Source organism: Streptomyces sp. NPDC111606, from assembly GCF_055656945.1.
In genome coordinates this window covers 32,009-87,235 of sequence record NZ_JBVKBY010000005.1, presented here as the reverse complement: position 1 = coordinate 87,235, position 55,227 = coordinate 32,009, and the positions used below count along the sequence as shown (strand labels likewise).

General features: G+C 71.2%; 53 protein-coding genes and 2 pseudogenes (1 of these 55 running past the window's edge). 29 read left to right on the top strand and 26 right to left on the bottom strand.

The genetic code is table 11. The features are described from left to right. Positions 1 to 196, top strand: partial view of a phospholipase gene (locus ACZ7M7_RS19120; RefSeq protein WP_383598541.1) — the end only. It extends 257 nt beyond the left edge of the window; the window shows 196 of its 453 coding nt (coding positions 258-453); the start codon falls outside the window, past its left edge; its stop codon occupies positions 194 to 196. 65 nt (positions 197 to 261) lie between these two features. On the opposite strand, the gene ACZ7M7_RS19115 is transcribed toward ACZ7M7_RS19120, so the two are convergent. Together ACZ7M7_RS19115 and ACZ7M7_RS19110 are read right to left on the bottom strand one after the other, a co-directional pair. After that, positions 262 to 2,517, bottom strand: coding sequence for a heavy metal translocating P-type ATPase (locus ACZ7M7_RS19115; RefSeq protein WP_472118240.1), 2,256 nt, complete (start codon positions 2,515 to 2,517; stop codon positions 262 to 264). Positions 2,518 to 2,584: 67 nt separating this feature from the next. Further along, positions 2,585 to 2,800, bottom strand: a complete 216-nt coding sequence (locus ACZ7M7_RS19110; RefSeq protein WP_451166229.1) for a heavy-metal-associated domain-containing protein — start codon at positions 2,798 to 2,800, stop codon at positions 2,585 to 2,587. A 188-nt stretch (positions 2,801 to 2,988) separates the two neighbouring features. Here ACZ7M7_RS19110 and ACZ7M7_RS19105 point away from each other — a divergent pair, with 188 nt between their 5' ends. After that, positions 2,989 to 3,948, top strand: coding sequence for a hypothetical protein (locus tag ACZ7M7_RS19105; RefSeq protein ID WP_451166231.1), 960 nt, complete (start codon positions 2,989 to 2,991; stop codon positions 3,946 to 3,948). A 12-nt stretch (positions 3,949 to 3,960) separates the two neighbouring features. On the opposite strand, the gene ACZ7M7_RS19100 is transcribed toward ACZ7M7_RS19105, so the two are convergent. Next, positions 3,961 to 5,796: a glycoside hydrolase family 15 protein gene (locus ACZ7M7_RS19100; RefSeq protein WP_472118236.1), complete on the bottom strand. Its 1,836-nt coding sequence runs from the start codon at positions 5,794 to 5,796 to the stop codon at positions 3,961 to 3,963. A 94-nt stretch (positions 5,797 to 5,890) separates the two neighbouring features. Further along, on the bottom strand, positions 5,891 to 6,670 hold the full coding sequence (locus ACZ7M7_RS19095; RefSeq protein WP_383598526.1) for a DeoR/GlpR family DNA-binding transcription regulator: 780 nt from the start codon (positions 6,668 to 6,670) through the stop codon (positions 5,891 to 5,893). Between the two features lie 145 nt (positions 6,671 to 6,815). Between ACZ7M7_RS19095 and ACZ7M7_RS19090 the strand changes: the two genes are divergently transcribed. Further along, complete coding sequence (locus tag ACZ7M7_RS19090) at positions 6,816 to 7,697, top strand: SIS domain-containing protein (protein WP_472118233.1); 882 nt, start codon at positions 6,816 to 6,818, stop codon at positions 7,695 to 7,697. A gap of 67 nt (positions 7,698 to 7,764) precedes the next feature. Beyond that, positions 7,765 to 8,619, top strand: a complete 855-nt coding sequence (locus tag ACZ7M7_RS19085; RefSeq protein ID WP_383598520.1) for a class II fructose-bisphosphate aldolase — start codon at positions 7,765 to 7,767, stop codon at positions 8,617 to 8,619. A 59-nt stretch (positions 8,620 to 8,678) separates the two neighbouring features. Here ACZ7M7_RS19085 and ACZ7M7_RS19080 read toward each other — a convergent pair whose 3' ends face one another. Further along, positions 8,679 to 9,812, bottom strand: a complete 1,134-nt coding sequence (locus tag ACZ7M7_RS19080) for a methyltransferase (RefSeq protein ID WP_472119250.1) — start codon at positions 9,810 to 9,812, stop codon at positions 8,679 to 8,681. A 90-nt stretch (positions 9,813 to 9,902) separates the two neighbouring features. Here ACZ7M7_RS19080 and ACZ7M7_RS19075 point away from each other — a divergent pair, with 90 nt between their 5' ends. After that, on the top strand, positions 9,903 to 10,559 hold the full coding sequence (locus ACZ7M7_RS19075; RefSeq protein ID WP_472118230.1) for an alpha-ketoglutarate-dependent dioxygenase AlkB family protein: 657 nt from the start codon (positions 9,903 to 9,905) through the stop codon (positions 10,557 to 10,559). Between the two features lie 36 nt (positions 10,560 to 10,595). After that, entirely contained in the window at positions 10,596 to 11,834 is a 1,239-nt protein-coding gene (locus ACZ7M7_RS19070; RefSeq protein WP_472118227.1) for an ROK family protein, read from the top strand. 52 nt (positions 11,835 to 11,886) lie between these two features. Here the strand turns inward: ACZ7M7_RS19070 and ACZ7M7_RS19065 are convergent, their stop codons facing one another. Then, entirely contained in the window at positions 11,887 to 12,267 is a 381-nt protein-coding gene (locus ACZ7M7_RS19065) for a nuclear transport factor 2 family protein (protein ID WP_472118224.1), read from the bottom strand. Between the two features lie 119 nt (positions 12,268 to 12,386). On the opposite strand from ACZ7M7_RS19065, the gene ACZ7M7_RS19060 reads away from it, so the two are divergent. Continuing rightward, positions 12,387 to 12,836, top strand: coding sequence for an RpiB/LacA/LacB family sugar-phosphate isomerase (locus ACZ7M7_RS19060; protein ID WP_472118221.1), 450 nt, complete (start codon positions 12,387 to 12,389; stop codon positions 12,834 to 12,836). On the opposite strand, the gene ACZ7M7_RS19055 is transcribed toward ACZ7M7_RS19060, so the two are convergent. The 3 genes from ACZ7M7_RS19055 to ACZ7M7_RS19045 are packed head-to-tail and all read right to left on the bottom strand — an operon-like array spanning position 12,823 to position 14,478. After that, positions 12,823 to 13,257 (bottom strand): tautomerase family protein, encoded by a 435-nt coding sequence (locus ACZ7M7_RS19055; RefSeq protein ID WP_383598506.1) that lies wholly within the window; start codon positions 13,255 to 13,257, stop codon positions 12,823 to 12,825. The two genes, ACZ7M7_RS19060 and ACZ7M7_RS19055, sit on opposite strands and share 14 nt — an antisense overlap. A 25-nt stretch (positions 13,258 to 13,282) precedes the next feature. Continuing rightward, positions 13,283 to 13,855: a DUF4865 family protein gene (locus tag ACZ7M7_RS19050; protein ID WP_472118218.1), complete on the bottom strand. Its 573-nt coding sequence runs from the start codon at positions 13,853 to 13,855 to the stop codon at positions 13,283 to 13,285. Positions 13,856 to 13,905: 50 nt separating this feature from the next. Beyond that, positions 13,906 to 14,478, bottom strand: a complete 573-nt coding sequence (locus ACZ7M7_RS19045; RefSeq protein ID WP_472118216.1) for a TetR/AcrR family transcriptional regulator — start codon at positions 14,476 to 14,478, stop codon at positions 13,906 to 13,908. Between the two features lie 171 nt (positions 14,479 to 14,649). Here ACZ7M7_RS19045 and ACZ7M7_RS19040 point away from each other — a divergent pair, with 171 nt between their 5' ends. From ACZ7M7_RS19040 to ACZ7M7_RS19030, 3 genes are read left to right on the top strand one after another with little or no spacing between them, the layout of a single operon-like run. Continuing rightward, a complete protein-coding gene (locus ACZ7M7_RS19040) occupies positions 14,650 to 14,931 on the top strand; it encodes an SHOCT domain-containing protein (RefSeq protein WP_328883496.1) in 282 nt (93 codons plus the stop codon). Then, positions 14,928 to 15,686: an ABC transporter ATP-binding protein gene (locus ACZ7M7_RS19035; protein ID WP_472118213.1), complete on the top strand. Its 759-nt coding sequence runs from the start codon at positions 14,928 to 14,930 to the stop codon at positions 15,684 to 15,686. The genes ACZ7M7_RS19040 and ACZ7M7_RS19035 overlap by 4 nt, the downstream gene beginning before the upstream one ends. Further along, the gene (locus ACZ7M7_RS19030; protein WP_472118210.1) at positions 15,683 to 18,244 is read left to right on the top strand and encodes an ABC transporter permease; all 2,562 of its coding nucleotides are present in this window, start codon (positions 15,683 to 15,685) and stop codon (positions 18,242 to 18,244) included. Before ACZ7M7_RS19035 ends, ACZ7M7_RS19030 begins: the two co-directional genes overlap by 4 nt. 40 nt (positions 18,245 to 18,284) lie before the next feature. Here the strand turns inward: ACZ7M7_RS19030 and ACZ7M7_RS19025 are convergent, their stop codons facing one another. Both ACZ7M7_RS19025 and ACZ7M7_RS19020 read right to left on the bottom strand, forming a co-directional pair. Then, positions 18,285 to 18,827 carry an ATP-binding protein gene (locus tag ACZ7M7_RS19025; protein WP_383598488.1) on the bottom strand — a complete coding sequence of 181 codons (543 nt, stop codon included), beginning with the start codon at positions 18,825 to 18,827 and terminating at the stop codon, positions 18,285 to 18,287. A 185-nt stretch (positions 18,828 to 19,012) separates the two neighbouring features. Then, the gene (locus tag ACZ7M7_RS19020; RefSeq protein WP_328429540.1) at positions 19,013 to 19,336 is read right to left on the bottom strand and encodes a hypothetical protein; all 324 of its coding nucleotides are present in this window, start codon (positions 19,334 to 19,336) and stop codon (positions 19,013 to 19,015) included. A gap of 334 nt (positions 19,337 to 19,670) precedes the next feature. Between ACZ7M7_RS19020 and cds1 the strand changes: the two genes are divergently transcribed. Next, entirely contained in the window at positions 19,671 to 20,795 is a 1,125-nt protein-coding gene (gene cds1, locus ACZ7M7_RS19015; RefSeq protein ID WP_383629741.1) for an L-cysteine desulfhydrase Cds1, read from the top strand. 48 nt (positions 20,796 to 20,843) lie between these two features. Here cds1 and ACZ7M7_RS19010 read toward each other — a convergent pair whose 3' ends face one another. Further along, positions 20,844 to 21,314 (bottom strand): SRPBCC family protein, encoded by a 471-nt coding sequence (locus ACZ7M7_RS19010; protein ID WP_427842588.1) that lies wholly within the window; start codon positions 21,312 to 21,314, stop codon positions 20,844 to 20,846. 89 nt (positions 21,315 to 21,403) lie between these two features. Beyond that, positions 21,404 to 22,231 carry a DeoR/GlpR family DNA-binding transcription regulator gene (locus tag ACZ7M7_RS19005; protein WP_472118205.1) on the bottom strand — a complete coding sequence of 276 codons (828 nt, stop codon included), beginning with the start codon at positions 22,229 to 22,231 and terminating at the stop codon, positions 21,404 to 21,406. A gap of 291 nt (positions 22,232 to 22,522) precedes the next feature. On the opposite strand from ACZ7M7_RS19005, the gene ACZ7M7_RS19000 reads away from it, so the two are divergent. Next, positions 22,523 to 24,817, top strand: coding sequence for a hypothetical protein (locus ACZ7M7_RS19000; protein ID WP_472118202.1), 2,295 nt, complete (start codon positions 22,523 to 22,525; stop codon positions 24,815 to 24,817). Between the two features lie 28 nt (positions 24,818 to 24,845). Here ACZ7M7_RS19000 and ACZ7M7_RS18995 read toward each other — a convergent pair whose 3' ends face one another. The 4 genes from ACZ7M7_RS18995 to ACZ7M7_RS18980 form a co-directional block, all read right to left on the bottom strand. Further along, positions 24,846 to 27,284: a right-handed parallel beta-helix repeat-containing protein gene (locus ACZ7M7_RS18995; RefSeq protein WP_383598473.1), complete on the bottom strand. Its 2,439-nt coding sequence runs from the start codon at positions 27,282 to 27,284 to the stop codon at positions 24,846 to 24,848. Between the two features lie 109 nt (positions 27,285 to 27,393). Further along, positions 27,394 to 27,999, bottom strand: coding sequence for an Rv1733c family protein (locus ACZ7M7_RS18990; protein ID WP_383598470.1), 606 nt, complete (start codon positions 27,997 to 27,999; stop codon positions 27,394 to 27,396). Between the two features lie 205 nt (positions 28,000 to 28,204). Continuing rightward, positions 28,205 to 29,032 carry an MOSC domain-containing protein gene (locus ACZ7M7_RS18985; protein ID WP_472118198.1) on the bottom strand — a complete coding sequence of 276 codons (828 nt, stop codon included), beginning with the start codon at positions 29,030 to 29,032 and terminating at the stop codon, positions 28,205 to 28,207. 45 nt (positions 29,033 to 29,077) lie between these two features. Continuing rightward, the gene (locus ACZ7M7_RS18980) at positions 29,078 to 29,509 is read right to left on the bottom strand and encodes a DUF6643 family protein (protein ID WP_383598466.1); all 432 of its coding nucleotides are present in this window, start codon (positions 29,507 to 29,509) and stop codon (positions 29,078 to 29,080) included. 296 nt (positions 29,510 to 29,805) lie between these two features. On the opposite strand from ACZ7M7_RS18980, the gene ACZ7M7_RS18975 reads away from it, so the two are divergent. Further along, entirely contained in the window at positions 29,806 to 31,098 is a 1,293-nt protein-coding gene (locus tag ACZ7M7_RS18975) for a TerD family protein (protein ID WP_472119248.1), read from the top strand. Here the strand turns inward: ACZ7M7_RS18975 and ACZ7M7_RS18970 are convergent, their stop codons facing one another. Continuing rightward, positions 31,099 to 32,274 (bottom strand): glycosyltransferase, encoded by a 1,176-nt coding sequence (locus ACZ7M7_RS18970; protein ID WP_472118195.1) that lies wholly within the window; start codon positions 32,272 to 32,274, stop codon positions 31,099 to 31,101. 57 nt (positions 32,275 to 32,331) lie between these two features. Between ACZ7M7_RS18970 and ACZ7M7_RS18965 the strand changes: the two genes are divergently transcribed. Together ACZ7M7_RS18965 and ACZ7M7_RS18960 are read left to right on the top strand one after the other, a co-directional pair. Beyond that, complete coding sequence (locus ACZ7M7_RS18965) at positions 32,332 to 33,117, top strand: glutamate racemase (protein ID WP_472118192.1); 786 nt, start codon at positions 32,332 to 32,334, stop codon at positions 33,115 to 33,117. Positions 33,118 to 33,222: 105 nt separating this feature from the next. Then, complete coding sequence (locus ACZ7M7_RS18960) at positions 33,223 to 33,765, top strand: hypothetical protein (protein ID WP_383598458.1); 543 nt, start codon at positions 33,223 to 33,225, stop codon at positions 33,763 to 33,765. Between the two features lie 68 nt (positions 33,766 to 33,833). Here ACZ7M7_RS18960 and ACZ7M7_RS18955 read toward each other — a convergent pair whose 3' ends face one another. Beyond that, entirely contained in the window at positions 33,834 to 34,901 is a 1,068-nt protein-coding gene (locus ACZ7M7_RS18955) for an O-antigen ligase family protein (protein ID WP_472118189.1), read from the bottom strand. Between the two features lie 320 nt (positions 34,902 to 35,221). Between ACZ7M7_RS18955 and lnt the strand changes: the two genes are divergently transcribed. From lnt to ACZ7M7_RS18935, 4 genes are all read left to right on the top strand, one after another. Further along, entirely contained in the window at positions 35,222 to 36,835 is a 1,614-nt protein-coding gene (lnt, locus tag ACZ7M7_RS18950) for an apolipoprotein N-acyltransferase (RefSeq protein WP_472118186.1), read from the top strand. Positions 36,836 to 36,903: 68 nt separating this feature from the next. After that, positions 36,904 to 37,383: an NUDIX hydrolase gene (locus ACZ7M7_RS18945; protein ID WP_472118183.1), complete on the top strand. Its 480-nt coding sequence runs from the start codon at positions 36,904 to 36,906 to the stop codon at positions 37,381 to 37,383. 54 nt (positions 37,384 to 37,437) lie between these two features. Beyond that, positions 37,438 to 38,247: a 3-hydroxybutyrate dehydrogenase gene (locus ACZ7M7_RS18940; protein WP_472118180.1), complete on the top strand. Its 810-nt coding sequence runs from the start codon at positions 37,438 to 37,440 to the stop codon at positions 38,245 to 38,247. A gap of 140 nt (positions 38,248 to 38,387) precedes the next feature. Then, entirely contained in the window at positions 38,388 to 40,355 is a 1,968-nt protein-coding gene (locus ACZ7M7_RS18935) for a helix-turn-helix domain-containing protein (protein ID WP_472118177.1), read from the top strand. Positions 40,356 to 40,411: 56 nt separating this feature from the next. On the opposite strand, the gene ACZ7M7_RS18930 is transcribed toward ACZ7M7_RS18935, so the two are convergent. The 3 genes from ACZ7M7_RS18930 to ACZ7M7_RS18920 all read right to left on the bottom strand — a co-directional run bounded on the left by ACZ7M7_RS18930 (position 40,412) and on the right by ACZ7M7_RS18920 (position 44,163). Then, positions 40,412 to 41,806 carry an MFS transporter gene (locus ACZ7M7_RS18930; RefSeq protein ID WP_383629717.1) on the bottom strand — a complete coding sequence of 465 codons (1,395 nt, stop codon included), beginning with the start codon at positions 41,804 to 41,806 and terminating at the stop codon, positions 40,412 to 40,414. An 888-nt stretch (positions 41,807 to 42,694) separates the two neighbouring features. After that, positions 42,695 to 43,303 carry an NADPH-dependent F420 reductase gene (locus tag ACZ7M7_RS18925; RefSeq protein ID WP_472118174.1) on the bottom strand — a complete coding sequence of 203 codons (609 nt, stop codon included), beginning with the start codon at positions 43,301 to 43,303 and terminating at the stop codon, positions 42,695 to 42,697. Positions 43,304 to 43,344: 41 nt separating this feature from the next. Beyond that, positions 43,345 to 44,163: an inositol monophosphatase family protein gene (locus ACZ7M7_RS18920; RefSeq protein WP_472118171.1), complete on the bottom strand. Its 819-nt coding sequence runs from the start codon at positions 44,161 to 44,163 to the stop codon at positions 43,345 to 43,347. 139 nt (positions 44,164 to 44,302) lie between these two features. On the opposite strand from ACZ7M7_RS18920, the gene ACZ7M7_RS18915 reads away from it, so the two are divergent. Further along, positions 44,303 to 45,208: a LysR family transcriptional regulator gene (locus tag ACZ7M7_RS18915; RefSeq protein ID WP_472118168.1), complete on the top strand. Its 906-nt coding sequence runs from the start codon at positions 44,303 to 44,305 to the stop codon at positions 45,206 to 45,208. Positions 45,209 to 45,447: 239 nt separating this feature from the next. Here ACZ7M7_RS18915 and ACZ7M7_RS18910 read toward each other — a convergent pair whose 3' ends face one another. Further along, positions 45,448 to 46,446, bottom strand: coding sequence for an NADP-dependent oxidoreductase (locus tag ACZ7M7_RS18910; protein WP_472118166.1), 999 nt, complete (start codon positions 46,444 to 46,446; stop codon positions 45,448 to 45,450). Positions 46,447 to 46,568: 122 nt separating this feature from the next. Between ACZ7M7_RS18910 and ACZ7M7_RS18905 the strand changes: the two genes are divergently transcribed. The 3 genes from ACZ7M7_RS18905 to ACZ7M7_RS18895 all read left to right on the top strand — a co-directional run bounded on the left by ACZ7M7_RS18905 (position 46,569) and on the right by ACZ7M7_RS18895 (position 48,607). After that, complete coding sequence (locus ACZ7M7_RS18905; RefSeq protein WP_472118163.1) at positions 46,569 to 47,444, top strand: LysR family transcriptional regulator; 876 nt, start codon at positions 46,569 to 46,571, stop codon at positions 47,442 to 47,444. Between the two features lie 299 nt (positions 47,445 to 47,743). After that, complete coding sequence (locus ACZ7M7_RS18900; protein ID WP_472118161.1) at positions 47,744 to 48,100, top strand: helix-turn-helix domain-containing protein; 357 nt, start codon at positions 47,744 to 47,746, stop codon at positions 48,098 to 48,100. 33 nt (positions 48,101 to 48,133) lie between these two features. Beyond that, positions 48,134 to 48,607: a hypothetical protein gene (locus ACZ7M7_RS18895; protein ID WP_472118158.1), complete on the top strand. Its 474-nt coding sequence runs from the start codon at positions 48,134 to 48,136 to the stop codon at positions 48,605 to 48,607. Between the two features lie 373 nt (positions 48,608 to 48,980). Here the strand turns inward: ACZ7M7_RS18895 and ACZ7M7_RS18890 are convergent. Continuing rightward, positions 48,981 to 49,472: pseudogene (locus tag ACZ7M7_RS18890) on the bottom strand (MmyB family transcriptional regulator); the annotation flags it as partial. A gap of 316 nt (positions 49,473 to 49,788) precedes the next feature. Here ACZ7M7_RS18890 and ACZ7M7_RS18885 point away from each other — a divergent pair. The 6 genes from ACZ7M7_RS18885 to ACZ7M7_RS18860 all read left to right on the top strand — a co-directional run bounded on the left by ACZ7M7_RS18885 (position 49,789) and on the right by ACZ7M7_RS18860 (position 53,634). After that, positions 49,789 to 50,817 (top strand): zinc-dependent alcohol dehydrogenase family protein, encoded by a 1,029-nt coding sequence (locus tag ACZ7M7_RS18885; protein ID WP_472118155.1) that lies wholly within the window; start codon positions 49,789 to 49,791, stop codon positions 50,815 to 50,817. Positions 50,818 to 50,885: 68 nt separating this feature from the next. Beyond that, positions 50,886 to 51,551 carry an SDR family NAD(P)-dependent oxidoreductase gene (locus ACZ7M7_RS18880; protein WP_472118152.1) on the top strand — a complete coding sequence of 222 codons (666 nt, stop codon included), beginning with the start codon at positions 50,886 to 50,888 and terminating at the stop codon, positions 51,549 to 51,551. A 208-nt stretch (positions 51,552 to 51,759) separates the two neighbouring features. Beyond that, on the top strand, positions 51,760 to 52,116 hold the full coding sequence (locus ACZ7M7_RS18875) for a cyclophilin-like fold protein (RefSeq protein WP_472118149.1): 357 nt from the start codon (positions 51,760 to 51,762) through the stop codon (positions 52,114 to 52,116). A 41-nt stretch (positions 52,117 to 52,157) separates the two neighbouring features. After that, positions 52,158 to 52,925 carry a glucose 1-dehydrogenase gene (locus ACZ7M7_RS18870; RefSeq protein WP_472118146.1) on the top strand — a complete coding sequence of 256 codons (768 nt, stop codon included), beginning with the start codon at positions 52,158 to 52,160 and terminating at the stop codon, positions 52,923 to 52,925. Further along, positions 52,922 to 53,209, top strand: a complete 288-nt coding sequence (locus tag ACZ7M7_RS18865; RefSeq protein WP_472118143.1) for a carboxymuconolactone decarboxylase family protein — start codon at positions 52,922 to 52,924, stop codon at positions 53,207 to 53,209. Before ACZ7M7_RS18870 ends, ACZ7M7_RS18865 begins: the two co-directional genes overlap by 4 nt. Positions 53,210 to 53,220: 11 nt before the next feature. Continuing rightward, the gene (locus ACZ7M7_RS18860) at positions 53,221 to 53,634 is read left to right on the top strand and encodes a (R)-mandelonitrile lyase (RefSeq protein ID WP_472118140.1); all 414 of its coding nucleotides are present in this window, start codon (positions 53,221 to 53,223) and stop codon (positions 53,632 to 53,634) included. Between the two features lie 195 nt (positions 53,635 to 53,829). On the opposite strand, the pseudogene ACZ7M7_RS18855 reads toward ACZ7M7_RS18860, so the two are convergent. Then, a pseudogene (locus tag ACZ7M7_RS18855) lies at positions 53,830 to 54,689 on the bottom strand (zinc-binding dehydrogenase); the annotation flags it as partial. A gap of 49 nt (positions 54,690 to 54,738) precedes the next feature. Next, the gene (locus tag ACZ7M7_RS18850; protein ID WP_472118138.1) at positions 54,739 to 55,056 is read right to left on the bottom strand and encodes a hypothetical protein; all 318 of its coding nucleotides are present in this window, start codon (positions 55,054 to 55,056) and stop codon (positions 54,739 to 54,741) included. Positions 55,057 to 55,227: the final 171 nt, after the last annotated feature.

Below are 55,227 nucleotides of genomic sequence, written 5' to 3'. Positions count from 1 at the left end.
CACGTCCTGCGCCCGGCACGACTTCGGCTACCGCAACTACAAGGCGCTGGGCACGTTCAGTGCCAACAAGTCGCGCATCGACAGCGCCTTCTACGAGGACCTCAAGCGCGTGTGCGCCGGCTACAGCGGTGCTTCGAAGACCGCCTGCAACAGCACGGCCTGGACCTACTACCAGGCTGTGAAGGCCTTCGGCTGAGCAGCCGCTGAGCGAAGGTGGAGAAAGGGGGCGCCGCTTGAGCGGCGCCCCCTTTGCACGACGATTCAGCTCGCGGCCCGGAACGAGCGCAGGCGCAGCGAGTTGCCGACCACGAAGACCGACGAGAAGGCCATGGCTGCTCCGGCGATCATCGGGTTGAGCAGACCGGCGGCGGCGAGCGGCAGGGCGCCGACGTTGTAGGCGAAGGCCCAGAACAGGTTCGAGCGGATGGTGCCGAGCGTCCGGCGGGACAGCCTGATGGCGTCGGCGGCGGCACGCAGGTCACCCCGCACCAGGGTCAGGTCGCCCGCCTCGATCGCCGCGTCCGTGCCGGTGCCCATCGCCAGCCCCAGGTCGGCCTGGGCGAGCGCGGCCGCGTCGTTGACGCCGTCGCCGACCATCGCCACCGAACGGCCCTCGCCCTGAAGGCGCTTGACGACATCGGCCTTGTCCTGCGGCAGCACTTCGGCGATGACGTCCTCAGGGGCGATCCCGACCTCGCGGGCGACGGCGTGTGCGACGGCCTTGTTGTCGCCGGTCAGCAGGATCGGGGTGAGGCCGAGGGCGCGCAGCCGCCGGATCGCCTCCGCGCTGGTCTCCTTCACCGCGTCGGCGACCTCGAGGACCGCCCGCGCCTCGCCGTCCCAGGCGACCGCGATGGCGGTACGACCGGCCGCCTCGGCCTCGGACTTGGCCTGCCGCAGCTCCTGAGGCAGTTCCATCGCCCAGTCGGCCAGCAGGCGCTCGCGGCCCACGAGGACCGCATGCCCGTCGACGATGCCCTGCACCCCGAGGCCGGGTACGTTCGCGAAGTCCTCCGGCGTGGGCAGCGAACCCAGCTTCTGCAGCGCGCCATCGGCCACCGCACGGGCGATCGGATGCTCCGAGGAGTGCTCCAACGCGCCCGCGAGACGCAGGACTTCGGCCTCGTCGGCGTTGTCCGCGGTGTGCACGGCCAGCAGGGCCATCCGGCCGGTTGTCACGGTGCCCGTCTTGTCGAGGACGATCGTGTCGACCTTGCGCGTGGACTCCAGCACCTCCGGGCCCTTGATCAGGATCCCGAGCTGCGCGCCACGTCCGGTGCCCACCATCAACGCGGTCGGCGTGGCGAGACCCAGGGCGCACGGGCAGGCGATGATCAGTACGGCGACCGCGGCGGTGAAGGCGGCGGCCGGCCCGACCCCGTTGCCCAGCCAGAAGCCGAGGGTGCCCAGCGCGAGGGCGATCACGATCGGCACGAAGACGGCGGAGATCCGGTCCGCGAGCCGCTGGGCCGCGGCCTTGCCGTTCTGTGCGTCCTCCACCAGCCGTGCCATCCGGGCGAGTTGGGTGTCGGCGCCCACGCAAGTGGCCTCGACGACCAGTCGGCCTCCCGCGTTGATCGTGGCGCCGGTGACCGCGTCGCCCACGGTCACCTCGACCGGCACGGATTCGCCGGTGAGCATCGAGGCGTCCACCGCCGACGAGCCCTCGACGACGGTCCCGTCGGTGGCGATCTTCTCGCCGGGCCGCACGAGGAAGCGGTCGCCGACTTTCAACTCCGGGACGGGTATGGTCCGTTCGATGCCGTTCCCGCCCAGGACCGTCACGTCCTTGGCACCCAGCTCCAGCAGCGCCTTGAGTGCCGCGCCCGCCTTGCGCTTGGAACGGGCCTCGAAGTAGCGCCCGGCCAGGATGAAGGCGATGACACCGGCGGCCGCCTCCAGATAGATGTTCCCGGAGCCGTCGCTGCGGGCGATGGTCAGTTCGAAGGGGTGCGTCATGCCCGGCTCGCCCGCCGTGCCGAAGAACAGCGCCCACAAAGACCACAGGAACGCGGCCGACGTGCCGACCGAGATCAGCGTGTCCATGGTGGCCGCGCCGTGCCGCAGATTGGTGAACGCCGCCTTGTGGAAGGGCCATCCGGCATAGGTCACGACAGGCGCCGCCAGCGTGAGGGACAGCCACTGCCAGTACTCGAACTGCAGAGCCGGAATCATGGCCATCGCCACGACGGGCACGGCGAGGGTCACGGCCGTGATCAACCGCTCCCGCAGGGGCCGCAGTTCATCGGCCTCGTCCGTGCCCTCGGAGGTGTCCCGCACGGGCGGCGCCGGCTCCTGCGCGCTGTACCCGGTCTTCTCCACGGTGGCGATCAGGTCCTGGACGGACACGTCACCGCCGTAGCTGACCTTCGCCTTCTCGGTGGCGTAGTTGACGGTGGCGGTGACGCCGTCCATGCGGTTCAGCTTCTTCTCGATGCGCGCCGCGCACGAGGCACAGGTCATGCCGCCGATGGCGAGCTCTACCTCGGTCGTGGGGTCGGACGCGGTGGTGGTCATCGCTGCTCCTCGTGCGGGGTGCGGGCGGAGCCCGGTGCGGCCGGGCCCCGGCGATTCGGGGTGCGGGTCAGGCGGCGCGGCCGGTCAGTTCGTAGCCGGCCTCGTCGACGACCTCGGTGATCAGCGCGTCGTCGGGCTCGCCGGCGCTGGTGACGGTGACCTGGCCGGTCGTGAGATCGACACCGACCTCGGTGACGCCGTCCAGCTCGCCGATGACCTTGGTGAGCGTGGCCTTGCAGTGGGCGCAGCTCATCCCGGACACGGCGTACGTGGTGGTGGTCATGGGTTCCTCCCGAAGGGCTCTGTGGCGGTCGACCTAGGTACGGGGTGGGGGTATCCTGGCCGGTGTCCATGTATACCCCTAGGGGGTAGCCGAGGCAAGTGCGGAACCGGGTTGACTTCATACCCCCCAGGGGTATGGTGAGGTGCAGTGAAGGATCGTATCGAAGGACCGACCCGCAGGAGAGCGCCATGCATGCCGGACTGAGGATCACCGCGTTCGCGGCCGCACTGGCCGCGACCTTCGGCACCGCCTACGGCGTGGGCAAAGGCGTCGACCCCGTCGTCGACGAACCGGCCCCCGCCCGCCACGAGAGCCACAGCGAGGCGTCAGCGGCACCGGAGGGTGACGGACACGGCGGGCACGAGACGAAGCCGGCCGGCGGGCTGCAGATCTCCGAGGGCGGCTACACCCTCGACCTGCGGACCCCGGGCGTCACGGCCGGGAAGCGCTCCGACCTGAGCTTCGTCATCCGCGACGACGACGGACGTGCCGTCACCGCGTATCGGCGCGAGCACGACAAGGAACTCCACCTCATCGTGGCCTCACGCGACCTGGGCACCTACCGTCATCTGCACCCCACCCGCGCCGCCGACGGCACCTGGAGCATCCCCGTCGAACTGCCCCGCGCGGGCGGCTACCGCGTCTTCGCCGACTTCACCCCGGCGAAGAAGGACGCCGAGAACCTCACCCTCGGCGCGGACCTGGCGGCCGCCGGCCCCTACGAGCCGCAGCAGCTGCCGACGCCGAACACGACCGCCAAGGTCCACGGCTACGAAGTCCGGCTGGACGGCGTCCTGCGCCCGGGCAAGGAGCGCGAGCTGAAGCTCAAGGTCTCGCGGGGCGGCCGCCCCGTCACCAACCTCCAGCCCTACCTCGGCGCCTACGGCCACCTGGTGGCCCTGCGCTCCGGCGACCTCGCCTACCTCCACGTCCACCCCAACGGGGAGCCCGGCGACGGCAGGACGAAGCCCGGCCCCGAGATCTCGTTCACGGCGACGGCGCCGAGCAGCGGCACGTACCGGCTGTTCCTCGACTTCAAGCACGAAGGGGAGGTGCACACGGCGGAGTTCACCGTGCGGGCAGGTGCGACGGCGACCGCCCCGGAGGCGCCCGGGCACGAGGACGGGACTGCGGAGCACGGTCACTGAGGGGTTCTTGCCTCAGCCCAGGGCGCGATCCAGGTTGAACGCCGCGCTGATCAGGGCGAGATGGGTGAACGCCTGCGGGAAGTTGCCCTGCTGCTCGCCCGTGTGGCTGATCTCCTCGGCGTACAGGCCCAGATGGTTGGCGTACGTCAGCATCTTCTCGAAGGCCAGCTGCGCCTCGTCGACCCGGCCGGCCCGGACCATGGCCTCCACGTACCAGAACGAGCAGATCGAGAACGTGCCCTCGTCGCCGCGCAGTCCGTCAGGGCTCGCCTCCGGGTCGTAGCGGTACACCAGCGAGTCGGACACCAGATCCTCGGTGAGGGCGTCGAGCGTGGACAGCCACTTCGGGTCGGTCGGCGCGATGAACTTGGCCATGGGCATCATCAGCACGGCCGCGTCCAGGACGTCACTGTCCTCGCACTGGACGAAGGCCTTGCGGGTCTCGGACCAGCCCCGGGTCATGATCCGCCGGTAGATCCTGTCCCGGCACTCCTGCCAGCGCGGCAGCTCGGCGGGCAGTCCGCGGCGGGTGGCCATGCGGATGCCCCGCTCGATGGCCACCCAGCACATCAGCCGCGAGTACAGGAAGTTCTTGCGGCCGCCGCGGGTCTCCCAGATGCCCTCGTCGGGCTGGTCCCAGTTCTCGCACACCCACTCCACCAGGGCGCACACGTCGTCCCACTGGTCGCTGGAGATGGGCTGCGCCCACTTGTCGTAGAGGTAGATCGAGTCGACCAGCGCGCCGTAGATGTCGAGCTGGAGCTGGTCCGAGGCGGCGTTGCCGATCCGCACCGGAGCGGAGCCGAGATGGCCCTCCAGATGGTCGAGCACCCGCTCGGGCAGATCGGTGCGGCCGTCGATGCCGTACATGATCTGCAACGGGCCGGTGGGCGAGCCGTCGCCCCGGCTGACGTGCTCGGTCAGGAACTTCATGAAGGCCTCGGCCTCGGTCGTGAAGCCCAGCCGCAGCATGGCGTACACGCAGAACGCGGCGTCGCGCACCCACATGTACCGGTAGTCCCAGTTGCGTTCGCCGCCGAGCTGCTCGGGCAGGCTCGTCGTCGGCGCGGCCACGATGGCGCCGGTGGGCGCGTAGGTGAGCAGCTTCAGGGTCAGCGCGGAGCGGTGCACCATCTCCCGCCAGCGGCCCCTGTACTTGGAGGCGGACAGCCAGCTCCGCCAGTAGGCCACCGTGCTGTTGAACTGCCTCTCGGCCTCGGTCCGCGCGCACCGCTTCAGCGCCAGCGCCCCGCTGATCTGGTCCAGCGCCAGCACCGCCGACTCACCTTGGGAGAGCTTGAAGTCGGCGTGCACGTCCGGCCCGTCGATCTCCAGCGGCACGGTGGAGGTGATCCCGATCGACAGCTCGTCCGACTCGAAGACCGCCACCTCGTCCTCCATGCGGACGGTGTGTGTCCGGGTGCCGTAGTCGAAGCGGGGCGCGACGCGCGTATGGAACGGGATCGAGCCGCGTACGCACACCACCCGTCGTATCAGCCGGTGCCGCTCGGCCTCGGCCGTATCGCCGTCGACCGGCATGAAGTCCTGCACCTCGCCGACGCCGTCCTCGGTGAAGAACCTGGTGATCAGGACGTTGGTGTCGGGGAAGTAGAACTGCTTGGTCCGCGCCGGCACGGAGGCCGCCAGCTCGAAGCAGCCGCCCCGCTCGGCGTCCAGGATCGCCGCGAAGATGCTGGGGGCGTCGAAGGCCGGGCAGCAGTACCAGTCGATCGTGCCGTCGATGCCTACGAGCGCCACGCTGCGCAGATCGCCGATCAGGCCGTGATCGGCGATCGGCACGTACCGCGACGCCCCCGGTGTGCCCGTCTCGATCGGAGTAGTGCTCATCGCAGCCTCCTCGGCCCGCCATGCGCCTCGCTCCCAGCGTAGGTGAGGTCGGCCGCAGGGGGGCCGGGGTGGCGGGATCGCGGGGCTCGGGGTGTCAGACCGCGACGACCTGCAGGCCCGCCTCCTCGAAGCGGCGCAGGGTCTCCGGGTCGGCCGCCGTGTCCGTGACCAGCGTGTTCACGGCGTCGGCCGGGCAGATCCGGGCGAACGCCCGCTGGCCCAGCTTGCTGGAGTCCGCGGCCACGACCACGCGCTCGGCGCGCTCGCACAGCAGCCGGTTGATCGCCGCCTCCGCCTCGTCGTGCGCGGCGGCACCGTGCGTGACGTCGAAGCCGACGACGCCGAGAACCGCCACGTCGATCGTGATCTGGGACAGCACCCCGTCCGCGAGCGGCCCGATGAGCTCGTACGACTGCGGGCGCGCCACCCCGCCGGTGACCACGATCTTGAACTGGGGGCGCACGGCCAGTTCATTGGCGATGTTGAGCGCGTTGGTGACGACGGTCAGCGCGGGCGAGCCGGACGCGAGGTCGCTGCGCACGGCCAGGGCACGCGCCACCTCGGTGGTCGTCGTACCGCCGGTCAGCCCGACGGCCTCGCCGGGGGCGACGAGATCGGCCACCGCCTTGGCGATGCGCTGCTTCTCGGAGGCGTGCCGAGCCGTCTTGTAGCGCAGCGGCAGCTCGTACGACACTCCGTGTACGACCGCGCCGCCCCGTGTGCGGACGAGCATCTGCTGCTCGGCGAGCTGGTCGAAGTCGCGGCGGATCGTCGCGGCCGAGACCTCCAGCTCGGCGGCCGCCTCCTCGACGTCCAGCCGGCCCCGCTCCACGAGCAGCTCCAGCAGCGCCTTCCAGCGGGCGTCGCGCGACATCCACCCTCCATTCCTCGATCTCCCGCGACCTTAGCGCACGCTTCTTCCTGTGTTTGCTTGATTATGCTCGAAACTGGGAGCTATCTTGCAAGAACAATCAGATGACCCATCGCAAGGCTCCATCAGAGGCCCGGAGGACGGCGGCATGACGCATGTCGAGGACGAGCTCAACAGCCAGCCCGAGTGCTGGACCCGCGCCGCGAGCGAGGCGGCCGGCCTCGGTGGGGTGCTGTCGGGGACGGGGGAGCGGGTCGCGGTCGTCGGCTGCGGGACGTCGTACTTCATGGCGCAGGCGTTCGCCGCACTGCGTGAGGGGTCGGGCCGCGGCGAGACGGACGCCTTCGCCGCGTCGGAGTTCCCGCACGGGCGCTCCTACGACCGTGTCCTCGCCCTGACCCGCTCCGGTACGACCACCGAAGTACTCGATCTGCTGGGGCGGTTGAGGGGGCGCACGCCGACCGTCGCGATCACCGCCGACCCGGACACACCCGTCATGGCGGTCGCCGACGAGGTCGTGGTCCTGGACTACGCGGACGAACGGTCGGTCGTGCAGACCAGGTTCGCGACCACCGCCCTCACCCTGCTCCGCGCCCACCTCGGCCTGCACACCGACGCGGTTGTGGCCGACGCCCGCACCGCGCTCGCCGCCGAACTGCCCGAAGGGCTGGTGGAGTGCGGGCAGTTCACCTTCCTCGGCCGGGGCTGGACCGTGGGCCTGGCCAACGAGGCGGGGCTGAAGATGCGCGAGGCGTCGCTGTCCTGGACGGAGGCCTACCCGGCCATGGAGTACCGGCACGGCCCGATCAGCATCACCACCGGCGGCACCGCGACCTGGATGTTCGGCGAGGCGCCCGAAGGGCTGGCCGAACAGGTGCGTTCCACCGGCGGGCTGTGGATCGAGGGCCGCCTGGACCCCCTCGCCGAACTGGTCCGCGCCCAGCGACTCGCCGTCGCCGTCGCCGCAGCACGCGGCCTCGACCCGGACCGGCCCCGTCACCTCACCCGCTCGGTGATCCTCGCCCCCTGACGCGCACCACGACACGCCCCCCAGACGTGTCCGACGCGCCCTCTCCCGCGCCGAGAAAGGACAGGCCGTGCCCCTCGTGACCACCGGCGAGCTCGTCACCCGTGCCGCCGCAGCCCGCTCCGCCGTCGCCGCCTTCAACGTCATCACCCTGGAGCACGTCGAGGCGGTCATCGCCGGTGCCGAGTCGGTGAGTTCGCCCGTCGTGCTCCAAGTCAGCGAGAACGCCGTCAAGTTCCGCTACGGACGACTCCTCCCGCTCGCCCGCGCCACCGTCGCCGCCGCCGAACGCGCCGCCGTCCCCGTCGCGTTGCACCTCGACCACATCCAGAGCGACGACCTGCTGCGCCAGGCACCGGACGCCGGTTTCAGCTCCGTGATGTACGACGCGGCCCGCCTGCCGTACGCCGACAACCTCGCCGCGACGAAGGCCGCCGCCGACTGGGCGCACGCCCAAGGCCTCTGGATCGAGGCCGAGTTGGGGCGACTGGGCGGAAAGAACGGCGAGCCGCCCCTAGACGCCCACGCCCCCGGCGCCCGCACCGACCCCGCCGAGGCCCACGCCTTCGTCACCGACTCCGGCGTCGACGCCCTCGCGGTCGCCGTCGGCAGCTCCCACGCCATGACCACCCGCACCGCCACCCTCGACCACGACCTCCTCAAACGCCTCGCCGCCACCCTGGACGTCCCCCTCGTCCTGCACGGCTCCTCCGGCGTCCCCGACGACGAACTCACCGCGGGGGTCGCGGGCGGCATCGCCAAGGTCAACGTCGGTACGGCCCTCAACATCGCCATGACGGGAGCGATCCGCGAATTCCTCGCGGCCCATCCCGAGGCGGTCGACTCACGCAAATACCTGAGCGTGGGACGGGAGGCGATGGTGCGAGCGGTGGCGGACATCATCGGGGTGCTGACGGCACCCTGACCGGCCACTCCCTGACCGGGCGCTCCACCGCCACCGCGTCGGGGGCGCCGACCGCACCGTCACTTCTTGACGGCCCGAAGCACCACGAACTTGGCGTCACTGGCGACGAGTTGACTGTTGCCGAACAGCCGCCGCAGCTTCACGTGGTAGCCGAGGTGCCGGTTGCCGATGACCCACAGCTCACCGCCCGGCCGCAGCGCGCGCCGCGCCCCCGTGAACATCCGCCAGGCCGTCGAGTCGGTCGTCGCCTGGTGGGAGTGGAACGGCGGATTGTTGAGCACGAGGTCGACGCTCCCGGCCGGCACCCCCGCCAGCCCGTCCCCGACCCGGAACTCGGCGTGCCCCGGCACCCCGTTCGCCTTGTACGTCGCCTCCGCCGAGGCCACCGCCTGGAAGGACTCGTCCACGAACAGCACCTCGGCCTCAGGGTTCGCCAGCGCCATCGCCGTACCGACGACACCGTTGCCGCACCCGAGGTCGACCACCCGCCGGCCGTCCCTGCCGTCGGGCAGGTGCCCCAGGAAGAAGCGCGTGCCGATGTCGAGCCGGTCGGCACAGAAGACGCCCGCGTGATTGACGACCGTGCGTCCCGAGACCGCGCCGATGCCGTCGGGGAGCGTGTACGTGTACGGCCACGGGTTGGCGGGCCGTTCCGCCGCCGGCTGAGGCGTGCAGAAGATCAGCCGGGCCTTCCGCTCGGCGAGCGAGGTGCGGGTCGGGCCGATGATCCGCTCGAACAGCTGGAGCGTCGAGGTGTGGATCTCCTTCACCATGCCCGTGCCGACCACCACCGTGCCCTCGTGCACCGCGGGCGCGAGCCGCAGCAGCTGGTCCTCCAGCAGGGCGAGACTCTTGGGCACCCTGACCAGGAGGACGTCGACGCGGTCCGGCGGCGGGTCCTGCGTCGTGAGCAGCCGGACGTCGCCGGGCTCGACGCCATGGCGGGCGAGGTTGGCCCGGGTCGCCTCCTGGGCCAGGTAGGAGTCCGTGACCTGCACCGGCCGGTGCGCCGCGAGCGCCGTGACCAGGGCGCCCCAGCGGTCACCCACGACCACGACCGTGCCGGACAGCGGGACGTTCTGCTCGGCCAGATGCCTGAGGAGGTACTCGTCGGAGGCGTCCCAGGCGCGCAGCCTGTCACGCGGGTCCGCGGGGAAACGGGACAGCGCGAGCTCGCCCCAGGGCGTCGTCATACGGTCGTTCATCGTGCGTCAAGGCTAAGCGACCCCGGCGGCGCCGCTTGCCGAGCCGCAGCTCACGGCCGGTGGGGGAGGATGGGAGGCATGGACGCCGAGCTCTTCCCCCGCGAGCGTACGGAGGTCACGCCGGGCGCGGTGCACGTGCCCGGCTGGCTGGACGCGCCGGCCCAGCGCGAGCTGCTGGAGGCCTGCCGCGGGTGGGCGCGCCCACCGGCCGGCCTGCGCACGGTGCGCACCCCCGGCGGCGGCACGATGACCGCACGCCAGGTCTGCCTGGGCTGGCACTGGTACCCGTACGCCTACGCCCGCACGGTCGTCGACGGCGACGGAGCCCCGGTGAAGCCGTTCCCCGGGTGGTTGGGCGAGCTGGGCCGGCGCGCGGTGCGGGACACGCTGGGTGCGGACATGCCCGGTGGACCGGAGGCCGCGTACGACATCGCCCTGATCAATTTTTACGACGCCGACGCGCGCATGGGCATGCACCGCGACAGCGACGAGAAGTCGGACGCCCCGGTGGTGTCCCTGAGCCTCGGTGACACCTGCGTCTTCCGCTTCGGCAACACCGAGACCCGGAGCAGGCCGTACACGGACGTCGAGCTGCGCAGCGGCGACCTGTTCGTGTTCGGCGGCCCCTCACGACTCGCCCACCACGGTGTGCCGAAGGTGCAGCCGGGCACCGCACCGCCGGAGTTGGGGCTGACCGGCCGGCTGAACATCACGCTCAGAGTGAGCGGCCTGTAGGCCGCCGGACCTGCGGATCATGGGAGACTCGCCCTCATGAGCGGCAAGGCGGACCCCCGGACGGCGGGGGAAGGGACCACCTCGAGGGCGCGGTTGGACCGGGGGCGCGGCGCGCTCGGACCCGCGTTGGAGCTCGTGCACACCGGACGCGCACCCACACGCGCGGTCCTCACCGCCGAGCTCGGCGTGACCCGGGCGACGGCGGGCGCGGTCGCCGCCGAGCTGGAGGCGCTCGGGCTGATCCGGGTCGACGCACGGCCCGGCGCGGCGGCGGGCTCGCAGGGGCGGCCCTCGCACCGGCTGGCGGTCGCCGAGGACGGCCCGGTCGTCCTTGCCGCGCAGGTGCACGCCGACGGGTTCCGGGCGGCGCTGGTCGGCCTGGGCGGCCGTATCGTCGCCACCGCACCCGGCTGCGAGACCGTGGAAGCCGACCCGGCGAAGGTGCTCGGGTCCGTCGTCGAGGCGGGCGCCGACCTGCTGCGCACGACCGGACGGCGCTGCGTCGGTGCCGGGCTCGCCGTACCGTCCGCCGTCGCCGAACCCGACGGCCTGGCCCTGAACCCCCTGCACCTGGCGTGGCCCGTGGGAGCCCCTGTCCGCCGTATCTTCACGGAGTGCGTGCGCGCCGCCGGGATCACCGGACCGGCGTTCACCGGCAACGACGTCAACCTCGTCGCGCTCGCCGAGCACCGGCACGGAGCGGGGCGCGGCGCCCGCGACCTGCTGTGCGTGGCCACCGGGCACCGGGGTGTCGGCGGTGCGCTCGTGCTGGACGGCCGTCTGCACACCGGCAGTTCGGGCCTGGCCCTGGAGGTCGGTCACCTCACCGTGAACCCCGAGGGCAGGCCCTGCCACTGCGGCAGCCGCGGCTGTCTCGACGTCGAGGCCGACCCGCTGGCGTTCCTCACGGCCGCCGGCCGCGAGCCCGGCCCCGAGGTCTCCCTGCTCCAGCAGGCCAAGGACCTGATCCGCACCCAGTACGACGACCTCACGATCCGTGTCGCCACCGAGGCCCTCATCGACCGCCTCGGCCTGGGCCTCGCCGGCCTGGTCAACATCCTGAACCCGGACCGCATCATCCTCGGCGGCCTGCACGCCACCCTCCTCGACGCCGACCCCGGCCGTCTGCGTGCCGTCGTCGCCGACCGCAGCCTCTGGGGGCAGAGCGGCAGTGTCCCGATCCTCGCGTGCACCCTCGACCACAACAGCCTGGTCGGCGCCGCCGAGTTGGCCTGGCAGCCGGTGCTGGACGATCCGCTGGGGGCGCTGACCTAGGGGCTGTCGCGAAGGAGGCGCCTGAGGGGCGACGCCGCTGTCACCACAGGCCTCAGACGAGCCCGCCCGGCGGCAGTCCGAGCTCGCGGCGCGCCTCCGGGGAGTCCGTGTACACCCGCCACTCGCCGACCAGCTGACCGGTGACGCGGGCGCTCCACAGCGCTGGACCGGCGAGCTCGGGCCGCGAGCTGAGGGAGTATCCGGACACCGAGACGACCTCGTCCTCCACGGTCAGGTCGGTGAACACGTTCCGGTAGTCCGTGAACGCCGCGAAGAACCCGCGCCACGCCTCGATGCAGGCCTGTTTTCCGCTGACGGTGCCGCCCTCGGTGTCGACGAGTGTGTGGTCGTCGGACATCAGCGAGGCCATCTCGGTGAGGTCATGGTCGTTGATCGCGGCGTTGAAGCGCTGGACGACATCCACGGCGTCCATCCCGACCTCCTAGCCCCGGGTCTCCTGGCGGTCACCTCCATGCTCTGCCGCAGCCGGGACGACCGCACCCCCGGCCCACGGCCGCACACCCGCCCGCAGACCTGGGTACCCTTCGTGACATGCGGATCTCCGTCTCCTCCGACATGGACGAACCCGTGGCCCGCAGTCTCGTTGCCGAGCTGCGCGCCCTTGGCCACGCGGTGGTCACGCACGGGGCCCTGCATCCCGGGTCGGACCCCCAGTGGGCCGCGTGCTCGGAAGCGGCCGCCCGCGAGGTCGCCGACGGGACGGCGGACCAGGCGGTCGTGTGCTGCTGGACCGGCACGGGCGCGTCGATCGCCGCGAACAAGGTGCCGGGCGTACGGGCCGCCCTGTGCACGGACGGCTACACGGCGGACGGCGCCCGCCGCTGGAACGACGCCAATGTCCTCGCGCTCAGCCTGCGACTGACATCCGAGCCGCTGCTCAAGGAGATCCTCGACGCCTGGTTCGCCGGCGAGGCGAGCGAGGACGCCGAGGACCTCGAGAACGTGGCCCGCATCGGCCGCCTGGACCTCAGGGAGCCGTGAGGCTCGTCGAGGTGGGGGAGTCGACGGGGGCGGGGGCATCGGCGTACTGCGCGACTCCCTCGCCGAACGACCAGTTGATGGGCTCGTTCTCGATGAGACTGACGAACACATTGCGCGGCTCGGTCCCCGCGTAGGCGTGGGCGAGTTCGGCGATCCGCCGGTACAGCGCCTGCTTCTGCGCGGGGGTCCGCCCTGAGCGCAGGGTGATCGTCACGTACACGATGCCGTCGTCCCGGCGGATACCGAGATAGCCGGCGTCGTAGCGCAGGGTGCTGCGCGTGCCGTCGTGCCCGACCAGCACCTGGAACCGGTCGTCGGGCGGAATCCCGATGGCCTCCACCAGGGCGTCGTGCACGGCACGACCGAGCGCGTCGAGCCGCTCGGGGTCGGCTCCCAGGGCGTCGATGCGAACGAAGGGCATGGGTGGGTTCTCCTTGTCAGCGGCCTCAGGAACGTGCGTCGAGCGGTGGCGGCCCCGGCACGGACATGTGCAGCACCTCGTACACCTCACCGTCGGCCTTGGGTGTGTCGTTCTCCCGGAGCGAGAAATGGATCAGCTCCCAACGGCTCGTGTCCACGGCCGCCGCCGCGAGCACCGCACCGTCCTCGCCGGCCGACCTCTCGGTCTCCCGCGTCACGTCCGCCGCCAGGTCCTTCAACCGCACGCCCTCCGGTACCTGTTGACGCCGCAGCAACGCCACCCGCACACGCGGATCAGCGGCGCCCTCGTGCGCCAGCACGGTCCACTGCCGGACCGACGGCCGTCCGAAGTCGTCGGCGATGCCTTGGAACGGGCCGTCCCAGAGGAAGGCGTTCATGCCCGCGACGGTGTTCCACAGATAGAACGGCGCGTACTCGTTGACCGGTGACCCGTGCACGCCGCGCTCGCGTATCAGGTACGCCTTGAGGCCCAGCCCTTGCCAGTCGTCGAGCAGGTGCCCCTTGCTCGCCACCCGACGCCGGATGATCTCCATGTCGTAGTCGGCGGGCAGGGTGATCCGGTACTGCATCGCGTGCATCGTGCCGCCTTCCTGGTGCGTCCGGTGCGGTTCCTGGGGCGGTGCGGTTCCTAGTGCGGTGCGAGAAGGGACAGCAGGCCCCGGACGCCCACGTCGAACGCGGCGGGCGAGCCGGACGCGCGGGCGAGGACATAGCCGCCCTGGACGGTCGCGACGATCGTCGCCGCGACCGCCTCGCCGTCGAGCCCGGGCGCGAACTGACCCTGTTCCTTGCCCTCCTCGACGATCGCGGCGAGCCGTTCGCGCAGCCAGTCGAGCGTCTCGTCGACGGGCGCCCGCAGTTCGTCGCTGGCGACCACGTCCGGGTCCATCGTCAGCCGCCCGATCGGACAGCCGCGCAGCACCTCGCGCTCGCGCCGCAGATACGCCTCGATGCGCTCGTGCGGCGTGCCCGGACCGTCGAGTACTCCCGCGGCGGTAGCCCGCATCTCCTCGGCGGTCCGCCGGATCGCTACCAGCGCGAGATCGGGCTTCCCCTTGAAGTGGTGGTACATGCTGCCCTGCCCGGCGCCCGCACGCTCCAGGATCGCCTTGGGGCTGGTGCCCACGTAGCCGCGCTCCCACAGCAGTTCGCGGGTGGACTCGATCAGTCGGTCCGAGGTGCTCATGCCGTCACTGTACATACTAGTAGTTACAGAAGTCGAGCCCGTCCGGAGCAGCGGAACCGGCCCCGTCTACTCCCCGCGAGGTACGCACACTGCCGCTGGCTGTACGACGACCCGGACCCCCTCGCGGCGCGAGTCTCGAGACATCACCGAAAGACCCGACCGAACCGACCCGGGAGATGACTCGAGATGCAGACCCTGGCACACTTCGCCGACGGCGGCCCCGGCCCGTGGATCCTCCTCTTCCCGCTGATCTGGGCGGCCGTCGTGATCGGTGGCATCACGCTGCTGCGCCGCACGGTGTGGCGCGGACGCCGCGGCCCCGGGCGGCCCACCCCCGACGACAACTCGCCCATCACCGTGCTCGGCCACCGCTTCGCCTCCGGCGAGATCGACGAGGACGAATACTGGCGCCGGCTGTCCGTCCTGGACGAGCAGTTCGGCCGCACGGGCAAGGGCGGTGCGGCATGACCGTCACGACCACCACGACAGGCACGCGGACGGCCGCCCGCGTCGTGGACGCCGTGAAGGTGTACGGCACCGGCGACACCGGCGTGAGGGCCCTGGACGGGGTGAGCGTCGACTTCCCGGTCGGCCGCTTCACCGCGATCATGGGGCCCTCGGGCTCCGGCAAGTCCACCCTGATGCACTGCGCGGCCGGCCTCGACACGCTCACCTCGGGCACCGCCCACATCGGCGACACCGACCTGAGCAGTCTCGACGACCGTCGCCTCACCCTCCTGCGCCGCGACCGCGTCGGCTTCGTCTTCCAGGCCTACAACCTGGTCCCGACGCTGACCGTCGCGGAGAACATCACGCTGCCGCTGGACCTCGCGGGCGGCAAGGGCGACCCGGAGTGGATCGACGCGCTGATCGACGTCGTCGGCCTGCGCGGCCGGCTCCACCACCGGCCCTCCGAGCTCTCCGGCGGCCAGCAGCAACGCGTCGCGGTGGCCCGGGCGTTCGCCGGCCGGCCCGACGTCGTCTTCGCCGACGAGCCGACCGGCAACCTCGACTCCCGCTCCGGCGAAGAGGTCCTCGGACTGCTCGGCCGGGCGGCGCGCCAGACGGCCCGCACGGTCGTCATGGTCACCCACGACCCCGTGGCCGCCGCCCACGCCGACGAGGTCGTCTTCCTCGCGGACGGCCGCCTGGTCGACCGTATGGAATCCCCGACCGCCGACAAGGTCCTGGACCGCATGAAAGCCTTCGAGGTGCCGTCATGAACGCCTCCGTCCGCCTCAGCGTGTCCTCTCTGCGCGCACACAAGCGCCGCTTCGCCGGCACGTTCCTCGCGGTGTTCCTCGGCGTCGCGTTCCTCGCCGGCACCCTCGTCATGGGCGACACCCTGCGGGCCGGCTTCGACACGATGTTCGGCAACGCGACCAGCGGCACGGACGCCGTCGTCCGCAGCGCCGACGCCATCACCACGCCCGGTGAGAGCGAGGGCGTGCGCGAACCGGTCGACACGGACCTGGTGCGCAGGATCGAGCAGGCTCCCGGCGTCGCGGCCGCCGCGCCCAGCATCCAGGGCGCCGGTCAGCTCATCGGCAGGAACGGCGACCCCATCGGCGGCCAGGGCCCGCCCACCCTCGCCGGCAACTGGATCGACGACCCCGAGCTCAACCCGTACCGCCTGGCCGAAGGCCGTGCCCCGCAGAAGTCCGGCGAGGTCGTCGTCAACCGCGGTACCGCCGACCGCGGCGACCTCAGGATCGGCGACACCACGACCCTGCGCACGCCCGACCCCGTCGAGGTGACCATCGTCGGCCTCGCGACCTTCGGCGGCGAGGACGGCATGGCCCAGGTGACCTTCACCGGCATGACCCAGGCCGACGCCGAGAAGTACCTCACCGCCCGTCCCGGCGAGGCGGCGACCATCCAGGTGCGGGCCGGACCGGACGTCAGCCAGCAGCAGCTGGTCGACGAACTGACATCCGTGCTGCCCAGCGGCGTCGAGGCCATCACCGGTCAGGAGTCGGCCGAGGAGAACACGGACATGATCTCCAGCCAGTTCCTGACCCTCTTCACCACCTTCCTGCTGGTCTTCTCCGGCGTGGCCCTCCTCGTCGCGACCTTCTCCATCCACAACACCTTCGCCATCGTCGTGGCCCAACGCACCCGCGAGAACGCCCTGTTGCGCGCCCTCGGTGCCTCCCGTCGCCAGGTCACCGCGTCGACCCTCGTCGAGGCGACCGCCGTGGCCGTCACCGCGTCGGCGGCCGGCCTCGCGGGCGGCATCGGCATCGCGGCAGGCCTCCAGGCGCTGTTCCCTGCGATCGGATTCCCGTTCCCCGAGGGCGACTTGGTGATCAGCGCGATCTCCATGGCGCTGCCCCTCGCGGTCGGCATCGTGGTCTGCCTCGGCTCCGCGCTGCTGCCCGCCGCACGAGCCGGCCGCACCGCACCGCTGGCCGCCCTGCGCGAAACGGCCGTCGACACCTCCGGCGCCTCCCGCGCCCGCGCCGTCACCGGCCTGGGGCTCATCGCCCTCGCGCTCGGCGTGGCGCTCACCGGCGTTCTGGTGTCCCCGTCCCTGTGGCTGGCCGGAACCGGCGCCGTCCTCGCCCTGGCCGCCTTCGTGGTCCTCGGCCCGGTCGCCTCCTCGACGGCCGTACGGATCCTCGGCGGCCCCCTCGGCCGGCTGCGCGGCGTCACCGGCCAACTCGCCCGGCGCAACGCCCTGCGCAGCCCGAAGTGCACGGCCGCCACCGCGAGCGCCCTGATGATCGGCGTGGCCGTCGTGTCGCTGTTCACCGTGTTCGGCGCCTCGCTGAAGGCGACCATGGACCAGACCGTGTCCCGGTCCTTCGCGGGCGACGTGGCCGTCAGCACCCCGTCGTTCGGCGCGGGCGGCAGCGGGCTGAGTCCCCGCCTCGCCGACGCCGTCCAGCGGCTGCCCGAGGTGGAAACGGCCGTCGGACTCGGACGGGGTGTCGCGGAAGTCGACGGCAAGGGAAGGGCGTTGACGGTCACCGACCCGGTCGCCCTCGAGCGCACCTTCGACCTCGGCACCGTCAACGGCTCCCTGCACGACCTCGGCACCGACGGCATCGCCATCACCGAGCAGGAGGCCGACAAGCAGAACCTGACGACCGGCGACAAGACCCGCCTCACCTTCACCGACGGCCGCCAGGAGACCTTCACGGTCCGAGCGGTCTACGGCCGGTCCGAACTCGCCGGCGACTACGTCGTCACCCGCGACGCCTGGGCCCCGCACCGCACCCAGGACGCCGACACCCTGGTCGCCGTCTCGTTCAAGGACGGCGTGAGCACGGACGAGGGCAAGACGGCGGTGGAGAGGGTTGCGGACCGGTACGGCAACCCCGACGTGCAGACCCGCGACGAGTACGCGCAGTCCTCGGCCGGCGGCATCGACATGATGCTCACCCTGGTCTACGCCCTGCTCGCCCTCGCCGTGCTCATCGCACTCCTCGGCATCGCCAACACCCTCACCCTGGCGATCCACGAGCGCACCCGTGAACTGGGCCTGCTGCGGGCCGTGGGCCAGACCCGCTCCCAACTGCGCGCCATGGTCCGCTGGGAATCGGTCCTGGTGGCCGCCTTCGGCACGGTCGGCGGCCTCGCCCTCGGCGCCTTCCTGGGCTGGGTCCTGGTCAAGGCCTCCGACGGGGCGAGCGACAGCGCCTTCGCCTTCGCGATGCCGCCGCTCCCACTCGCCCTGGTGGCCCTGGTCGGCATCACGGCCGGAGCCCTGGCCGGCCTGCGCCCGGCACGCCGAGCGGCCCGCCTGGACGTACTACGGGCGATCGCCACCGAATGACACAGGTGACGACACCTTCAAAGGTCCCCTCACCGCCCGGTCAGCCGACAACGGCGGACCGGGCGGGAGCATGCTCGGGTCGACGCAGGTCGACCGGCGCCCCGACCTCCGCGAACCGACGCACAGGCTTGTCCACCGCCGTGCGCTGCGGCGGGCGCGCGGCCGTGGCCCGCGGCGTCACGGCCGTCGGGAGCGTGAACCACACGACCTTCCCGGCCTCGCCGTCCGGCCGCACACCCCAGCTCTCGCTGACGGCGGCCACCATCGCGAGCCCGCGACCGCACGTGGCGAGCATGTCGGCGGTCCTGACGTCCGCAACGACCGGCAGCCGCGGGTCGTGGTCGCGCACCGAGACCATGAGCCGGTCGAGCAGCACCTCGATCTCCACGGTGCACATCTTGTCCGGCAGGGCGTGCTGGTGGACGTTGGTCAACAGCTCGGTCACACCGAGCGCGGCGCGGTCTATCAACGCGTCCAGATGCCAGTAGCGCAACTGCGCCGATACGATTCTGCGGACCTGTCCGATCCGCGACGGCAGGGCTTGGAGCTCCACCGTGCAGTGCCTGCTTGGGTAACTGATCACGGCTGCGACTCCCCGACTGAAGAGGTCCGGAAGAACACGGAGTACGGATCCAGCAGGGGGCTTGAAGGAACACGGCCGCCTGCTGTCGTGGCCGGCGGGCTGGTTCGCAGCGTTATCGCCGGTAAACCCAGAGTGACGTGAGACAAGCGTGACGCAGGGGATGCGGTACCGCAACTCGCAGTGACTCAGCCCTTACGTCCAGCAGCCTTCCGCACGGCCTCTATGAACCGGCGCGCCGCAGGAGGACCCGCCTCCCCGGGGGCGGGGTCGTGATCGCCCAGGGTCAGCGAGTAGCGCTTGCCGTTGATGTCGGCCAGCGCCTTGTCGTCCGGCGAGAACCAGGGCTTGGACGCCCGGACGGCCTGCACCGGCGCGCTGTCGATCTCACTGCCGTAGCTGGTGAGCAACTGCACCCTGCCGTCGCTGATCCGCACCTGCCCGGCCCGGGTCAGCGAGCGCAGCCGCTTCCCGATCCGCACGCCCGTGGCCCTGAACTCAGGCTCCGCCATGCCCCGCCCCCTTGCGCGTCGGTGTGCCGGCTGGTCCTGCGCGGGTGCCGGCCCTGGTCTTGATCCAGTGTGCACCCCGTTCGGGATCGTCGTCCCGTCCGGAGCAGTGTGCCCGCGTCCCGCGCCTAGCACCAGTACGCATGTCACCCCTGTTCGCAGTGCTCGGAGCACTCGCGCGAATGCGCCCCCGGGGCCCTGGTGAGGGCACGGCCCAGGGGTGCCTTTGAGGCTCTCAAAGGTGTGTTTATGCAGGTGAGAAGCGTGCGGAAGGTGTCTATGCTCGAAGTGACGGCCGCGCGAGTCGCCGTTGTGGCCGAGCATGAGGAGCACCGCCGTGAGCACCCTTCAGCAGACCCCGTCCGGCGTGACCCTCGACGTCGACCGGAGCGACGCCGGCTATCGCGTCTGGCTGAAAGAAGCCGTGCGCAAGGTCCAGGCCGACGCCAACCGTTCGGCCGACACCCACTTGCTGCGCTTCCCGTTGCCGGAGCACTGGGGCATCGACCTGTACCTCAAGGACGAGTCGACCCACCCGACCGGGAGCCTCAAGCACCGGCTCGCCCGCTCGCTGTTCCTGTACGGCCTGTGCAATGGCTGGATCCGGCCGGGCCGACCGGTGATCGAGGCGTCCAGCGGCTCGACGGCCGTCTCCGAGGCGTACTTCGCGAAGCTGATCGGGGTGCCCTTCATCGCGGTCATGCCGCGCACGACGAGCGCCGAGAAGTGCCGTCTGATCGAGTTCCACGGCGGACAGTGCCACTTCGTGGACGACTCGCGGAAGATGTATGAGGAGTCCGCCCGCCTCGCGGTGGACACCGGCGGCCACTACATGGACCAGTTCACCTACGCCGAACGGGCCACGGACTGGCGCGGCAACAACAACATCGCCGAATCCATCTTCCGCCAGCTGGAGTTGGAGCGGTTCCCCGAGCCCGCCTGGATCGTCGCCACGGCCGGCACCGGCGGCACGTCGGCGACCATCGCCCGGTACGTCCACTACATGCAGCACGACACCCGCATCTGTGTGGCCGACCCGGAGAACTCGTGTTTCTTCGAGGGCTGGACCACCGGCGATCCGGACGTCACCTACGACTGCGGCTCCCGCATCGAGGGCATCGGCCGGCCACGCATGGAGCCGAGCTTCGTGCCCGGCGCGATCGACCGGATGATGAAGGTGCCGGACGCCGCGAGCGTCGCCGCCGTACGCGCCCTGGAGCAGGGCATCGGCCGCAAGGCCGGCGGCTCCACCGGCACCGGGCTGTGGAGCGCGCTGAAGATCGTCGCCGAGATGGTGGCCGAGGGCCGGCAGGGGAGCGTGGTGACACTGCTGTGCGACCCGGGGGACCGGTACCTCGACAAGTACTACTCGGACGCCTGGCTCGCCGAGCAGGGGCTGGACATCGCGCCGTACTCCGCGGTGATCGGGCAACTGCTGGAGACGGGCGTCTGGCCGGAGTGACGGGCGTGGCACGGGGCGCTGCACGGTCCTCGCGGCGCTGAGTAATGCCTAGTGCGTCAGCCGTCGGTCCAGTGCGGTCACCGCGCCCCGGAATGCCCGGCCGAGTCCTGGCCGCGCGAGGCCGAAGGTGAAGCGGAACGGCGCCGTGCCGTCCACCGCGAACGTCCACTGCACCCGCGTGCCCGTCCCTGCCGGGGCGAGCCGCCACTCCTCGACCATGGCACGGGCCCCCGGCGCGTTGGTGATGTCGACGCGGTAGGCGTACAGCTCGGGGCTCTTCGCGGCGAGGATCGTCTCCTCGAAGCGTGTACCACCCTTGAGCCGGATCTCGCGCCGGGCACCGTCGTCGAGCGGGCGGGCCAGCGTCACCGCGGAGAACCACTCCGTCCAGCCGGACACGTCCTCGGCCAGCGCGCGGTGGACCGTCTCCGGGGGAGCGGTGATCTCCCGGGCGAAGACGTGCCGTACGGGCGCGGTCCCGACGAAGTCGAGACCCACCTCACGCAGCAGATGAGCCATGGACGAAACCCCCTGTGCCGACGCTGGACCGGGCACGCCACCCTAGCTGGCGCTCCGTCAGCTGTCTGCACCGCGAGACGTCACCGGTCTCAGAGGTCCGCATCCATGTCGGGCTCGCCCGCCACCACCAGCCGCAGATGCTCCGCGATCTCCGAGCGCGCCTCGCTCTCCAGACCGGAGTCCGTCACCAGCGTGTCGATCTGCTCAAGCGCCGCGAACGAACTCAGCCCCACCACACCCCACTTGGTGTGGTCGGCGACGACCACGACCCGGCGCGCCGACTGCACCAGACGCCGATTGGTCTCGGCCTCCGCGAGATTCGGCGTGGACAGACCGGCCTCGACCGATATGCCGTGCACTCCGAGGAAGAGCATGTCGAAGTGGAGCGCCGCGATCGCCTGATCGGCCACCGGGCCCACCAGCGAATCGGAGGGAGTGCGAACCCCGCCGGTCAGCACGACCGTGGCCGCGCCCTGCCGGGGGCCCGACGTGCGCTGCGCGGCGTGGAAGACGTCGGCCACCCGCACCGAGTTCGTGACCACCGTCAGGTCGGGCACGTCCACCAGCTGGTGTGCCAGCGCGTACGTGGTCGTACCGCCCGACAGTGCGATCGCCGTGCCCGCCGCGACCAGCTCGGCCGCCGACCGCGCGATGTCCTCCTTGGCAGTCAGCTCCAGACCCGACTTGGCCTCGAAGCCCGGCTCATGGGTGCTGGCCTCGACCACCGGGACCGCGCCGCCGTGCACCTTCTCGAGCACGCCCTGCCGGGCGAGCGCGTCGAGATCGCGGCGCACCGTCATGTCCGACACGCCGAGCTTGCGGGTCAGCTCGTTGACACGCACCCCGCCTCGGCGCCGTACCTCGTCCAGGATCAGGGCGCGCCGCTGCTCCGCGAGGAGGTTCTGATTCTCACTCACGTACGCTCCGGTCCTTTCGCCTCAAGCCGTCCGACACGCCCTGCGCACCTGCTCTGATAAGGACATTCTCGCCCCTCCCGGTGCGCGGGACGTCCCATCCTCGCACGGGTCGGTACCGGTCGCGCCACTGACCGTACCGACGCGCGCATGTCACTTCCGCATCTGCCGTTCCCCTGTTCTTCACACGGATCGGGGAGATTCCGTGACGAGAGGTGTACGGGACCTCCCACGGGGAGATCCTTGTGCCCGCACGGACAGAAGCCGAAGGCTCGTCACGGGGGAAGTGCGAAAGTGAATCGTGCGCAGGACCGCGCCGCAGCCCTGGAACTCCTGGTCCACGGGGTCGGCGGCACCACACCGCAGGAGATGCTCGACGATCCGCGCACGGTGCGGATCACCGGCGACGACACGGCCGCCGTGTTCCGCCGCGCCGACGACGTCGACGCCGAGGACCGGCCGGACGACCACCGGGACGGCCCGGTGCCCGAGGCCTACGTCTGGTGCAACCTCACCTCGGGAAACGGCGCACGCGCCCTGTGGCTGCTGTTACTGCCGTTCATGGTGGTCAACCTCGCCCACTGGATGCGCCCCACCACACAGGACCGCACACGGACGGTGCGGCTGTACGGCCTGCTCGTACGGCTCGCCGGGCTGACGCTGACGGTGCTGCTCGTCGCGGCCGCGTGCGAGGTCGCCCTCGACCTCACGGCCTGGCAGTGCGCGGGCACACGCGCGTGCGCCGACCGGCACAGCTGGCTGGGCTTCCTGTCGCCGCTCGCCTCGGACGGCGGCTGGTGGAGCCGGCCCGGCCGCAGGCTCGCCCTCGCGGCCCTGGTGCCCGCCGCGCTGACCGGCCTGCTCTGGTACCTCTCCCGCCGTACCTGGAGCGCGTACGAGTCCCAGCAGCCGATGTCCCGCGAGCCCGAGCCCGACGAGGAGTCCGGCGGCACCTCCCTGGGCCGCCCCGGCTTCTGGTACGGCCGTCGCCTGGTCGCACGGCTGCGCGCCGCGCACACCGCCGCCGGCCTGCTGACCGTCGCCGCGGCGGTCGGCGCGGCAGCTGCCCGCTTCGACCGCAGGGCCGGTGGCCCCGCGCTCCTGGACGCCCTGGGATGGCTCCTGGAAGCGGCGATCCTCACCGGCGCGGCCGTCGTGGTGTGGGTGGTCTGCCGCCGGGGCCGCAGCGAGAACCGTCTCGACCGGGAACTCGACGAGCATCTCGTACGGCGCCTGCCGCTCGCCGCCCTCGTCCTGCTGCTGCTCGCCCTGGTGTACGCCGGGTGGGAACGCCCGGGCTGGCAGTCGGTGGGCCGCCTCCCGGGCGACCCCACCTTCGGCGCGATCGCATTCCTCCAGGGCCTGCTCGTGATCGTGCTCGCCGTCGTCGCCCACGTCCTTCACCGCACCCGGCCCGACCCGCGCACCGCGATGCGCGGCCTCGGCGGGCCGGCCGTGGTCATGCTGGCCTGCGCCCTCGGCGGGGTGATGTCGGGCGGCGTCGCCCAGCGGGTCGCCGACTGGCTGGACGGCACGCACGCGTCCATCGCAGGCCCGCCGGTCCTGCTGACCTGGCAGGCGTCCGTGATCCCGCCGCTGCTGGTCCTCCTGCTGCTGCTCTGCGGCGGGCTGGCATGGCGCGCGTGGCTGCTGCGCCGCACCGAGCTGGGCACGGTGGAGCTCGACTACGCCGGGGAGCCCCGGGACGCCGCACGCACCCGCCGGATCGCCAGCACGCGCGCGATGGCCACGCTCACCGACCGCGCCCCTCTCCTCGTCGCCGTCACCTCCACCGCGACCCTGCTCCTGGGCGCCGGAGCCCTGGTCGGCGCGATGACGACCGACGAGACACCCAGCGAGGCCGCCGACGGGACGTACGCCTTCGTGCACGGCGCCGCCGAGACCGCGCAAGCGCTGGGCTCCTGGCTGATCGGCCTCGGCTTCATACTCTTCGTCACCTGGGGCCGGCGTGCCTACAAGGACGCCTCCGCACGGCGCACCATCGGCATCCTGTGGGACGTCGGCACCTTCTGGCCCCGCGCCGCCCACCCCTTCGCCCCACCCTGCTACGCCGAGCGCGCGGTGCCCGACCTCACGTGGAGGATGGCGACCTGGACCCGCGCCGAGGACGGCCGCCGCCTCGTGATCTCCGGGCACTCCCAGGGCAGCGTGCTCGCGGCCGCGGCGGTCTGGCAGCTGACGCCGACCGACCGCAAGCGGGTCGCGCTGCTGACCTACGGCTCCCCGCTGGAACGCCTCTACGGCCGTTGGTTCCCGGCCCACTTCGGCTCGGCCGCCCTCGCGTCCCTGCACGCCGAGCTGGACTGCTGGCGCAACCTGTACCGCGTCACCGACCCCATCGGCGGCCCGGTCCGGCTGCCCGGCAGCTGCACCCCCGAAGTGGACCGCGCGGCGCTCAAGGACCCCTTGGCGTACGGCCGTACCCCCGAACACCCCCTGCCCGCCCCGATTCTCGGCCACGGCGACTACCAGGCGGACCCGGCGTTCGCCGAGGAGCGGGAGCGGCTGCTGGCGCGACTGAAACCGGAGGTGCCCGCACAGCGGCCGGAGGTCGGTGCCGAGGGCTGATCCGACCGGGTGGATGCAGGCGCCGAGGTCAGCCCAGCTCGGGCAGGTCCTCGGCGTACAGCAGCGTGAGCTCGTCCGTGCTCGGCTCTTCGAGCTGGGCGACCCGGCTCGCGTGCCGCTCCACCATCGCCTCGAAGGTCTGGCGCGCCGTACGGCCGTTGCCGAACGCCGGACCCTTGGGGAGGGCCGTGAAGTACTTCAGGAGGGCCTCGGCAAGTCCGGGGCCGAGCCGGTACTCGTGCTCCTCGGCCTGCTGCTCCACGATCCGCAGCAGTTCCTCGGGGCCGTAGTCGCTGAAGGTGATGGTCCGTGAGAAGCGGGATGCCACCCCGGGGTTGATCGAGAGAAAGCGCTCCATCTCGGCCGTGTAGCCCGCCACGATGACGACGACCGCGTCCCGGTGGTCCTCCATCAGCTTCACCAGGGTGTCGATGGCCTCCTTGCCGAAGTCCCGGCCCGAGTCCTCCGGCGACAGCGCGTAAGCCTCGTCGATGAACAGCACACCGCCGCGCGCCTTGTCGAAGGCCTCCTGCGTGCGGATCGCGGTGGAGCCGATGTGCTCACCGACCAGGTCGACGCGGGACACCTCGACCAGATGCCCCTTCTCCAGGACACCCAGGGAGGCGAGAATCTCGCCGTAGAGGCGGGCGACCGTCGTCTTGCCGGTGCCCGGGGAGCCGGTGAAGACCAGGTGGCGCTTGACGGACGCCGCCTTGAGGCCCGCTTGCTGGCGGCGTCGGCCCACCTCGATCATGTCGGTGAGGGCGCGTACCTCGCGCTTGACGCTCTCCAGGCCCACCAGCGCGTCCAGTTCACCCAGGACGGCCTTGGACGTCCGAGACGGCTTCTCGGGCTCCGCGGCGGCGATGAGCGGCTCCTGCTCGGTGCTGCGCTGCCCGGGGATCGCGCCGAGCAGCCCGGGGGACTGATTCGCCGTCTGCACGGCGGGTTCCGGCGCCGAGGGCGGCTGCCTGAGGCCCGCGCTCTCGTCGCTGGTGCAGTCCTCCACGTCGGGGCCTGCGCCGGCCATGTCCGGGCCGCCCTCGGCGAACTCGTACCCGCCCCGCGCGCACCGCTCCGTACGGCACTTTCGCAGCGTCGTACGGGAGCCGTCGATCACATGGAAGCCATAGCCGGCGCTGCCCCTAACCCGGCAGTTCAGGAACGTGCCCCGGCCGCCCGCCGATACGTAGAACCCGGCCTCCGCCGGGGACTCGACCGTGCAGCGCTCGATGGTGGGGTCGGCGCCCTTGGTGACGATCACGCCGGTCTGGGTGCCGTCCAGGGTGCAGTTGTTGAGGGTGCCGCCACTGCCGTGGTCCCGGAACCATGCGCCCGTCGCCGCGTCCCGGATCCGGCAGTCGTCGAGCTGCGCGGTGGCGCCGTCGCTGACCGACACGGCCGTGTTGCGCACCTGCGACAGGTCGCTGTCCACGACGTCCGCGCGCGAGCCGCGGTCCAGGACGAACAGCGCGTCCGGCACGTCGTGCACCCGGCAGGAGTCCAGCACGGCGGTGGCGCCGTCGCTGACCCACACCGCCGGGTAGTCCCCTGTGCTGTCGAAGATCTCGCACTGGTTGGCGTCCACGCGCGTGCCCGGGTCCCACACCGACAGGCCGTTGCGACCGAACTGACGCACCGTCGTGCGGGTCAGGGTGAGCACGGAACGGGAGCGCAGATCGACCGCGTTCTCCGGGATGTCGTGGATACGGCAGTCGGCCAGGGTCAGCACGGCGTCCGTGTCGAGCGTGACGCCGTCGGCGGTGGTGCGGTGCACGTCGCAGTCGGTCAGGTGGGCGGTGGCCCGTCCGGTGATCTGGACGCCGGAGCCCCGGACCTCGTAGATCTCGCAACCCACCGCTTCCAGAGCGGAGTTCTCACCGGTCGCTGTCAGCCCCGAGCCTGAGGCGTGGTGCACTCGGCAGCGGTCCAGGCGGGGGTGCGCGCCACCGCGTACGGCGATGCCGGCCTGGCCGGCCGCGACGACCTCGCACTCCTCGAACACGCCGCCCCCGCCGTCGAGTACGGCGATGCCGATGCCCGCGGGGTTGTCGACGGTGCAGCGGCGCACGGTCGGCCGCGCGCCGCCCCGCACCTCGATCCCGGCAGCGGAGCGCGTGACGATGCGGACGTCCGACAGCTCCGGGGTGCCCTCCTCGACGAGCAGCGCGGGTGCCGCAGCGTCCTGGCCCTCGACGTGCAGGTCCTGAACCACCGCCGAGGCGCGCACGGTCAACGGCACACCGTCCAGGGGAGCGATGCGCACCGAGCCCGGGGAGCCCTCGGGGCCGCGCAGGGTCACCGCTCGCTGGACGACGAGGTTCTCCCGGTAGGTGCCCGGTGCGACGGTGAGGACGTCACCGTCGGTCGCGGCCTCCAGGGCTGCGGCGAGCGATGCGTACTCACCCGTGCGGCGCCGCCACCGCGATGTGCCGGTGTGCGTCACCTGGACCGTGCCCTGTGCCATGGCGTTGATGTGCCCCCACCTCGTAGTACGCGGGTTTTGCTCCCGGAGAGTTCGGCCGCTCCACCGTAGCGTGCGCGCGGGTGGTGGGTTGACCAGAGCGGTAAGGCCGTCAGCTGCCGGTGCCGGTCCGGCCCCAGTCCGGACCGGCCTTGTCCCAGGCCTGGTCCCAACGCGCGTACCGGCGGCGGACCATGCGCCAGACGACCAGCCGTCTGCCGCCCTCGACAAGGCCGATGGCCAGCAGGGCCGCACCGACCCCGGCGAGTACGGCGTGCGTCGCCGCGGTCGCGGAGTCCAGGGGGCGGGCCACTGTGCGGCCCTGCTGGTCGGTCCATATCCTGAACTGGTCGCCGGGCTGAGGGGTGTCGAGGCTCGCCATGACCTGCCCCTGGTGCACGCTGCCGTCCGGCGCGGTCCAGTCGGCCACGACGCGGGTGCGACGCTCCCGTCCGGTGGTGGCCTCGGGGTCGGTGTCCAGCGGGGAGCCCTCCAGCTCGCGGATCACGGTCGCCGTCACCAGGTGCCGGGACGCGCGCTGGTCGCGCACGGAGTCCTGAAGGGTGTCCTGCGCGAGGCCGCCGACCAGGGAGCCGACGACGGGCGTGACGACCAGGATCAGCAGCAGGGCCGCGAGGGCGACCCAGGCCTCGGCCAGATCGGTCGCACGGCACAGCGGATTGTGCCGCCAGCGCCAGAGTCCGCTGATCGCCCGCATGCCCGGCCACCCCCTTCCCGCTCCGTGATAGCCCCTGCCGGAGCCGCTCACCCGCGAGCCCGGCGAAGAGAGAGCGAAATCACCTGCCGCCAGGGCTTCTCATGAACTTCTCACGAAATGCCCAACGCGCGGGCCCCCGGCCTCGGTTCCCGCATGTCGCCGCCCACGGAAGATCTTTCTCAGCCGGCTCTTTCAGTCGTCTTGGTCAGTCGAGGACCGTGACCGGGTCGCCGGCCCGGATCGTGCCTCGGGAGAGGGGCACCAGGTTCTGGCCGAACACCAGCTTGCCGCCCAGCCGGCGGTGCCTGCCCAGGGTGTGCAGGGGCTCCCTGCCACGCTCGGCGGTGGCCTGGTCGGTCGTGGTCACCACACAGCGGCCGCACTTCTTGGCGACACGGAAGGTGACCTCGCTGATGGCGATGCGCGACCAGTCGTCCTCGGCCCAGGCGGCGGTGCCCGACACGACGACGTTCGGCCGGAAGCGGTTCATGGGCAGCGGGCCCTCGGCCGGGTGATCACCTCGGGCCAGGAGGGAGTTGAGGGCGTCGAGGGAGGCGGTCGTGGTGACCAGCAGCGGGTAGCCGTCGGCGAAGCTGACCGTCTCGCCCGGCAGGGCGTACTCCGGGTCGACGGGCCGGGAGGTGCCGGGATCGGCCATGTGCACGAGACGTGCCTGGACGCCGAGAAACGTGCTGCACCAGTCGTGCGCGGCCTCGTCCTCGGCGGGGGCCGCTTCGACCTTGTCGCGGAAGATCTCCATCGGCACCGTGCCGGACGCGTGCGGCACGGGCACGGTCAGCGGGTCCATGCCGGGCGCGGACAGGCGGACACCGCCGCCGGGCAACAGCTCGGCGGCGGCCAGGGCGAGATGCGGTTGCTGGCGCTGCGTCACGACCTTTCCCCCTGCGTCGATCAGCGCCCAGCGTCGATCCCCGGCCAGCCCCCAGGGCTCCACGACGGCTGTCCGGGGCGTGGTGCCCCGGAACGCCTTGACCGGATGAACGTGGATCGACTGCAGCTGCGCTTGCCCCATGGAGTCATCGTGCCAGGTGGCGACAACAACCCGGAGGGGGAGGGATCAGTAGCCGCGGTACTGCTGGTTGTTGTACGGGTCCTGGTAAGGAGCCGCGGCGGGCCGGGGAGCCGCGGGGCGCATCGCCTCGTAGCCCATGCCGCCGGGGGCCACCGGGCGAGGCTGCTGCGCCTGCGGACCCGGATAGCCGCGCGGCGCGCCCTGCTGCGGGATGTAGGCGGCAGGCGCATGCTGCAGCGGAGCGGGCTGCTGCGCATGCGGATAGCCGTAGGAGGGCTGGGACGGGGCCGCCGGGAGGGCGGGCAGTGCCGACGGGAGCGCGGGCAGGTGGCTGCCCGGGGCGTCGTACGCGGCGGGGACCCGGATCGGGGCGATCTGCGGGGTGCCCCGCTCGGCCACGAGCGAGTCGTAGATCGGAGTGTCCGGGAAGGAGGCGGAGTAGTAGCCGCCGCCATAGGTGGAGCGGGGGGAGGTCATGGCACATAAGGTAAGCCCACGATGTGCTGGTTGGGGAGACCGATAAGAGGGTTGTTTTATGTGTCCGCAGTGACGCTGGATCCCCAATGCGAGCGAACTTGGCAAAAAGGGACGCCAATCCGCGTTCGGATCGTGTAAATGCCGAGTTCCGGGCGGGTTACCGGCGGTTGACCGGCGGTGTTCATCCGCCCCTCATGGGAGTTCGATGTCGCGGGGAATAGGTTGACCCTGTAAGAAGCCGATGAGCTGCCAGGACATGCCTGGCACGGTGACCCGTGATGGGGGCGGACATGTCAATGCCGAAAGGATCGAATGTTCCGGTGCCGACGACGGCACTGCGGGTCGAATTGGGCTGGCGGTCCGGACCGGGCGTGCCCGACGCGGACGCCTCGGCGCTGTTGCTGGTCGGCGGAAAAGTCCGCTCCGACGGGGACTTCGTCTTCTACAACCAGCCCGAGCACTCCTCCGGCGCCGTCCGGCACGAGGGCAAGCGGGACGCCGGCGGCCGGGTGACCGACAGCGTGCTCGTCGACCTTGCGCGCGTGGAGCCCGCGATCGAGACCGTCATCCTCGCCGCCTCCTCGGACGGCGGATCGTTCGGCCAGGTCCCGGACCTCTACATCGAGGTCAAGGATGCCGCCCAGGGCACCGCCGTCGCCCGCTTCGACAGTACGGGCGCCACCGTCGAAACAGCCTTCGTCCTCGGTGAGTTCTACCGCCGTCAGGGCGCCTGGAAGTTCCGCGCCGTCGGTCAGGGCTACAGCAGTGGCCTCGAGGGCCTGGCCACCGACTACGGCATCGCGGTCGACGAACCCCAGAGCGCGGCACCCGCTTCCGCGCCCGGAGCCCCGCCGGTCGCGCCCCCGACGACCACGCCCGCACCCCCGCCGCCGGCGATGCAGCCGCCCGCCATGCCGCCGGTGCCCCCGCCCGCACCCCAGGCGCCGCCGGTCAGCCTGAGCAAGGTGACGCTGACCAAGGCGGCACCCTCGGTGTCCCTGACGAAGCAGGGCGGCACCTCGGGCGCCATGCGCGTCAACCTCAACTGGGAGGTGCGCAAGCAGTTCTCGGGCTGGGCGAGCAAGCTGGGCCGCCCGGTCGCCATGCACAACGACCTCGACCTCGACCTGTGCGCCCTGTACGAGCTGACCGACGGCAGCAAGGGAGTCATCCAGTCCCTCGGCAATGCCTACGGCGCCCTGCACCAGCCGCCGTACATCCACCTCGACGGCGACGACCGCACCGGTGCCGTGGCCGCCGGGGAGAACCTCACCGTCAACCTCGACCACCTGCGGGCCTTCCGGCGCATCCTGATCTTCGTGACCATCTACCAAGGTGCGCGTTCCTTCGCCGACCTGCACGCCACGGTCACCCTCGCACCGCAGCACGGCGCCCCGATCGACTTCTCGCTCGACGAGTGCACGGTCCCCTCGACCGTGTGCGCGCTCGCGCTGATCACCAACACCGGCAGCGACCTGGTCGTCCAGCGCGAGGCCCGCTACCTGGTGCCCGAGCGCGGGGTGAGCCCGCAGCGCACGGTCGACCACGCGTACGCGTGGGGCATGAACTGGACGCCCGGCCGCAAGTAGTCAGCCCTCGTCGGACACCGCGTCCGGACGTGCGTAGGTGCGGCCCTTCCAGGCCGCGCCGCGCCCCCGGTAGTGCTGCACCGCGGAGTCGACCGTCATCAGGAGATAGAGGAACGCGGTGAACGGCAGCAGGGGAGCGAGCCACAGCGGCTGGCGGTAGTAGCGGAGCATCGGCACATACGTCCCCGTCATCACCAGCCACGCGAGGCCGCCGACGACCGCCGTCACCGTGTCCCCGCCGGCCGGCCCCGCGACGACGGCCACGGGGGGCACCAGGTAGACCAGCGCGAGCCCGGCGACCGTCCCGGCCAGCAGCAGCGGGTTGTGCCGCAACTGCGCGTACGCGCTTCGCGAGACCATGCGCCACAGGTCGCGCAGCCGCGGATACGGGCGCACGCTGTCCACCCGCTCCGCCAGCCCCAGCCAGATGTGGCCGCCGCCGCCCTTGACGGCCCGCGCGAGCGCCACGTCGTCGATGACGGCGTGCCGGATGGCGTCGGGAATCCGCGCCCGCTCGGCTGTCTCGGCACGCAGCAGGACGCAGCCGCCCGCCGCGGCCGCCGTACGTGTCCCCTTCCTACCGATCCGGCGGAACGGATACAGCTGCGCGAAGAAGTAGACGAAGGCCGGCACGACCAGCCGTTCCCACAGACTCTCCACCCGTAGCCGGGCCATCTGAGAGACGGCGTCAAAGCTTCCGGTGCGCGCCGCCGCGACCAGCTCCCGCAGACTGTCGGGTGCATGTGCGATGTCGGCGTCCGTCAGAAGCAGGTACTCGGGGTCCCGCGCGCGTGCCAGGCCGATGCCGTGGCGCACCGCCCAGAGCTTGCCGGTCCAGCCGGCCGGTGGTTCGCCGGGGGAGTCCACGGTCAGCGGCAGTCCACCGTGCCGCCGGGCGAGCTCGCGCGCCAGCTCCCCCGTGCCGTCCGTGCTGCCGTCGTCGATCAGGAAGATCTCCGCGCGCCCCGGATAGTCCTGGGCGAGCAGCGACGGCAGAGCGGCCGGAAGGACCGCAGCCTCGTCGCGCGCGGGGACGACGACACAGACCGACGGCCACCCGTCCGGTGCCGTCCGATGCGGAAGCCTGACGTCCGTACGCCAGAAGAAGCCCTGGCAGAGCAGCAGCCACAGCCAGGCGGCGAGTGATCCGGCGGCGGTCCACGCGATGGCGCTCACGCGCGAAGTCTGCCCCACCCCGGGGGCCCGCAAGGGGCCATCGACTATCGTGGCCGGGTGAAGATCGCGCTGATGGACTCCGGAATCGGCTTGCTCGCGGCCACCGCCGCGGTACGGCGTCTGCGCCCCGACGCCGATCTCGTGCTTTCACTCGACCCGGACGGCATGCCCTGGGGTCCCCGGACCCCCGAGGATCTCACCCGGCGTGCCGTGGCTGTCGCCGACGCCGCCGCCGCGCACCGGCCCGACGTGCTGATCATCGGCTGCAACACCGCGTCCGTGCACGCGCTGCCCACCCTGCGCTCCCGCCTCGAGCCGGCCATTCCGGTCATCGGCACGGTCCCGGCGATCAAGCCGGCCGCGGCCGGCGGCGGACCCGTCGCGATCTGGGCCACTCCCGCCACCACCGGCAGCCCCTACCAGCGCGGGCTCATCGAGGACTTCGCCGACGGCGTCACCGTCACCGAGGTGCCGTGCTTCGGGCTGGCCGAGGCGGTCGAGCATGCGGACCAGACGGCGATCGAGGCCGCTGTGGCCGCGGCCGCCGCGCTGACCCCCGAGGACGTGACGACCGTCGTCCTGGGCTGCACGCATTACGAGCTCGTCTCCGACCGTATCCGCGCAGCCGTCCAGCGCCCCGGCTTTCCGCCGCTCGTCCTGCACGGCTCCGCCGGAGCGGTCGCCGCGCAGGCGCTGCGCCGACTGGGCGAACAGCCCGCCGCCACGGCTGAAGCGAACGGCACCCTGACGGTGCTGCTGAGCGGCCGCGAGGGAACGCTCCCCGAGCACGCCCTCGCCTACGACGAAGGCCGTCTCCTGCAGGCGATCAGCCCCGCCCGGTAACCGGCGGTCACCAAGCGGACGCTCGCGGTCCGGCGTGGCCCGGTCGGCGTATTCACCCTCTGCAGCGCGGTACCAGCAGAGCGAAACCTGAGTAACCTCATAGGCATGAGGGACCACCCCCACGGCAGGAAACCGCACCCCGATGTCTGGACCGGGCGGGCGACCAACCGGGTCCAATGGCTGCTGGCGCTCGTCGGCGGCGCTTGCATGGCGCTCGGGATCGAGCTGGCCATCGACTCGCCGTGGACGGAGGGCATCCTCCCGCTCGTCATGGCCGTCGTCGGCTGCATCGCGGCCGGGCTGCTGGTCCTCTTCGGCACTCTGGCGTTCGTGCACGTGGCCCTGAAGGTCGACCAGGAGTGCCTCGAGGTGCGCTGCGGCCACATCGGTGTGCCGCGCCGCCGAATCCCCCTGTCCGAGGTGGTGGGCGCCGACTTCGTCCCGAACGTCACGCCGCGTCATTGGGGCGGCTGGGGCTACCGGTGGCGGCCCGAGAAGGGCACCGCGGTCGTCGTACGGCGTGGTGAGGGCCTGGTGCTGCAGCTGTGGGACGGGCACACGTTCACGGTCACCGTGGACGACGCGGAGGCAGCCGTACGAGTCATCAGGGACCGGCTGCGGACGCGGGAGCCCGACACAGCGCTCTGAGCACCTCCCCGTAAGCGGGTCCCTCGGCGGCCCGGTGTGTCGGCGGACCCCCTACATCCCGCCCCGAGTCATGACGCCGGCCGCTCACCACGCGCGTGTGCGTCCGGCTCGCGCGGCGACGGCACTTCGGTGATCGGACGTGCTGTGGCCAGTCCCGCCAGCAGGCCGGCGCCCACCGACACGGTGGTGAAGCTGAGCGCATTGCCGACCGCTGCGATAGCCGCCAGTGCCGTCAGGGCCGCGCCCGCGGTGAGCGCGACCGGGGTGGGGCGCGCGGTGCGCCACAGCGCGAACAGCATCCAGCAGAACGCCGCTGCCAGCAGCAGCACGCCGATGACTCCCTGCTCCGCCGCCTGCTGCAACAGCGCCGAGTGCGGCTTGCCGTCGGACGACAGCGTCTCGCTCGCCGTCGTACTGAGCTCCCCGAAGCGCCCTGGGCCCGCCCCCAGGACCGGCTCCCGGCCCGCCAGGTGCGCGGCGTCGTGCCACAGCTCGATCCGGTGCCGGGTGAGCTGACCCTCCAGCCAGGCGGCGAGCCCGTCGGGCGCCGCGTTGCTCGCGACCGTCCAGGTCAGTCCGGTGACCGCCGTCGCGCTCAGGGCCAGCCCGGCGATGCCCACGCCGCGATGGCGGAGGTGTCCGGCGGCGAGGGAGCACAGCACTACGGCGGAGCAGGCGACGAAGCCGCTGGTCGAGCCCAGCACCGCCGCGGTCACCGCGATGGCGACGGCCAGCGCGCGCAGGCCGAGTCGCAGGGCAACTGCCGAGGCGGTCCAGGCTGCGCAGCACGCGGCGCCGGCGGCGAGAGTCAGGACGGCTGCGGTGGCCCCGGCGTGGCCCAGCGGGACGTCGATCCGTGGCCCGGGGGAGAGGTGCGGAACGGCCAGGGTCAGGCTCACTCCGGCCAGTGCTCCGGCGCAGGGCGCGGCGACGGGCAGGAGCGCCCCGCTGATCCGGCCCGCGGCATAACCGGCGGACACGGCGAGGATCGCGAGCAGGACACCTTCGGGGCGGCCGTCGTGCACGGCAGCCGAGATCAGCGACCAGGCGGCGCAGGCTCCCAGCACCACTACGCCCGTCGCGTCAGAAACGTTTCGTCTGTCGTCGTCCTCATCCGGACCTGCCGCAGACGTCATCCCCGTGACACCCACCCCGCCCCCCGAACCCGGTCCCCCGACCTGTGACGGGCCCCGGCCGCCCGGACCTGACCGGCCGGTACGACTGAGGCTCCGGCATACCGTAACGGGTGATGGGCGATTTGTGGACGTGTCGTGCAGGAACGATGCGTCACACGAAATCCCGGGGGATCGGGGGATGCACCGTGCGAGTCGGCCCGAGGCGGACGGACCGGACCGGGCGTGTGGGCCGGGGACCCTGCGACCACGCGTGTGCGCGGGCCCTCGCCGGCACCGGACCGCGCTGTCGGAGCCAAGGTCGGCCGCCGTACACTCCCGGAGTGACCGTCACCGCAACTTCCGTGGGCGAGTCGGACCAGTTGGAGCCGCAGATCGCGACCGCCTCGCGCGCGGCACGGCTGGCGCGCCGCCTGGTTCCGGCCCTCGCCGCGGCGCTCTCCGGAGTGCTGCTCTACGTCAGCTTCCCGCCCCGCACCCTGTGGTGGCTGGCCCTGCCGGCCTTTGCTGTCTTCGGCTGGGTGCTGAGCGGCCGCAGCTGGAAGGCGGCCTTCGGCCTCGGCTATCTCTTCGGGCTCGGCTTCCTGCTGCCGCTGCTGGTGTGGACCGGCGTGGAGGTCGGACCCGGTCCCTGGCTCGCACTGGTCGTGATCGAGGCGATCTTCGTCGCGCTGGTGGGCGTGGGCGTCGCCGCGGTGTCGAAGCTGCCGGGCTGGCCGCTGTGGGCGGCGGCGCTGTGGATCGCCGGGGAAGCGGCACGCGCGCGTGCGCCCTTCAACGGCTTCCCCTGGGGCAAGATCGCGTTCGGTCAGGCCGAGGGCGTCTTCCTGCCGCTCGCCGCGGTGGGTGGCACACCTGTGCTCGGCTTCGCGGTCGTCCTGTGCGGATTCGGCCTCTACGAGGTCGTACGCCTGGCTGTCGAGGCGCGGCGCACACGGGCCGTACAGCGGTCCACTGCTGCGGTCGCCCTGCTGAGCGTGGCCGTACCGGTGGTGGGCGCGGTGGCCGCCCGGCCCCTGGTGAGCGACAAGGCGGAGGACGGCACCGCGACGGTCGCGGTGATCCAGGGCAATGTGCCGCGCGCCGGCCTGGACTTCAACGCCCAGCGGCGGGCCGTACTGGACTACCACGTGCGGGAGACCGAGCGCCTGGCCGCCGAGGTCAAGGCGGGCAAGGTCGCCCGGCCCGACTTCGTGCTGTGGCCCGAGAACTCCTCGGACATCGACCCGTTCGCCAACGCCGACGCCCGTGCCGTCATCGACAGGGCCGCCAAGGCGATCGGCGCACCCATCTCCGTCGGCGGTGTCGTGGAGCGGGACGGCAAGCTGCTCAACGAGCAGATCCTGTGGGACCCGGTCAAGGGGCCCATCGACACGTACGACAAGCGGCAGATCCAGCCGTTCGGCGAGTACCTGCCGCTGCGTTCGCTCGTCGGGGCGATCAACGAGAACTGGACCTCCATGGTCCGCAAGGACTTCAGCCGGGGCAGCGAGCCGGGTGTGTTCACCATGGACGGCGCCAAGGTCGGCCTCGTCACCTGCTACGAGGCCGCCTTCGACTGGGCCGTGCGCTCCGAGGTCGTCGACGGCGCCCAGATGATCTCCGTGCCGAGCAACAACGCGACCTTCGACCGCAGCGAGATGACCTACCAGCAGCTCGCCATGTCGCGCGTCCGTGCGGTCGAGCACAGCCGGACCGTCACCGTGCCGGTGACCAGCGGTGTCAGCGCGATCATCATGCCGGACGGGACGATCACACAGCGGACGGGCATGTTCGTGCCCGACTCGCTGGTCCAGAAGGTGCCGCTGCGCTCCACCGAGACGCCCGCCACGCGGCTCGGCATCCTCCCGGAGATCGCGTTGCTGCTGGTCGCCGCGGGCGGTGTCGGCTGGGCGATCGGAGCCGGGATGCGCGCACGACGCGCCGGTGAGGTCTAGCGGTACGCCGCTCGGACGCCCCCGGAACCCGCAGGGGGCGCCGCCACCGGCCCGTTAGGGTCGGGGCCATGGCTACTCCTGACTTCATTCGTACGGTCCGGGCCTCGGCCGGCCATCAGCTGCTGTGGCTTCCGGGCGTCAGCGCCGTCGTCTTCGACGACCAGGGACGGGTCCTGCTGGGGCAGCGCGCCGACAACGGCAAGTGGACGGTGATCAACGGCATCCCGGACCCGGGCGAGCAGCCCGCCGCTGCCGCCGTGCGGGAGGTGTACGAGGAGACGGGTGTCCGATGCGTCGCCGAGCGGGTCGTCCTCATCAGGTCGGGAGGCGAGGTCACCTATCCCAACGGTGACATGTGCCAGTTCATGGACGTCACCTTCCGCTGCCGGGCCGTCGGTGGCGAGGCGTGGGTGAACGACGACGAGTCCCTGGAGGTGGGATGGTTCGAGGTGGACGCGCTGCCTGCGATGGACGAACGTCAGCTGTTCCGGATCAAGCAGGCGCAGTGCGATGAACCCACGTGGTTCGAGCCTATGACTTCGGACTGAAGTATGGGTTGTGGCCATATGTGGTCAGGCGAGGGCGCTGCCTAGGGTCGAGCCATGACCCCGCCCAGCACTCTTCCTGCTCAAGGCTCGCCGGCGCCTTCTCCGCTCGACCTCGGCGGCCGCACCGCCCTTGTCACCGGCGCCGCGGGCGGCATCGGCCGCGCCTGCGCGCTACGGCTCGCGGGCGCGGGAGCCAAGGTGAGAGCGGTCGACCGGGACGCCGCGGGGCTGGAAGAGCTCGCGGAGCGCAGCACGGGGCTCGCGGGCGCCGTCGAGCCGCAAGTCCTGGACCTCACCGACCTGGACGCCGCCGAGCTCGCCGCCGCCGGCACCGACATCCTCGTCAACAACGCCGGGTTGCAACTCGTGCGCCCCATCGAGGAGTTCCCGCCGGACGTCTTCCACACGGTGCTCACCGTGATGCTGGAGGCGCCGTTCCGGCTCATCCGTGGCGCCCTGCCCCATATGTACGGGCAGGGCTGGGGCCGCATCGTCAATGTGTCCTCCGTCCACGGGCTGCGCGCCTCGGCCTTCAAGTCGGCCTATGTGGCCGCCAAGCATGGTCTGGAGGGACTCTCCAAGACCGCCGCCCTGGAGGGCGCACCCCATGGCGTGACCTCCAACTGTGTGAACCCCGCCTATGTGCGCACCCCACTGGTCGAGAAGCAACTCGCCGACCAGGCCGAGGCGCACGGCATTCCCGAGGAGCGGGTGCTGACCGAGGTGCTGTTGCAGGACAGCGCGGTCAAGCGGCTCATCGAACCGGAGGAGGTCGCTGAGGCCGTGGCGTATCTGTGCAGCCCGTCGGCGTCTTTCGTGACCGGTACCTCGCTCGTGCTGGACGGTGGCTGGACCGCGCACTGATCGCGCGTGCTGATCGGGTGCGCTGATCGGTCGTACCGGGCAGCCGTACGGGGCGGTCGTACCGGTCGGCCGGTGCCGGTGGAGTTCCGAGTTATCCACAGGGCTGACGAGGTGGCGGTGCGATGAGTAATCCTGTCGGCATGTCTCGCGATCACGTGCAGCCCGCCGAGCGTTCCGCCGCCGATGCCGGAGCGCCCCTGAGCAGCGCCGATGCGGCCCCGAGCAGCGCCGAGGCGCCGTTCCTCGAGCTGCTGGCCCGGGGCGCGTCCGCCGACGCCTACGAGCAGCCGGTGCTGCTCGCCCGCGCCGCGGGCACAGCCAACGAGCGGATAATCGCGCTCGAACAGGCCAAGCTGCTCGCGCTGCGTGTGCGCTCCGAGCTGGAGGGGCGCCGCAGGCGCGAGGCCGAACTGTCCGCCCTCTTCGAGACGGCCCACGACCTGGCCGGGCTCCGGGACCTGGACGCCGTACTGCAGGCGATCGTGCAGCGTGCCAGGTCGCTGCTCGGCACGGACGTCGCCTACCTCAGCCTGAACGACCCGGCCAGGGGCGACACCTATATGCGGGTGACCGAGGGTTCTGTCGCCGCCCGCTTCCAGCAGCTGCGGCTCGGCATGGGGGAGGGCCTCGGCGGCCTGGTCGCGCAGACCGCCCGCCCGTATGTCACCGACGACTACTTCAAGGACGAGCGCTTCCAGCACACCCTCGCCATCGACTCCGGCGTGCGGGACGAGGGGCTGGTCGCCATTCTCGGGGTCCCGCTGATGTTGGGACACCATGTGATCGGCGTCCTCTTCGCGGCGGACCGGCGCGCCCGGGTCTTCGAGCGGGAGCAGATCGCGCTGCTCGGCTCCTTCGCCGCCCTCGCCGCGGCGGCCATCGACACAGCGAACCTGCTCACGGAGACGCGCTCGGCCCTCGCCGACCTGGAGCGGGCCAACGAGATCATCCGTGACCGCAGCGGAGTCATCGAACGGGCCTCGGACGTGCACGACAGGCTCGCCGAACTCGTGCTGCGCGGCGGCGGTGTACACGACGTGGCCGCTGCCGTCTCCGAAGTCCTCGACGGCACGGTCGAGTTCAAGGAGGCCATCGCCGTTCCAGCCGAGGCCCTGGAGATCTCCCGCGTAGAAGGCCACGCGGTGCGGCACGAGGACGACTGGATCGCAGCCGTGGCCGCGGGCGGCGAACTCCTCGGCGCACTGGTCCTGCGCGGCCACCCGGGCCTCGACCCCGTCGACCAGCGCACGTTGGAACGGGCCGGGATGGTCACCTCGCTCCTGCTGCTCGCCCGGCGCTCCGCCGTCGAGGCGGAACAGCGTGTCCGGGGCGAGCTGTTGGACGACCTGCTCGACGCCCGCGCCCGCGACCCGCGGCTGCTGCGCGAGCGCGCGGCGCGGCTGGCCGCCGACCTCGACGCCACCCACGTCGTCCTCGCCGCCCGACTCGAAGCCACCGCGGCCGACGCCGACCAGGAGGCCGCCGCCCGCAGGCGCCTGTGGTCCGCCGCGTCCCACCTCGCCGCCACCCGGCACGGACTGGCCGCCGCCCGCGACGGCGGCACGGTTCTGCTGCTCCCCCTCGAAGCGTCGGACACGGCGACCGACCTGGCCCGCCGCGCCGCCCGCCATCTCGGCACGGCTGTCCACGAGGCGGTCACGGTCGGTGCCTCCGCTCCGGTCGAGAACCTGGCCGCCCACCCGGACGCCGTGGCCGCCGCCTACGAGGAAGGCCGGCGCTGCCTCGACGCCCTGCGGCTGCTCGGCCGCTCCGGGGACGGCGCCGCCGCCGAGGACTTCGGATTCGTGGGACTGCTGCTGGCCGGCGACCGCGACATCGCGGGCTTCGTGGACCGCACGATCGGCAAGGTCGTCTCCTACGACGACCGCCGCGGCACCGACCTAATGCGCACTGTCGACGCATACTTCGCCTGCGGGATGAGCCCGGCCCGCACCAAGGACGAACTGCATGTCCACGTGAACACGGTCGCCCAGCGACTGGAACGCGTCGGCCGCCTCCTCGGCGACGACTGGCAGAGCCCCGCCCGCGCCCTGGAGATACAACTGGCCCTGCGGCTGCACCGGTTGTCCACACCGGCACAGCGCTGACCCCCGCACGCGCTGCGCGTACGGGGGCCGGTTCCCGGACCGAGGTCCGTGGTGCCTCAGACGGTGCGCGCGTCGGCCGGCCGGGCCGTCACTCGCTCCGCGTCGTCCGCGGGCTCGATGTCGGCCAGGTCGCGGTGGCGGGTCTCCTTGGCCAGGCCGACCGCGATCACCGTGAGGACGGCCGCGGCGATGACGTACAGGGAGATCGGGGTGGAGTTGCCGTAGTCGGCCAGCAGAGCGGTGGCGATCAGCGGCGCGGGTGCGCCCGCCGCGACCGAGGCGAACTGCGCGCCGATCGAGGCACCGGAGTAGCGCATCCGGGTCGCGAACATCTCGGAGAAGAAGGCGGCCTGGGGCGCGTACATGGCGCCGTGCAGTACCAGTCCCACGGTCACGGCGAGGATCAGGTTGCCGAAGCCGCCGGTGTCGATGAGCGAGAAGAACGGGAACATCCACAGCCCGACGCCGACGGCGCCCAGCAGGTAGACGGGACGGCGGCCGATCCGGTCCGACAGCGCACCCCAGGCAGGAATGACGGCGAAGTGCACGGCGGAGGCGATCAGTACCGCATTGAGGGCCGTCTGCTTGGAGACGCCGGCCGAGGTGGTGGCGTAGACGAGGATGAAGGCGGTGATGACGTAGTAGCTGATGTTCTCCGCCATACGCGCGCCCATCGCCACCAGCACATCACGCCAGTGGTGCCGCAGTACGGAGACCAGCGGCAGCTTCTCGGCCGTGGCCGCATGCGTGACCTTGCGTGCTTTCGCCTGGGCCAACGCCTGCTTGAAGACAGGCGATTCATCGACAGACAGACGAATCCACAAACCGACGATCACCAGGACACCGGAGAGCAGGAAGGGGATCCGCCAGCCCCAGCTGATGAAGGCGCTCTCCGACAGCACGGCCGTCAGGAGCGACAGCACGCCGGTCGCCAGCAACTGGCCCGCGGGCGCACCGGTCTGCGGCCAGGAGGCCCAGAAGCCACGCCGTCGCGCGTCCCCGTGTTCGGACACCAGCAGCACGGCCCCGCCCCACTCGCCACCGAGCGCGAAGCCCTGCACCAGGCGCAGCACGGTCAGCAGCACGGGCGCCGCGGTGCCGATGGTCGCGTGCGTCGGCAGCAGCCCGATCGCGAAGGTCGCCCCACCCATCAGCAGCAGACTCAACACCAGCAGCTTCTTGCGGCCGAGCCGGTCACCGTAATGCCCGAACACCAGCGCCCCCAGGGGACGCGCGGCGAATCCGACGGCGTATGTCAGGAAGGACAGCAGCGTGCCGACGAGCGGATCGGAGCCGGGGAAGAACAGCTTGTTGAAGACGAGGGCGGCGGCGGAGCCGTAGAGGAAGAAGTCGTACCACTCGATGGTGGTGCCGATGAGGCTGGCGGCGACTATGCGCTTCAGGTTGCCGGGGGTGCCGGGCGTTGGGGGAGCGGATGCTGCGGAGGCCATGTGCGCCACTTCCTCGTGTGCGGTGGGGACGGGTACGTGTCGGCACACCGTAGAAACATGCAGGTCAAGCGCACATGTGGTGGGACAACATAGTTCGGGGCGTGGCTATGCGTCAGGCCCCTACCTCCGCTCAGTGAGCGGCCAGTTAGTGGCTTGAAGAGGGTCGAGATTACCGGTGGCCAGGAAGCGTAGTTGGAGGCGATTTGACGGTGGCGTGCTGGCTCCCGTGCTGGTTTGGTGCTGACCAACCCCACGTCACCACCCGTGCTCGTCCGTCCCGTGCCGTGTTGACTTGGTGCTGACTACGCTCCGTAGAACTCGGGAAATCGGAGCGGACCGGTTCTGAGTTGCGCCGCAACTGGTGGCTGGATTGGCCAGGCCAGGCAGACTGCAGGCGCGAACTCTGTGTCGGTAGGCGCGACGCCGGAAGTGCGCGTTGTGTGCGCGCAAATGGGAACTGTGCGAAGTCGGCAGCAGGAGCGGCCCGAGCGTGTTGTGCGGTGTGTCTGAGTCGGCCTCGCACGTAGAGCAGGTGTGACCACCGGTCGCCGTGCTGGCGGGGATCGACGCCGTGTCGGATCGCGGTAGTGCTCCTGTCGTGGCCGAGTCGGCGGGGAATCGAGCCGGGCGGCTCGCTCCCTACAGCCTCAGCTGGCGGGCGCGGGCCCGGCGGTGCGCAGGGGGCTGGGGATCAAGCTGGTGCGGCAGGGGAGTGGTGGTCGGCTCGATCGAGCATCGGCGCCTTGACGCGTCCTGGTGTCAAGGTCCGGGACTTCTGCCCGAGGCGCAACTTGATCCACGAGCCTTTGGTAGCAAGGTTCTTGCCTCAGGCCCACAGTGGAGGATCCGGCGAGGTGATTCCTCCCAGGGCGGTGCGCTGGGTATGGGTCAGCGGGCGATTGAGATCGCGAAGGGGGTGAATCCGCTGGAGCGGATGACGTGCGGCACGAACAGTATCGCGGCCTCCGTGGCGCGGGCGGTCTGGATCCCGCCGAGATCGGTGATCCACTCCTTGTGCCAGCCGAGGTCGGTGAGCAGTTCACGGACGGTCTGCTTGGCCTGCGGGTCTTCGCCGGAGAGGAACGCGGTCGGTGGCTGGGTGAGCGTCGCCGGTGCGGTCATCACCGGGAAGAGCATCGTGTTGAGTGTCTTGACGACGCGCGTTTCGGGGAGCGCTGCCTGGAGCTGTTCGGCGAGGCTTGAGCCGGGGTAGAGCAGGTCGGCGGGCAGTCCGTCCGGTCCGTCGGTGGTGGCGTTGGAGACGTCGACGAGGATCTTGTCGCGCAATTCCTCGCGCAATTCCTCGCGCAGGTCGGCGAGCCGGTCCAGCGAGCCGGCGCCCGGGGTGGCGTTGATGACGATCTGGGCTGTCCGGGCAGCGTCGGCGGCGGCGCCCGGCGCGCGGTCCGCGACGGTCACCTCATGCCCTGCCCGGGTGAGGGCTGTTGCCAGGTTGCCGCCGACGCGGCCGTTTCCGATAACTGCGATCGTGGTCATGATGATCTGATCCTTCCGTGGGTGCGGGTTGTGGTGCGCGGTCAGCGTGAGAGCGTGGCGACGGCCCCGGCGTGGACGCCGGGCGCGGCGGCCAGGAAGCTTTCGCTCTGGGGGGTCCAGGAGCAGCCCTGGGCGTCGGAGAGCTGTCCGCCGGCTTCGGTGACGAGCAGTGCTCCTGGGAGCAGGTCCGCGCGGGCGCCGGCGAACTGCCAGAAGGCGTCGATCCGGCCGGCGGCCACATTCAGCAGGTGCAGGGTCGCGGGCACGGCGGTGCGGACGACGAGCGCGTCGAAGAGCATCGCGGTGATCGAAGAGCCGACGCGCCGCACCACCTTCTCGTCCTCGTCCGGACGGGCCTGGCTGGTGGCCACGATGCTCAGGCCGAGGTCCGCGGCCTGGGAGACGTGCAGCGGCCGGCCGTCGAGGTAGGCGCCCGCGCCGGTGAGCGCGGTGTAGGTCTCGCCGGTCAGTGGCAGGTGGACCGCGGTGAGCACCGGCTGGTTGTCGCGCACGAGGGTGGCGGTCACCGCCCACTCCGGCAGGGCGTGCAGGTGGTTGACGTTGCCTTCGGCCGGATCCACGACCCACCATTCGCCGGGCGGCAGCGCCCCGCCGTCCAACTCGTCCTCCACCCAGCCGGCGTCCGGGCGCAGGCGCGTGAGGCGGGGGCGCAGGATGGCGAGGGCCGCGTCGTCGTTGGCGGCGAGCGCACGCATCAGCTCTTCGCGGGTCTGGTAGCGGACCACCTCGCCGAAGCGCTCGCGCAGCGCGGAACCGGCCGCGCGCACGGCGTTCGAGGTCTGGGCGAGCAGGTCGGCGTCGGAGGCGGAGAACTCAGTGGTCCGAAGCGTTTCGGACATGGTGGTACTCCCGTCTGAGGAGGGGTGATGAGGCCGGTCGAGGGTCGAACTGCGCGTTACTTCTTGCGCGTTCGTCTCAACGGTATGCAGCCCCATCATTAACTTCAAATGCATGTCAGGCACGGCTAGGATTACTCATATGCAATTGGATTTGAACCTGCTGGCCGCGCTCGACGCGCTGCTGGAGGAGGGCAGTGTGGCCGGGGCGGCCGCGCGCTTGCATGTCACCGCCCCCGCCATGAGCCGGAGTCTGGGCCGGATCCGGCGCACGACCGGGGATCAGATCCTGGTGCGCACCGGCCGCACGATGACCCCGACGCCGTATGCGATCGCCGTCCGGGAACAGGTGCACGAGCTGCTCCACCAGGTCCAGGGGGTGCTGGCACCGAGCCGTGAACTCGATCTGGCAACGCTGGAGCGCACTTTCACCCTCCGCTGGCACGATTCCCTGGTCGCCTTGAGCGGCCCCGCACTGCTCACGGCCGTGCGGGGACAGGCGCCGGGCGTGCGATTGCGCTTCGTCGCGGAATCGAGCATCGACACCCCCGAGTTGCGGCGGGGCGAGGTCGACCTGGAGGCGAACGCCAACGGCCCGAGCGCACCTGACATCCGTACCGAGAACGTGGGCGAGACCCGCCTCGTCATCGTCGTGAGGCAGGGGCACCCCCTCACCCGCGTCAGGACCGTCACCGCAGAGCAGTACGCCGCCGCTGAGCACGTCACCGTCTCGCGACGTGGAAACCTCAGCAATGCCCTCGACGACGCCCTCGCGCGGCTCGGCCTCACCCGCCGCGTGGTGGCGAGCGCGCCCACGGAAGCGGCCGCGCTGGAGTTCGCGCGCGGCTCCGATCTCCTGATCAGCGTCCCCCAAGCCACCACACGGTCAGCGGTCGCCGACCTCGGCCTGGTCGTGCTCCCCCTTCCCCTCGAACTGCCGTCGGCACCGATATACCTGTCGTGGCATCAGCGCTACGACACCGACCACGCCCACGCCTGGCTGCGCGGGCTGGCGCGAACCGCGCTGGCCATGTGCGCAGAGTCGTAATCGGCGCCGTCCGGCCGCTTCACCCATAGTCCACGCGACCACCACGGCGATCTGCTTGAACGTCAGCAGCGGCTGTCCGTGCGGGTGCTGGCCGTGGAGGCGGCCAGACCGACGCCTGCGGCTCACAATCACGGATCGCCGGTGTGCAGATCAAACCCACCGAAGCGCTTCCAGCTCGGGCACATTCAGCTCGTCCAGGGCCTGGGCGTAGTGCGCCACCGTCTGCTGGAGTTCGGTGATCACGAGACCATCGTCAGCACGATCTTGCCTTGGAGGTGGCCCTGCGTGGCTCGCGTGTGTGCGGTGCCCGCCTCTGGCAGCGGGTAGGTGCTGTCCACCCCGACCTGGAGCTTGCCCTCGTCGAACAGGCGCCCGATCTCGGCGAGCTGGGGTCCGTTGGAACGCACCTGAATGTTCGAGACCGTGATGCCCAGACGCGCCGTCTCTTCCGGGTCGTACTGGGCGAAGAACACCGGAAGCACGGTGCCGCCGCGCTTGAGCACGGTCAGGAAGCGTGAGCTGTCCGGGCCACCGACTGTGTCGATCACCAGGTCCACACCGCTGACTACGTCCGCGGCCTGCGTCCTGGTGTAGTCGATGAACGCATCGGCGCCGAGCTTGCGCAGGAACTGCTCGTGCCGGCCCGAGGCCACCGCGATTACGTGGGCCCCCTTCCATTTCGCCAGCTGCACCGCGAAGTGGCCCACTCCACCGGCGGCCCCGTTGACCAGCACGGTCATCCCTGGCGTGATCGGCACCGGCTGGTGCACCTGGCCGGTGAAAGGAGACGGCACGTCGTGGCCGAGATCAACCAGGTACTGCCAGGCCGTAAGCACGGCCATCGGCGCCCCAGCCGCATGCACGTGGTCGATACCGGCCGGCTTGTGAGCCAGGTCCGAAGCCGGCGCGGCCACGTACTCGGCGTACGTCCGGCCGTCGAATCCGGGGAACCGCAGCATGCCGAAGACCTCGTCACCGACGGCGAACCCCTGCACGTCCGCAGCGACCGCCTGGACCACGCCCGACATGTCCGTTCCGGGGATCAGGGGGAATTCCAGCTCCGGCCTCATCTCGGCCGGCACGATCTTCATCCCCTCACGCAGGTACCAGTCTGGCGGGTTGATGCCCGCCGCGTGCACCCGGACGAGCACCTCGCCCGGGCCGATCTCGGGAACCCGTACCTCGTCATACTGCAAAACTTCCGGCCCGCCCGCTTCGTGGAACTGGATCGCCTTCATCGCGCCCGTCGCCTTCTTGGGGAAATGTTGCTCCTTCAGTCAAGGCCCAGGACGGCATGGCCGTCCAAGACCGGTTCGGCAACCTAGCCATTCCGAAACGGCATGACACATACGCTGGAAGGGTGAACGATCTCGGACAGGACCTGGAACTGCGGCTGGTGCGCTACTTCACCGTGGTGGCGGCGCACCAGCACTTCGGCCGGGCCGCCGTCGACTTGCACGTGGCCCAGCCGGCACTGAGCCGCCAGATCCAACGGCTCGAGAAACATCTCGGCGAACGACTGCTGGACCGCGTGCCCCAAGGCACGCGGCTCACTCCGGCCGGCCAGAGGTTCCTCCCCCAGGCCCACGCCCTGCTGCAGGCCGCCCGCCAGGCCGAGCTGGCCGTGCGTGAACAAGCCGCGACCGAACGAATCGCCATCGGCTACGTTGAAGACCTGGTGATCACTGCCGCCGTACGGGAACTGCGCCGCCGTTGCCCGGACGCCGAGATCGCCACCCGGTACCTGAGCTGCCGCGACGTCGGGGCGCTGTCCGACAAGCGCGTCGACGCCCTGATCGCGCGGGCCCCGCTGCCGCTCGCCGCCGACGACCTGTTCAGCACCCCGCTGTACGAGGAGCCCCGGATGCTCGTGGTCCCGCGCGGCCATCCCTTAGCCGACCGCGCGTCGGTGACCGCGGAAGAACTGGCCGGCGAGGAGGCGGCGCCGTGCGCGTTCGAAACCGCGGACTGGACTTCCTACCGGCTCCTCGGGGCCGGCGCGCCGCCGATCGAGAGCTACGAGGACAAGCTCGAACTCGTCGCGAGTGGCAGGGCGATCGCCGTGCTACCGGTCGGCGATCGGCGTAGCTCACTGCGCCCCGACCTCGTCACCGTCCCGATCGAGGGAGCTCCCTCCAGCCAGGTCGTCCTGGTCAGCCGCAAGGGCGACCCGAATCCGATGATCAGGAATCTCCGGCTGGCGGCCACGGCCGTCCTGACCGCCCCGGCAGCCTGACCGGGCTCGCCTTCTCCTGCAGCAAGGCGATGCGCCAGGCCGGGAGGTGCGCATCCTGCGCAAGCACCTGGCCCACCTGGTGCAGTGGATGCCGTCGCTGGAGCAGACCGTCGCCGACATCGCTGAGCACGCCCCGCACTGGGACTTCACGGTGTTCCAGCCCGGGCCGATGGCATGGTCATCGCCAAGGCGGCGCTGTCGACGGAGCGGCCCGCTTGGTCGAAGAAGCCAGCCCGCGCCGCCGGTTGGTCTGCACGGTGTGCGACTACGGCCGGCGATAGTTCAAGGACGAAACCCGGATGCCGTTGAACTTCCGGCTGCCCGAGCGGCCCAAGGCCCGGCGGCTGGTATGCGGTGCTGCACCGACGGCGTGGATTAGATGGAGCGCCCGGCCTCGCTCACCGGAACGTCAACGTGACGCCGTCGATCCGGGATCGCCTCCTATCGCGGCCAGAGCCGAGGTGTCCAAGCGCACCGTGTACGACTACTTCGTCGACAAGCGGCGGCTCTTCCTGGCCGTCCTCTCCGCTGCCCGATTCGATGCTTGCCACGAGCCGCCGGGTGCTGGACGAGCACCTCCCCACGGACGCGCAGATTACGACAATGCGCAACTGGAGCAGGCCTCACGGCGTTCGCGATCGACCTGGGCACGTTGATCGTCGACTCCCGCCCTCGTCGCCCCGCAGCGCTTGCATACGCCGACGACCACGGACGATCTCGCGACGGACTCGGCGTCGCAGGACCTGGCGGACCGCATCGCCCACTTCGCCGGGGTCGGGCTCCTGGACACGGACAACTCACGCCCGGCTGCCGACCACTTCAGCGGCCTGACGATCCTGCTGGCCTACGAACGGCAACCGATCCCCGCCACCGCCGACCCGAAGAAGGTCCGCCAGACCATGGCCGACGGAGACGCAGCCCACGCGTTCAACCGCGCGTACGCCACGCGCTGGGAACGGGCTCCGTACCCGCGTGAGGACGGAGCCGGGAACGTGCGGGGCTGGACGCCGCTTCTAGATGTCTCCGAACCGGGTCTGGTCTGGTATGGCTGCGGCGAGGCGGCGTGCGTCTTGATCGTGACGGCGGACTCCGCGATTCCCACCCCAAACCCGGGTCAACGCCGCCGCCAAGACGCGGCCAACGGGCCTGGCTCGCTCGTTTGACCCAGACAGGGGACTTCCCGATGCTTCGTGACCGGATCAGGAGCCGCGCCGACCGCCGTCGCCTCTACGCGACCGAGACACACGACCAGGTCTGCTCCCGTCCGCCCGGCCAGCCCCCCCCCGACGCCGGCCGCGAGAGGCGAACAACTCCGCAGCGCAGCGGACCTGTTCCACGAAATCCTCGACTCCCGCCCACGACTTGACCCTCGCCAAGTTCAGGATCCATACGCCGCGGGATCGGCCCAGTCAGCCGGAGGTAGAGAGCGAGCGCGTGCACATGGCACCCTACGCAGGATCCTTGGACGGGATCAGGATGGCGAACGCCCCAACCGGCGTCCGGCTCGCAGGTCACACCGCCTTACGGGTGGTGAGGTCACGTCTCCTGCGAGTGTCGGGCGGGCGTGAGGGCTTCCTGCGTCGCGGCCCAGGAGGCGAGCAGACGCAGTCCTTCCTCGGAGGGTGAGCCGGGTTCGGCGGTGTAGATGGTGAGGGTGAGGCCGGGTTCGGCGGCCATCTCCAGGCCCTCGTAGGCGAGGGTCAGGTCGCCGACCGCCTGGTGGTGGAAGTTCTTGGTGCCGGTGCCGTGGTGGCGGACGTTGTGGGCGCCCCAGCGGGTGCGGAACTCGTCGCTGCGGGTGGACAGTTCACCGACGAGGTCGTGCAGGTCCTTGTCGTGGGGGTTCCGGCCCGCCTCGGTGCGCAGGATCGCGACGGTGACGTCGGCGGCGGGGCCCCAGTCGGGGTAGAAGCGGCGCGAGCCGGGGTCGAGGAAGGTGAAGCGTGCGAGGTTCGCCTGGTTGTGGGCGGTCGCGTAGACGTCGCTGTAGAACGCCCGGGCGAGCGCGTTGGTGGCGAGGATGGGCAGTCCGGCCTGCTCGGGGGTGATCTTGGCTCGCCGCGAGGTGAGGAACTCGCGGACCTCGTGCTGGTTGTCCACCCTTCGACCGTACGGGCAAGAGGCTGCGGGAGGGATGTACTGCCGGTACACCCATCGACGATGACTGGCTGCCCCCGGTGATCAGGGTTTTCCTGGAAGACGTGGTGCTGTTCCCGGCCGTACGGCGGCGGGGACGGGCCGCCCGACCCCCGTGCACGGACGCTCCGCGCCCCGGGGCCGGTCGCACGCGGACCGCCATCGCAGCACCGAATCGGTCCGACCTCACGCACGTAAGGAACCCCTCATGCGCGGCGCAGTGATCCACGCCCCTGGCGACGTCCGCTTCGAGACGCTGGACGACCCCAAGATCCTCCACCCCACCGACGCGATCATCCGGACGGCCGTCACCTGCGTGTGCGGCTCCGACCTGTGGCCTTGGCGCGGTCTGGAGCCGATCGGTGACCCGCATTCGATGGGGCACGAGTACGTCGGGTTCGTGGAGGAGGTCGGTTCCGAGGTCACGGCCGTCAAGCCGGGTCAGTTCGTCATCGGCTCGTTCGCGACCTCGGACAACACCTGTCCGAACTGCAGGAACGGTTTCCAGTCGAACTGTCTGCACCGTGAGTTCATGTCCGCCTGCCAGGCCGACTACGTCCGTATCCCCAATGCCCAGGGCACCCTGGTCGCCACCGACGACGTGCCGGGCGAGGACCTGTGGCCGGGCCTGCTCGCCGTCTCCGACGTCATGGGCACCGGCTGGTGGGCCGCCGACGCCGCCGAGGTGCAGCCCGGCTCGACCGCCGTGGTCGTCGGCGACGGCGCGGTCGGTCTATCCGCCGTGATCTCGGCGAAGGAGATGGGTGCGGAGCGGATCATCGCGATGAGCCGCCACGAGTCCAGGCAGAAGCTGGCCCGCGCGTTCGGTGCCACCGACATCGTCACCGAGCGTGGCGAGGAGGGCGTCGCCCGGATCAAGGACATGACCGACGGCATCGGCGCCGACTCGGTGCTGGAGTGCGTCGGTACCGCCCAGGCCATGCAGCAGGCCATGCAGCAGGCCCTGCACTCCGCACGGCCCGGCGGCAACGTCGGCTTCGTCGGCGTCCCCCACGAGGTCGCGATCGACGGGCAGGAGCTGTTCTTCTCCCACGTCGGCCTGCGCGGCGGCCCCGCCCCCGTGCGCCGCTACCTGCCCGACCTCATCGACCGCGTCCTGACCGGCCGGATCGACCCGGGCAAGGTCTTCGACCTCACCCTTCCTCTGGACCAGGTCGCCGAGGGCTACAAGGCCATGGACGAACGCCGCGCCATCAAAGCACTCCTCAAGCCCTGACCCCCTAAGTTCCCGTTCCGCCGGGGCCGGACGCCCGGCCCCGGCCCTGGTGAGGAGGACTCTCCAGCGTGACCACGTTCGCTCTCGTCGGTGCCGGCCTGGGCCTCGGCCTGGCCAGCGCCCGCCGCTTCGGCGCCGCTGGTCACGGCGTCGCCCTGACCGCCCGCAGCACCGAACATCTCGCGCACCTGACGGACGAGCTGCGGCGCGACGGCATCGAGGCCCGCGGATTCCCCGCGGACGTCCTCGACCCGGCCGCGCTCACCGGCGCCCTCCAGGACGCTGCCAAGGCGCTCGGGCCGGTCGGGATCCTGCAGTACAGCCCGGTGCCGCGCGCCGACTTCATGAAGCCGGTCCTCGACACCACCGCCGACGATCTGTCGGACCCGCTCGCCTTCGCCGTCAAGGGTCCGGTGACCTGTGTGAACACGGTCCTGCCCGGCATGCGCGCCCTGGGGCGCGGCACCCTGCTGTTCGTCAACGGCGGCAGCGCGGTATGGCCGCGCCCCGAGCGGGCCGGCACCTCGATCGCCTTCGCGGCCGAGAGCGCCTATGCCCGCATGCTCCACGACGCGCTCGCCGCGGAGAACATCCACGCCGCGCAGCTGATCGTCCCTGGTGCGATCCGGCCGGACGCCGAGCACAGCAGCCCCCAGGCGCTGGCCGAGCGCCTGTACGCCCTGCACACCGAGCGCGGCGGTTTCTGTCACTTCGCCGAGCCGACGCCCGCGTGACGGTGAGGTGAGAGGCATGTTGCCAACTTCCATGTCGGACAAGCGACTTCGGCCTGTCCTGCCGGCGACCCCGGTTGCTGTGGGACTACTGGCCCTGATCGGCTGCTCCGGCAGCGCACAGACCACCGACCCCTCCGGGTCCGCTCCCTCCGGACGGCCCCGTGCGACGAGCACTCAGCCGGCCACACAGGCCGAGAGGAGCAGCGACGTGCGCATCCAGCTCACCCTCGACGGACATCCGGTCCGAGCCACCCTGAACGACAGCCCCGCCGCCCGTGACTTCACCGCGCTGCTCCCGCTCTCCCTCGACCTGGAGGACTTCCACCGGACCGAGCGGGTCGCCGAACTGCCTCGGGAACTGGACACCTCCGGCGCCCCGGCCGCACCCACCCCACGGGCGGGGGACCTTGCCCACTATGCACCCTGGCGCAATCTGGCCCTCTTCTACCGCGACGGCCAACCGTCCCCGGGCCTGGTCATCCTCGGGCACCTCGACGACAGCAAGGACATCGACCGGCTGGCCAACGCCGGCCGGGTCATCGTCGCATCTCTCGGCTCGGCGTAGCGCCCCGCCTCTTCACACCGCACGGAATGAGAAGTGCCCCGTTGAATCCCACGTACGACTTCACCGGCCAGGTCGCCTTCGTCACCGGAGCCTCCTCCGGCATGGGTCTGGCCACCGCCCGCGCCTTCGCCGAAGCCGGTGCCGCCGTCGGCCTCGCCGACATTGACGAGGCCTCCCTCGATGCGGCGGTGCGGCGGCTCACCGAAGCAGGCCACCCGGCACTCGTCCTCACCTGCGATGTCACTGACGAGTCCCAGGTCGCCGCCGCGGTCGACCGGACCGTGGAGAGCTTCGGCCGCCTCGACATGGCCTACAACAACGCCGGCGTCCAGATCCCGCCCGCCGACGCTGCCGAGGAAGCGGCCGAGGTCTTCGACCGCGTCCACGCCATCAACCTGCGCGGCATCTGGGCGAGCATGAAGCACGAGCTGCGTCATATGCGCCCCCAGGGCAGCGGCGCCATCGTCAACTGCTCCTCACTCGGCGGGCTCGTCGGCATCCCCGGTCGCGCCTCGTACCATGCCTCCAAGCACGGCGTGATTGGCCTGACCGGCAGCGCCGCCCTCGAATACGCCCCGCGTGGCATCCGTATCAACGCGATCTGCCCGGGCACCATCGACACCCCCATGGTCAGCGACATGATCGCCAAGGGGGAGCTGGACCGCGCCGAGGCCGAATCGAACCAGCCCATCCACCGTCTCGGCACCGCCGACGAGATCGCGCAGGCCGTCCTGTGGCTGTGCAGCCCCGGAGCGAGCTTCGTGGTCGGCGTCGCACTGCCCGTCGACGGCGGATACGTCGCCCAGTGAAGCTGGCGGAGATCACCGGTGAGGTGCTCTTCGGCGACCTCTGGGAGCGTCCCGGGCTCTCACGGCGTGACCGCAGTCTGGTGGCCGTCAGCGTCCTGGCCGCCCTCTACCGCAGCGAGCAACTGCCGTACCACCTGGGAGTTGCGCTGGAGAACGGCCGGAGCGTCGAAGAACTGTCCGAGTCCATCACGCACTTGGCTTTCTACGCCGGCTGGCCCAACGCCATGACCGCGACCAACCAGGTCAAGAAGCTCGCCGACGAGCGCACCCGCACGCAACGGTAAGGAAGTTCTCCATGGAACACATCACCCAGACCACGACCGTCAAGGCACCGGCCGGGCGCTTCACCGGCGACGTCTATCTCAACATGATCGAGGTCCCCGTCGCACCGGCCCGACTGGCATCCGCCCTGATCCGCTTCACGCCCGGGGCCCGCACCAACTGGCACTCCCACGCCAACGGTCAGACGCTCTACGTCACCGACGGCGTCGGTCTCGTCGGCACGCGCGATGGTGACGCCGTCCGCGTCAGCGCGGGCCAGATCGTCAGGTGCCCACCTGGGGAGGCGCATTGGCACGGCGGCACCGACACGACCCTCATGGCCCACATCGCCATGGTCGTCGGTGACGCCGACGGGGACGGCACCACCTGGCTGGAGCCGGTGACCGATGAGCAGTACGCCGCGGCGCTCGCCACCGCCAACCGCTGAGGCGGGGTCCCGCCGGGTCACTCCCCGGCGGGGAAGTCCGTTGAGGCGAGTCGTCGAAGTACGCGATCAGTTCCGGGTCGGTGACGGCGAGGGTGGAGACCGAGGGTGGAGACGTGGCCGGGGAACAGGCGCTCGTGCGCTGCCGCGGCGGGCGGGGTTCGGCTTGCGTGCGGTGCTCATGGGCGGATCGGCACCTTCTAGGGCCTCGCGGTCGTTCATCGCCCGCTGGCCGTCGGCACTGTCCTCCAGGCGACCGTACGGTCGAAGACGCGGCCGGGGCGGATTGAGCCGTCGAGGATGCGCGGCATCAGTTCCTCGGTGTAGGCGCGGGCGGGGGCGACGCCGCCGGTGAGGATGATGTTGCGCATGAAGTCGCCGAATCCCAACGGTACTTCGGGGTATCGGGGCGCGCCGGCACGGCTGATGGTGCCGCCGTCGCGGACCACGCCGAGGCTCTGTACGAGGGCGTCTTCAGGCCGACGCATTCGAGGACCTTGCGGGTACCCTCGCCGCCGGTCAGTTCGCGGACCCGGGCGATGCCCGCGTCGCCGCGTTCGGTGACCACGTCGGTGGCGCCGGACCGTGGCCCAGGTCAGTGCGGGCCTGGTGGCGGCCCATGAGGACGATCTGTTCGGCGCCCAGGAGGCGGGCGGAGATCACGGCGGACAGGCCGACCGCTCCGTCCCCGATGACGGTGACGGTGTCGCCGCGGCGGACGCCGGCGGTGCGGGCGGCGTGATAGCCGGTGCACAGCACGTCGGAGAGGGTGAGCAGGTCGGGCAGCAGCTCGGAGTCCTCGGCGACGGCAGTTTCACCAGGGTGCCGTCGGCGTGGGGGACGCGGACGGCCTGGCCCTGGCCGCCGTCGACGCCGTTCACGTCCCACTGGCCGCCGTGCGGGCAGGAGGTCTGCCGGCCCTCACGGCAGTACGAACAGGTGTTGTCGGCCCAGACGAACGGCGCGACGACCACGTCCCCGGGCTTGAGGGTGTGCACTTCGGAGCCGGTCTCCTCGACGACGCCGAGGAACTCGTGGCCCATGTGGCGGGGGCGACGAGCGTGAGGACGGCCACGACCGCCAGCGCGAGCAGGATGGCGGATCCGGTCAATGCGGCACTGAACGGGCCGCGATGTCGGTGGCCCCGTGGCCGGTGGAGATGGTGGCGGCCACCGCGGTCAGGATGCTGAGGCTCAGCGCGCTGTCGATCAACGCCACGCCCGCCACGTAGGGGGTGTGCAGGTCGAGGTGGCTGAGCCACACCATGCCCGCCGTGGTCAGGACAACCCCGATCAGTAACACTCCCGGCCTGCTCACCTGCCCCAGCAACCGCGGTACCTGGACGGCGAGAACGAAGTTGACCAGCGTCATCGGCAGTATGGCGAGCCCGGCCTGCATCGGCGTCCAGTGGTAGACGCTCTGCACGAACTGCGCGGTGAGAAAGAAGATGCTGGAGCGGTCCGAGGACGGGGCGCCCTGAAGGAGATATGCGCGGTGGGGGGGGGGGTAGGTCCGAAAAGGAGACACATACAGCCGTCCACCCACGAGAGAGGGATGCAAGACACCCCCCCGCGACCACATCCAAGACCAAAGAAC

Coding starts and splice junctions, on each gene's coding strand:
- ACZ7M7_RS18900 (WP_472118161.1), top strand. CDS start 47,744: ATGCCGTTGAACTTCCGGCTGCCCGAGCGGCCCAAGGCCCGGCGGCTG.
- ACZ7M7_RS18990 (WP_383598470.1), bottom strand. CDS start 27,999: ATGCGGGCGATCAGCGGACTCTGGCGCTGGCGGCACAATCCGCTGTGC.
- ACZ7M7_RS18975 (WP_472119248.1), top strand. CDS start 29,806: ATGCCGAAAGGATCGAATGTTCCGGTGCCGACGACGGCACTGCGGGTC.
- ACZ7M7_RS19060 (WP_472118221.1), top strand. CDS start 12,387: ATGCGGATCTCCGTCTCCTCCGACATGGACGAACCCGTGGCCCGCAGT.
- ACZ7M7_RS18955 (WP_472118189.1), bottom strand. CDS start 34,901: ATGACGTCTGCGGCAGGTCCGGATGAGGACGACGACAGACGAAACGTT.
- ACZ7M7_RS19095 (WP_383598526.1), bottom strand. CDS start 6,670: ATGTCGCGCGACGCCCGCTGGAAGGCGCTGCTGGAGCTGCTCGTGGAG.
- ACZ7M7_RS18935 (WP_472118177.1), top strand. CDS start 38,388: ATGTCTCGCGATCACGTGCAGCCCGCCGAGCGTTCCGCCGCCGATGCC.
- ACZ7M7_RS19055 (WP_383598506.1), bottom strand. CDS start 13,257: ATGCCCTTCGTTCGCATCGACGCCCTGGGAGCCGACCCCGAGCGGCTC.
- ACZ7M7_RS19070 (WP_472118227.1), top strand. CDS start 10,596: ATGAGCGGCAAGGCGGACCCCCGGACGGCGGGGGAAGGGACCACCTCG.
- ACZ7M7_RS19105 (WP_451166231.1), top strand. CDS start 2,989: ATGCATGCCGGACTGAGGATCACCGCGTTCGCGGCCGCACTGGCCGCG.
- ACZ7M7_RS19115 (WP_472118240.1), bottom strand. CDS start 2,517: ATGACCACCACCGCGTCCGACCCCACGACCGAGGTAGAGCTCGCCATC.
- ACZ7M7_RS18980 (WP_383598466.1), bottom strand. CDS start 29,509: ATGACCTCCCCCCGCTCCACCTATGGCGGCGGCTACTACTCCGCCTCC.
- ACZ7M7_RS18920 (WP_472118171.1), bottom strand. CDS start 44,163: ATGTCCGAAACGCTTCGGACCACTGAGTTCTCCGCCTCCGACGCCGAC.
- ACZ7M7_RS19045 (WP_472118216.1), bottom strand. CDS start 14,478: ATGTACAGTGACGGCATGAGCACCTCGGACCGACTGATCGAGTCCACC.
- ACZ7M7_RS18985 (WP_472118198.1), bottom strand. CDS start 29,032: ATGGGGCAAGCGCAGCTGCAGTCGATCCACGTTCATCCGGTCAAGGCG.
- ACZ7M7_RS18910 (WP_472118166.1), bottom strand. CDS start 46,446: ATGAAGGCGATCCAGTTCCACGAAGCGGGCGGGCCGGAAGTTTTGCAG.
- ACZ7M7_RS18885 (WP_472118155.1), top strand. CDS start 49,789: ATGCGCGGCGCAGTGATCCACGCCCCTGGCGACGTCCGCTTCGAGACG.
- ACZ7M7_RS18925 (WP_472118174.1), bottom strand. CDS start 43,303: ATGACCACGATCGCAGTTATCGGAAACGGCCGCGTCGGCGGCAACCTG.
- ACZ7M7_RS19110 (WP_451166229.1), bottom strand. CDS start 2,800: ATGACCACCACCACGTACGCCGTGTCCGGGATGAGCTGCGCCCACTGC.
- ACZ7M7_RS19080 (WP_472119250.1), bottom strand. CDS start 9,812: ATGACGACGCCCTGGGGCGAGCTCGCGCTGTCCCGTTTCCCCGCGGAC.
- ACZ7M7_RS19010 (WP_427842588.1), bottom strand. CDS start 21,314: ATGGCTCATCTGCTGCGTGAGGTGGGTCTCGACTTCGTCGGGACCGCG.
- ACZ7M7_RS19090 (WP_472118233.1), top strand. CDS start 6,816: ATGACGCATGTCGAGGACGAGCTCAACAGCCAGCCCGAGTGCTGGACC.
- ACZ7M7_RS19035 (WP_472118213.1), top strand. CDS start 14,928: ATGACCGTCACGACCACCACGACAGGCACGCGGACGGCCGCCCGCGTC.
- ACZ7M7_RS18945 (WP_472118183.1), top strand. CDS start 36,904: ATGGCTACTCCTGACTTCATTCGTACGGTCCGGGCCTCGGCCGGCCAT.
- ACZ7M7_RS19050 (WP_472118218.1), bottom strand. CDS start 13,855: ATGCACGCGATGCAGTACCGGATCACCCTGCCCGCCGACTACGACATG.
- ACZ7M7_RS19030 (WP_472118210.1), top strand. CDS start 15,683: ATGAACGCCTCCGTCCGCCTCAGCGTGTCCTCTCTGCGCGCACACAAG.
- ACZ7M7_RS18915 (WP_472118168.1), top strand. CDS start 44,303: ATGCAATTGGATTTGAACCTGCTGGCCGCGCTCGACGCGCTGCTGGAG.
- ACZ7M7_RS19065 (WP_472118224.1), bottom strand. CDS start 12,267: ATGGACGCCGTGGATGTCGTCCAGCGCTTCAACGCCGCGATCAACGAC.
- ACZ7M7_RS19100 (WP_472118236.1), bottom strand. CDS start 5,796: ATGAGCACTACTCCGATCGAGACGGGCACACCGGGGGCGTCGCGGTAC.
- ACZ7M7_RS18930 (WP_383629717.1), bottom strand. CDS start 41,806: ATGGCCTCCGCAGCATCCGCTCCCCCAACGCCCGGCACCCCCGGCAAC.
- ACZ7M7_RS19040 (WP_328883496.1), top strand. CDS start 14,650: ATGCAGACCCTGGCACACTTCGCCGACGGCGGCCCCGGCCCGTGGATC.
- ACZ7M7_RS19075 (WP_472118230.1), top strand. CDS start 9,903: ATGGACGCCGAGCTCTTCCCCCGCGAGCGTACGGAGGTCACGCCGGGC.
- ACZ7M7_RS18960 (WP_383598458.1), top strand. CDS start 33,223: ATGAGGGACCACCCCCACGGCAGGAAACCGCACCCCGATGTCTGGACC.
- ACZ7M7_RS18995 (WP_383598473.1), bottom strand. CDS start 27,284: ATGGCACAGGGCACGGTCCAGGTGACGCACACCGGCACATCGCGGTGG.
- ACZ7M7_RS19020 (WP_328429540.1), bottom strand. CDS start 19,336: ATGGCGGAGCCTGAGTTCAGGGCCACGGGCGTGCGGATCGGGAAGCGG.
- ACZ7M7_RS18940 (WP_472118180.1), top strand. CDS start 37,438: ATGACCCCGCCCAGCACTCTTCCTGCTCAAGGCTCGCCGGCGCCTTCT.
- ACZ7M7_RS18860 (WP_472118140.1), top strand. CDS start 53,221: ATGGAACACATCACCCAGACCACGACCGTCAAGGCACCGGCCGGGCGC.